49 protein-coding genes and 1 pseudogene (1 of these 50 running past the window's edge) are annotated in these 56,037 nt (G+C 72.7%); 24 read left to right on the forward strand and 26 right to left on the reverse strand.

Annotation, left to right across the window (positions count from 1 at the left end):
- Positions 1-30 precede the first annotated feature (30 nt).
- The 5 genes from ACIRG6_RS03550 to ACIRG6_RS03570 form a co-directional block, all read right to left on the reverse strand.
- Positions 31-288, reverse strand: coding sequence for a hypothetical protein (locus ACIRG6_RS03550; protein WP_318219366.1), 258 nt, complete (start codon positions 286-288; stop codon positions 31-33).
- 236 nt (positions 289-524) lie between these two features.
- Positions 525-1,391 carry a tyrosinase family protein gene (locus tag ACIRG6_RS03555; protein ID WP_364674491.1) on the reverse strand — a complete coding sequence of 289 codons (867 nt, stop codon included), beginning with the start codon at positions 1,389-1,391 and terminating at the stop codon, positions 525-527.
- Positions 1,375-1,893, reverse strand: coding sequence for a tyrosinase family oxidase copper chaperone (locus ACIRG6_RS03560; RefSeq protein WP_403320487.1), 519 nt, complete (start codon positions 1,891-1,893; stop codon positions 1,375-1,377). The genes ACIRG6_RS03555 and ACIRG6_RS03560 overlap by 17 nt, the downstream gene beginning before the upstream one ends.
- A gap of 228 nt (positions 1,894-2,121) precedes the next feature.
- Positions 2,122-2,394: a hypothetical protein gene (locus tag ACIRG6_RS03565; protein ID WP_364674496.1), complete on the reverse strand. Its 273-nt coding sequence runs from the start codon at positions 2,392-2,394 to the stop codon at positions 2,122-2,124.
- Positions 2,395-2,538: 144 nt separating this feature from the next.
- Entirely contained in the window at positions 2,539-3,270 is a 732-nt protein-coding gene (locus tag ACIRG6_RS03570) for a hypothetical protein (protein WP_403320489.1), read from the reverse strand.
- 314 nt (positions 3,271-3,584) lie between these two features.
- On the opposite strand from ACIRG6_RS03570, the gene ACIRG6_RS03575 reads away from it, so the two are divergent.
- The 8 genes from ACIRG6_RS03575 to ACIRG6_RS03610 are packed head-to-tail and all read left to right on the forward strand — an operon-like array spanning position 3,585 to position 13,028.
- Positions 3,585-4,667: a DUF3344 domain-containing protein gene (locus tag ACIRG6_RS03575; RefSeq protein ID WP_364674501.1), complete on the forward strand. Its 1,083-nt coding sequence runs from the start codon at positions 3,585-3,587 to the stop codon at positions 4,665-4,667.
- Between the two features lie 50 nt (positions 4,668-4,717).
- On the forward strand, positions 4,718-6,007 hold the full coding sequence (locus ACIRG6_RS03580) for a glycosyltransferase family 4 protein (protein ID WP_403320492.1): 1,290 nt from the start codon (positions 4,718-4,720) through the stop codon (positions 6,005-6,007).
- Positions 6,004-7,431 (forward strand): exopolysaccharide biosynthesis polyprenyl glycosylphosphotransferase, encoded by a 1,428-nt coding sequence (locus tag ACIRG6_RS03585; RefSeq protein WP_365023595.1) that lies wholly within the window; start codon positions 6,004-6,006, stop codon positions 7,429-7,431. Before ACIRG6_RS03580 ends, ACIRG6_RS03585 begins: the two co-directional genes overlap by 4 nt.
- Positions 7,432-7,436: 5 nt before the next feature.
- On the forward strand, positions 7,437-8,780 hold the full coding sequence (locus ACIRG6_RS03590) for an O-antigen ligase family protein (protein ID WP_364674510.1): 1,344 nt from the start codon (positions 7,437-7,439) through the stop codon (positions 8,778-8,780).
- Positions 8,777-10,471, forward strand: coding sequence for a murein biosynthesis integral membrane protein MurJ (murJ, locus tag ACIRG6_RS03595; RefSeq protein WP_403320495.1), 1,695 nt, complete (start codon positions 8,777-8,779; stop codon positions 10,469-10,471). The genes ACIRG6_RS03590 and murJ overlap by 4 nt, the downstream gene beginning before the upstream one ends.
- Positions 10,455-11,219, forward strand: coding sequence for a polysaccharide deacetylase family protein (locus tag ACIRG6_RS03600; protein WP_364674516.1), 765 nt, complete (start codon positions 10,455-10,457; stop codon positions 11,217-11,219). Before murJ ends, ACIRG6_RS03600 begins: the two co-directional genes overlap by 17 nt.
- A 1-nt stretch (position 11,220) precedes the next feature.
- On the forward strand, positions 11,221-12,375 hold the full coding sequence (locus ACIRG6_RS03605; protein ID WP_364674518.1) for a glycosyltransferase: 1,155 nt from the start codon (positions 11,221-11,223) through the stop codon (positions 12,373-12,375).
- Positions 12,372-13,028 (forward strand): YveK family protein, encoded by a 657-nt coding sequence (locus ACIRG6_RS03610; protein WP_364674521.1) that lies wholly within the window; start codon positions 12,372-12,374, stop codon positions 13,026-13,028. The genes ACIRG6_RS03605 and ACIRG6_RS03610 overlap by 4 nt, the downstream gene beginning before the upstream one ends.
- 74 nt (positions 13,029-13,102) lie before the next feature.
- Here ACIRG6_RS03610 and ACIRG6_RS03615 read toward each other — a convergent pair whose 3' ends face one another.
- Positions 13,103-14,392, reverse strand: coding sequence for a glycoside hydrolase family 26 protein (locus ACIRG6_RS03615; protein WP_364674524.1), 1,290 nt, complete (start codon positions 14,390-14,392; stop codon positions 13,103-13,105).
- Between the two features lie 178 nt (positions 14,393-14,570).
- Between ACIRG6_RS03615 and ACIRG6_RS03620 the strand changes: the two genes are divergently transcribed.
- Positions 14,571-15,833 carry a carboxylate--amine ligase gene (locus tag ACIRG6_RS03620; protein WP_364674527.1) on the forward strand — a complete coding sequence of 421 codons (1,263 nt, stop codon included), beginning with the start codon at positions 14,571-14,573 and terminating at the stop codon, positions 15,831-15,833.
- Positions 15,834-15,835: 2 nt separating this feature from the next.
- Positions 15,836-17,101 (forward strand): NAD(P)-binding domain-containing protein, encoded by a 1,266-nt coding sequence (locus ACIRG6_RS03625; RefSeq protein WP_364675045.1) that lies wholly within the window; start codon positions 15,836-15,838, stop codon positions 17,099-17,101.
- Between the two features lie 206 nt (positions 17,102-17,307).
- Here the strand turns inward: ACIRG6_RS03625 and ACIRG6_RS03630 are convergent, their stop codons facing one another.
- The 4 genes from ACIRG6_RS03630 to ACIRG6_RS03645 all read right to left on the reverse strand — a co-directional run bounded on the left by ACIRG6_RS03630 (position 17,308) and on the right by ACIRG6_RS03645 (position 23,543).
- A complete protein-coding gene (locus ACIRG6_RS03630) occupies positions 17,308-18,201 on the reverse strand; it encodes a chaplin (RefSeq protein ID WP_364819379.1) in 894 nt (297 codons plus the stop codon).
- Between the two features lie 244 nt (positions 18,202-18,445).
- Positions 18,446-19,330: an ABC transporter permease gene (locus tag ACIRG6_RS03635; protein ID WP_364674533.1), complete on the reverse strand. Its 885-nt coding sequence runs from the start codon at positions 19,328-19,330 to the stop codon at positions 18,446-18,448.
- Complete coding sequence (locus tag ACIRG6_RS03640; RefSeq protein ID WP_403320500.1) at positions 19,327-21,978, reverse strand: CocE/NonD family hydrolase; 2,652 nt, start codon at positions 21,976-21,978, stop codon at positions 19,327-19,329. Before ACIRG6_RS03640 ends, ACIRG6_RS03635 begins: the two co-directional genes overlap by 4 nt.
- Positions 21,979-22,106: 128 nt before the next feature.
- Positions 22,107-23,543: an APC family permease gene (locus tag ACIRG6_RS03645; protein WP_364674538.1), complete on the reverse strand. Its 1,437-nt coding sequence runs from the start codon at positions 23,541-23,543 to the stop codon at positions 22,107-22,109.
- A gap of 343 nt (positions 23,544-23,886) precedes the next feature.
- Here ACIRG6_RS03645 and ACIRG6_RS03650 point away from each other — a divergent pair, with 343 nt between their 5' ends.
- Positions 23,887-24,744 carry a hypothetical protein gene (locus ACIRG6_RS03650; protein WP_403320502.1) on the forward strand — a complete coding sequence of 286 codons (858 nt, stop codon included), beginning with the start codon at positions 23,887-23,889 and terminating at the stop codon, positions 24,742-24,744.
- Between the two features lie 64 nt (positions 24,745-24,808).
- Here ACIRG6_RS03650 and mmsA read toward each other — a convergent pair whose 3' ends face one another.
- Positions 24,809-26,311 (reverse strand): CoA-acylating methylmalonate-semialdehyde dehydrogenase, encoded by a 1,503-nt coding sequence (mmsA, locus tag ACIRG6_RS03655; RefSeq protein WP_364674543.1) that lies wholly within the window; start codon positions 26,309-26,311, stop codon positions 24,809-24,811.
- A 190-nt stretch (positions 26,312-26,501) separates the two neighbouring features.
- Positions 26,502-26,592: pseudogene (locus ACIRG6_RS03660) on the reverse strand (5-deoxy-glucuronate isomerase); the annotation flags it as partial.
- 450 nt (positions 26,593-27,042) lie between these two features.
- On the opposite strand from ACIRG6_RS03660, the gene ACIRG6_RS03665 reads away from it, so the two are divergent.
- Together ACIRG6_RS03665 and ACIRG6_RS03670 are read left to right on the forward strand one after the other, a co-directional pair.
- A complete protein-coding gene (locus tag ACIRG6_RS03665) occupies positions 27,043-27,234 on the forward strand; it encodes a helix-turn-helix transcriptional regulator (RefSeq protein WP_077801771.1) in 192 nt (63 codons plus the stop codon).
- Positions 27,235-27,284: 50 nt separating this feature from the next.
- The gene (locus ACIRG6_RS03670) at positions 27,285-27,869 is read left to right on the forward strand and encodes a GNAT family N-acetyltransferase (protein ID WP_364674546.1); all 585 of its coding nucleotides are present in this window, start codon (positions 27,285-27,287) and stop codon (positions 27,867-27,869) included.
- Here ACIRG6_RS03670 and ACIRG6_RS03675 read toward each other — a convergent pair.
- Positions 27,856-28,893: a zinc-dependent alcohol dehydrogenase family protein gene (locus ACIRG6_RS03675; RefSeq protein WP_364674549.1), complete on the reverse strand. Its 1,038-nt coding sequence runs from the start codon at positions 28,891-28,893 to the stop codon at positions 27,856-27,858. The genes ACIRG6_RS03670 and ACIRG6_RS03675 overlap by 14 nt on opposite strands.
- A gap of 175 nt (positions 28,894-29,068) precedes the next feature.
- Between ACIRG6_RS03675 and ACIRG6_RS03680 the strand changes: the two genes are divergently transcribed.
- The gene (locus tag ACIRG6_RS03680) at positions 29,069-29,308 is read left to right on the forward strand and encodes a heavy-metal-associated domain-containing protein (RefSeq protein ID WP_239767861.1); all 240 of its coding nucleotides are present in this window, start codon (positions 29,069-29,071) and stop codon (positions 29,306-29,308) included.
- Between the two features lie 113 nt (positions 29,309-29,421).
- Positions 29,422-31,680, forward strand: coding sequence for a heavy metal translocating P-type ATPase (locus tag ACIRG6_RS03685; RefSeq protein WP_403320505.1), 2,259 nt, complete (start codon positions 29,422-29,424; stop codon positions 31,678-31,680).
- Between the two features lie 664 nt (positions 31,681-32,344).
- Here ACIRG6_RS03685 and ACIRG6_RS03690 read toward each other — a convergent pair.
- From ACIRG6_RS03690 to ACIRG6_RS03710, 5 genes are all read right to left on the reverse strand, one after another.
- On the reverse strand, positions 32,345-33,634 hold the full coding sequence (locus ACIRG6_RS03690) for a citrate synthase (RefSeq protein ID WP_239767857.1): 1,290 nt from the start codon (positions 33,632-33,634) through the stop codon (positions 32,345-32,347).
- A gap of 241 nt (positions 33,635-33,875) precedes the next feature.
- Complete coding sequence (gene recD2 / locus ACIRG6_RS03695; RefSeq protein ID WP_364819389.1) at positions 33,876-36,134, reverse strand: SF1B family DNA helicase RecD2; 2,259 nt, start codon at positions 36,132-36,134, stop codon at positions 33,876-33,878.
- Positions 36,135-36,245: 111 nt separating this feature from the next.
- Positions 36,246-36,767, reverse strand: a complete 522-nt coding sequence (locus ACIRG6_RS03700; protein WP_364674561.1) for a hypothetical protein — start codon at positions 36,765-36,767, stop codon at positions 36,246-36,248.
- 95 nt (positions 36,768-36,862) lie between these two features.
- Positions 36,863-37,060: a DUF397 domain-containing protein gene (locus tag ACIRG6_RS03705; protein ID WP_403320508.1), complete on the reverse strand. Its 198-nt coding sequence runs from the start codon at positions 37,058-37,060 to the stop codon at positions 36,863-36,865.
- 8 nt (positions 37,061-37,068) lie between these two features.
- Complete coding sequence (locus ACIRG6_RS03710) at positions 37,069-37,905, reverse strand: helix-turn-helix domain-containing protein (RefSeq protein ID WP_403320510.1); 837 nt, start codon at positions 37,903-37,905, stop codon at positions 37,069-37,071.
- Positions 37,906-38,125: 220 nt separating this feature from the next.
- Here ACIRG6_RS03710 and ACIRG6_RS03715 point away from each other — a divergent pair, with 220 nt between their 5' ends.
- Positions 38,126-38,536, forward strand: coding sequence for an ATP-binding protein (locus tag ACIRG6_RS03715; protein WP_364674570.1), 411 nt, complete (start codon positions 38,126-38,128; stop codon positions 38,534-38,536).
- Between the two features lie 11 nt (positions 38,537-38,547).
- On the opposite strand, the gene ACIRG6_RS03720 is transcribed toward ACIRG6_RS03715, so the two are convergent.
- Genes ACIRG6_RS03720 through ACIRG6_RS03730 form a run of 3 tightly spaced genes read right to left on the reverse strand, consistent with a single transcriptional unit; the run spans position 38,548 to position 42,452 of the window.
- Entirely contained in the window at positions 38,548-39,165 is a 618-nt protein-coding gene (locus tag ACIRG6_RS03720; RefSeq protein WP_403320512.1) for a TOPRIM nucleotidyl transferase/hydrolase domain-containing protein, read from the reverse strand.
- Positions 39,166-39,222: 57 nt separating this feature from the next.
- A complete protein-coding gene (locus ACIRG6_RS03725) occupies positions 39,223-40,896 on the reverse strand; it encodes an amidohydrolase (RefSeq protein ID WP_403320513.1) in 1,674 nt (557 codons plus the stop codon).
- Positions 40,897-40,937: 41 nt separating this feature from the next.
- Positions 40,938-42,452, reverse strand: a complete 1,515-nt coding sequence (locus ACIRG6_RS03730; protein ID WP_364674577.1) for an APC family permease — start codon at positions 42,450-42,452, stop codon at positions 40,938-40,940.
- A gap of 160 nt (positions 42,453-42,612) precedes the next feature.
- Here ACIRG6_RS03730 and ACIRG6_RS03735 point away from each other — a divergent pair, with 160 nt between their 5' ends.
- The gene (locus tag ACIRG6_RS03735; RefSeq protein ID WP_364674580.1) at positions 42,613-43,350 is read left to right on the forward strand and encodes a TetR/AcrR family transcriptional regulator; all 738 of its coding nucleotides are present in this window, start codon (positions 42,613-42,615) and stop codon (positions 43,348-43,350) included.
- Between the two features lie 37 nt (positions 43,351-43,387).
- On the opposite strand, the gene ACIRG6_RS03740 is transcribed toward ACIRG6_RS03735, so the two are convergent.
- Positions 43,388-44,374 (reverse strand): RNA polymerase sigma-70 factor, encoded by a 987-nt coding sequence (locus tag ACIRG6_RS03740; RefSeq protein ID WP_403320517.1) that lies wholly within the window; start codon positions 44,372-44,374, stop codon positions 43,388-43,390.
- A 135-nt stretch (positions 44,375-44,509) separates the two neighbouring features.
- Between ACIRG6_RS03740 and ACIRG6_RS03745 the strand changes: the two genes are divergently transcribed.
- From ACIRG6_RS03745 to rbsD, 6 genes are all read left to right on the forward strand, one after another.
- Positions 44,510-44,995, forward strand: a complete 486-nt coding sequence (locus tag ACIRG6_RS03745; protein ID WP_364674583.1) for a carboxymuconolactone decarboxylase family protein — start codon at positions 44,510-44,512, stop codon at positions 44,993-44,995.
- A gap of 191 nt (positions 44,996-45,186) precedes the next feature.
- Positions 45,187-46,227 (forward strand): LacI family DNA-binding transcriptional regulator, encoded by a 1,041-nt coding sequence (locus ACIRG6_RS03750; RefSeq protein ID WP_403320520.1) that lies wholly within the window; start codon positions 45,187-45,189, stop codon positions 46,225-46,227.
- A complete protein-coding gene (locus tag ACIRG6_RS03755) occupies positions 46,224-47,750 on the forward strand; it encodes a sugar ABC transporter ATP-binding protein (RefSeq protein WP_364674589.1) in 1,527 nt (508 codons plus the stop codon). The genes ACIRG6_RS03750 and ACIRG6_RS03755 overlap by 4 nt, the downstream gene beginning before the upstream one ends.
- Positions 47,740-49,695 (forward strand): ABC transporter permease/substrate-binding protein, encoded by a 1,956-nt coding sequence (locus ACIRG6_RS03760; protein ID WP_403320523.1) that lies wholly within the window; start codon positions 47,740-47,742, stop codon positions 49,693-49,695. The genes ACIRG6_RS03755 and ACIRG6_RS03760 overlap by 11 nt, the downstream gene beginning before the upstream one ends.
- Positions 49,696-49,761: 66 nt before the next feature.
- On the forward strand, positions 49,762-50,667 hold the full coding sequence (locus ACIRG6_RS03765) for a ribokinase (protein ID WP_392124196.1): 906 nt from the start codon (positions 49,762-49,764) through the stop codon (positions 50,665-50,667).
- Positions 50,668-50,695: 28 nt separating this feature from the next.
- The gene (rbsD, locus tag ACIRG6_RS03770; protein WP_364674594.1) at positions 50,696-51,085 is read left to right on the forward strand and encodes a D-ribose pyranase; all 390 of its coding nucleotides are present in this window, start codon (positions 50,696-50,698) and stop codon (positions 51,083-51,085) included.
- Positions 51,086-51,383: 298 nt separating this feature from the next.
- Here the strand turns inward: rbsD and ACIRG6_RS03775 are convergent, their stop codons facing one another.
- The 4 genes from ACIRG6_RS03775 to ACIRG6_RS03790 all read right to left on the reverse strand — a co-directional run bounded on the left by ACIRG6_RS03775 (position 51,384) and on the right by ACIRG6_RS03790 (position 55,245).
- Complete coding sequence (locus ACIRG6_RS03775) at positions 51,384-52,040, reverse strand: M15 family metallopeptidase (RefSeq protein WP_403320525.1); 657 nt, start codon at positions 52,038-52,040, stop codon at positions 51,384-51,386.
- Positions 52,041-52,106: 66 nt separating this feature from the next.
- The gene (locus ACIRG6_RS03780) at positions 52,107-52,949 is read right to left on the reverse strand and encodes a sugar phosphate isomerase/epimerase family protein (RefSeq protein WP_318219407.1); all 843 of its coding nucleotides are present in this window, start codon (positions 52,947-52,949) and stop codon (positions 52,107-52,109) included.
- Positions 52,946-54,097, reverse strand: coding sequence for a dihydrodipicolinate synthase family protein (locus ACIRG6_RS03785; RefSeq protein WP_350717961.1), 1,152 nt, complete (start codon positions 54,095-54,097; stop codon positions 52,946-52,948). Before ACIRG6_RS03785 ends, ACIRG6_RS03780 begins: the two co-directional genes overlap by 4 nt.
- Complete coding sequence (locus ACIRG6_RS03790; RefSeq protein ID WP_403320527.1) at positions 54,094-55,245, reverse strand: Gfo/Idh/MocA family protein; 1,152 nt, start codon at positions 55,243-55,245, stop codon at positions 54,094-54,096. The genes ACIRG6_RS03785 and ACIRG6_RS03790 overlap by 4 nt, the downstream gene beginning before the upstream one ends.
- A gap of 247 nt (positions 55,246-55,492) precedes the next feature.
- Between ACIRG6_RS03790 and ACIRG6_RS03795 the strand changes: the two genes are divergently transcribed.
- A protein-coding gene (locus ACIRG6_RS03795) for a LacI family DNA-binding transcriptional regulator (protein WP_225635090.1) crosses the window boundary here: on the forward strand, positions 55,493-56,037 show its 5' portion. The gene runs 502 nt beyond the window's last position; only the first 545 of its 1,047 coding nucleotides appear in the window; the start codon lies at positions 55,493-55,495; its stop codon lies off the right edge, out of view.

Consider the following 56,037-nt stretch of genomic DNA (forward strand, 5'->3'; position numbering starts at 1 on the left):
GACCTACTCAGATCACCTGGTCAGTGATCCTCAGCCAAAGGCCTGGGTGCAGGTCACGGCGGTGTTGCCAGCCGCCGGGTTGCCGACACCGAGGAGCAGGTTGGCGGCAACGTTGGTGTCCTGCAGGCCGATCAGGGCCTGCTGGTTGTTGACCTCGCCCGTGCAGTTCTGGCTCTGCTTGCTCTCGAGCGACGGGTGGTCACCACCGGCGTAGCTGACACCCGTGCCGAGGAAACCGGCGCTGCCGAGCATGGCCAGGACGACCGCGGCCTTCTGGTACTTGCGCATTACCTCTCCGTTTCTCCTGTCGACACAGTCCGTGCTGGACTGGTCACTGACAGTGTTCAACATAGGCGACATTCGCGGCTTTTCACAGTCGAACCGCCCCAATGCGTGACTTTTTTGTAAAGGCGCACGTCACAGCCCCCGCGGGACTGCCGGTCGGGTGAACGCTCAAACGTGTCGGTCTCGCCACGCAAGGAGCCGGCCGGGCCGCTCCACCCGGCGCCGCACCCCCCGTCGGCTCACGCGTACCGGTAGATCCGGCCCACGTCCTCCAGCTCGCCCGGCGTCACGTCCCACGGCGGCAGCTTCTCGTGGCGTGCCACGACGCGGCCGTGCTGCGTGTCGCCGGAGTCCGGGGGTGTCGCGGGGAGGTAGCGGGCCCCGCGGTGCCGGCGCTGCCAGCGGTACCACTGCAGGTCGACGAAGGCGTGGTGCAGCCAGAAGACGGGGTCGTTGACGGAGGCGCCGCCGAGCATGTCGCCGCCGATCCAGCGGTGCACCCTGTTGTGGTTGCGCCAGGAGGCGCTGCCACGGCCCGTGCCCCAGCCCTCCAGCTTGTTGCGGAAGCCTTTCGTGACCGTCGAGTCCCAGGGCGCCACGTCGTAGGCGGGGTCCTTCAGCGCCCACTCGAGGTCGCTCTTCACGGGCAGGCCGATCGGGGCGCCGCGGCGGCCGAGGTCCCGGGTGAGGAAACCCCCGTCGGTCACGCCCACGTTGATGGTCCAGTTGCCTTCCCGGTGGGCGAACGGGCCGGTCATCACCCGGTGGTCGGAGCTTCGCCCGTTGCCGCCCATGAGGTCGGCCGTCCAGGGTGCGGACGTGGTCGTGCGATCGCGGGTCCAGTCCCAGTACGGAAGGGTCACCGAGGAGTCCACGCGACGCAGGGCGCCCTCCAGGTCGAGCAGGAGCCGGCGGTGCCAGGGCAGGAAGGAGGGAGCCATGTGGGCGGTGCGCAGTCCGCGCTCACCGTCGGAGGCGAAGTACGTGATGTGCATCCGTACGAACTCGTCGTATTCGCCGCGTCGTTTGACCTCCAGCAGGGCGTTGACGAACCGTCGTTTCTCGGCGCTGGTGAGCGTGGCGGCGTCCTTACGCACGTACGCCATGCCGGCCCCCCGCATGGTCGTGCGCCTGTCCCGGGCCCGTCGGTGCCGGGGCCGGGGTGTCGCGCAGCTGCCGGCCGGGGCCGAGCGTGTCGACGGCGGCGCGGGCGGCCTCCAGCGGTGTGGGGTACGAGCAGTAGTGGTCGAGCATGCTCAGCCAGGTGCCGTCGGCGCGGCGCATCAGGTGCAGTGGGCGGCCGTCGACGGTGACGTGCCACTGGTCGTTCCCGGCGGGGCCCCGGGCGGGGGTCCGGACCCCCTTGATGCGTCGTCCGCGATGGGTCACGTCGAATCCGGTGTCGCGCGGGCCGCTGCCGGGCAGGGGCCGATGGCGCGTGGAGCGGAAGGCGGTGAGTGCCGGGGCCAGTGCGGCGGCGAGTGCGGCGGCCCGCAGACCGCGCGCCAGGTCCCGCCGTGTTCTGCCCGTCTGTCGGAATCGCGCGGGGCCCGGCGCTTCGTCCTGGTCCTCGGCACGCGCCGGTGCCCCGCCCATGTCGGTCGTCATGGTCCACTCCCTCGTCCGTGCGGTTGTCGGTAGCGGTAACCGACCGACGGGGCAGGCGGTCACCCGCCGTACGGCTCAGGGCGTGAATGACGGAGAGAGACCCCCTGGGGAACGCTCGGAGTTCCGCCGCCGGCCGGTCCGCCGCCCACGCCCGGGGGGCACCTCCGACGACGGCATGCGAAAGCCGGCCCCCACGCATCCGGGGGCCGGCTTTCGGGCTGCTCGGTGTCAGGCGTGCAGCCCCAGGTCGCCGCGCACCGGCTTGGCCTCGTTCACTGCCGCCGCCGCGTCCTTCGTCGTGTGCAGCAGCGGGCCTTCCTTGCCGGTGTCGAGCACGGGCGCCGAGTCCTGCGACATCACCTCGAAGGGGAGCGCGGTGCGCAGGCCGGTGTCGACACCGGTGGATGCCAGCTCGGTCTGCCCGGCGAACGCGGGGGAGGCCACGCCCGCGGCGATCAGGGATCCGGCAATGACGGCGGCAGCCTTCAGGGACTTCATCATGTTCCTTTCTTCGGCAACGCGGGTCGCCGGAGGGGAAGTGTGTCGCCGTGCCTAACGACCCCGGGCCGGAGCGGAAACCGTGGAGGAGAGGATTGACAAGTCCTCATATGAAAGTGTTTCGCGGACCTGGGGCTTTTTCGGGGGCTACGCCGGCAGCAGCACCGACGTCAGCGGCGCGACACCGGGGAGCGTGACCCCCGGGAAGATCGGCGTCCGGACGGTGCCGGCCGGCGCGGGCAGGACCGGCGCCTGGGTCTCGGTGCCGAGCAGTCCGGCGATCAGGTTGCTCACGCGGCCCAGCAGTGCGTCGATCAGCGAGGGCGTCCCCGTGGCGTTCGTGTCCGCGTCGGTCTGCTCGGCCGCGTCCGTCTCCGTCGTCGTCCCGGTCCCGGTGTCCGCGTCGGTGTCCGTGCCCGTGCTCGTCGCGGTGCCGGACTGGAGGAGGTCGAGGAGGCTGTCGACGGCCTCCCGCAGGGCGGCCAGTTCCTCGTCCGAGAGCTCGTCGCCGGTGACGGTCACCACCGTGCCGCCCGACGTCGTGACCGACGACGACTCGGAGGTGGTGGTCGTGGGCGCCGGGTCCTCGTCGGCCGGCTTGGCCAGCGCGTCCTTCGCCGCGTCGCCCAGCTTCCTGGCCTCCGCCGCGGGCAGCCGGCCACCGTCCGCCTCGAGTACGGCCTTCAGCAGGTCGACGACCGGGGCGAGTCCGCGCTCGCCGGCATCGATGGCCCTGACCTGACCGAGCAGTGCGGCGGAGGTCGTCGCGCGGTGGTGCTCGGGTGCCGTGTCGGCCGCCCGGGCCGGGCCGGTGACGCCGGCGAGCAGGGCGGCACACAGCACGCCGGGGGCGATGAACCGGGCAGGCAGAGCGCGCATGGGGGTTCCTTTCGCAGGCTATGGATCTTGCAGCCCACCGTGGGAGCGCCCGGGCACCCCCGCAACCGGAGATGCGCCGTTCGGTAACACGCGCCCCGCCCCCTGGTGAGTCCCCGGCGGAGCGGATGCGGGGCCGGCCGCTCCCGAACCAGGCTTCACGATTCCAACACACTTACCGCTATCGCTGAATTTCAGGGAGTTTGTCCGTTTGGTGACTAGAGTTGCGAACCTCCTGAGCATCCTCACGGGCGGCCGCTTCGCACTCGTCCCCGCTGCCTGCCACCGCCACCCTGTTCCGAAAGGCTCCGACGGTCATGCCTCAATCCCTGGGTCAGATGCTTCGCCATGCGGCTGTGGGCGTCTTCTCCCTCGCTGCGATGTGGGCACCCTGCGGCCTCGCGTCCGCCACGCCGCTCGCGCCCGCCCCCGAGGCCGACAGCCTCGCCTTCTCCGAGCGCTACCGCGCACTCCAGCACGGTGGCATCGTGCGGGCGGCCAACACGTCCGCCACCTGCCGGGCCCAGGCGTCCTCGTGCCACGACGTACAGGCGGGAGCGCAGGGGGTGAACGGCGCGTTCGACATGTCCTACGTCGACGTCGACCGCGACCCGAACACCTACAACTCCTCCCGCGCGGAGGTCCGCCTGCCCGCCGGTTCCCAGGTGTCGTACGCGCGCCTGTACTGGGGCGGGAACCTGCGCGTGGGCGAGCAGAAGCCGTCCGAGGACAACGGCCGGGTGCTGATCGCCGAACCCGGCGGGGAGTACAAGGAGATTCTCGCGGACACGCTCGTCGGGCACCGCGTGACCGACACCGTGGACGCCTTCCAGGCCTCGGCGGACGTGACGCGGCTGGTGCGGGACAGCGGGGCGGGTCAGTACACCGTGGCCCAGGTCAACGTGGCCGCCGGCCGATCGACGGCCGGGGCCTGGGGCGGCTGGACCCTGGTGGTGGCGTACGAGAACGAGAGGGAACCGCTGCGGCACCTCGCGCTCTGGGACGGCTTCGTACCGCTGTGGGCCCAGGCCGCGGAACTCCGGCTGCGGGACTCGCGCTTCCCCTCGGACGCCGCGGGCAGCGTGGGCCTGGTCGCCTACGACGGCGACCGCGGCAGCGAAGGCGACTCGCTCACCGTGACCACCGGGTCCGGCTCCGTCGCGCTCAGCGGCCCCGGCAACCCCCGCGACGACGTACTGAACTCCACCATCACCGGCCCCGGGCACAACGCCCCGGCCCGGGTACCGGCGTACGCCAACAACCTCGGCTACGACTCCGACGTGTTCGATCTCGCGGGCGGTCTGCCGAACGCCGGTGACGAGGCGACCTTCCGCCTCGCCTCCGCACGGGACGGGGCGTGGGCCGGCGTGCTCTTCGCCGCGGTCGACGCCCGGCGGTGAACACACCGCAACCCGTCCCGAGTACCTGCGTGAGCGAGGAAACCGTGTCTGTGGCCCCGTCACTCCGCGGCCGTCCGCCGCGGGTCCTGCACCTCACCCAACCGGTGGACGGCGGGGTCGCGCGCGTCGTGACGGACCTCGTCCGGGCCCAGCTGGCGGACGGTCTGGAGGTCACCGCGGTCTGCCCCGACAGCCCGCTCGCCGCCCGACTGCGGGCGGCGGGCGCGCACGTCCGGCACTGGCAGGCGACCCGGTCACCGGGGCCCTCGCTCCTGCGGGAGGTACGGCGCCTCGCGCGCCTGATCGACGACGTACGCCCCGACCTGGTGCACGCGCACAGCGCGAAGGCGGGACTCGCCGGCCGGCTCGCGGTGCGCGGGCGGATCCCGACGGTCTTCCAGCCGCACGCCTGGTCGTTCGAGGCGGTCGGCGGGAGCACCGCGGCCCTCGCCCTCCGGTGGGAGCGGTGGGGGGCACGCTGGGCCACGCGGATGCTGTGCGTGAGCGAGGCCGAACGCGCGACCGGCGTCCGGGCCGGCATCACCGGCAGGTGGACGGTCGTCCCCAACGGCGTCGATCCCGAGCGCTACCGCCCGGCCGTGGCCGGCACCGTGCGAGCCGCGCTGGCACCGCTCGCCGGCGTCCACCCGGCGGCCCCCCTCGCGGTCTGTGTGGGACGGCTGTGCCCGCAGAAGGGGCAGGACGTCCTGCTGCGCGCGTGGGACACCGTGGTGCGCAAGGTGCCCGACGCCCGGCTCGTGCTGGTCGGCGACGGACCGGACCGCGACCGGCTGCGCCGGGACGCCCCCGACTCCGTGCTGTTCACCGGCGCCGTCGCCGACACCTCCGTCTGGTACCAGGCCGCCGACCTCGCCGTCCTGCCGTCCCGCTGGGAGGGCATGGCGCTGGCCCCGCTGGAGGCGATGGCCTGCGGCGTGCCGGTACTGGTCACCGACGTCGACGGCGCCCGCGAGAGCCTGCCGCCCGCCCTCACCGCCCGGTGCGTGATCCCGCCGGACAACCCGGGGGAACTGGCCGCGGCCATCACCGGACTGCTGCTCGACGCGCCGCTGCGCGCGTCCCTCGGCGTCCAGGGCCGCCGGCACGTGCTGTCCCTCCACGACGTACGACACACCACCGAGGCCGTCGCGGACGTCTACCGCGACCTCCTCGGCCCATGGCCCGCCTCACCCGGTGCGCGCCCGTTCACGGCGATCGAACGCACCACCACCCGCGGCGTCGAGCGGGGCCGCCCGCTCGGCACGGGCCGGGGCTCCGGGGCGGACCCGACAACACAGGACGTCGAGTCCACCGAGCACAGGGAGTCCATCCACTCGTGACTGCCGAACGTACCGTGCCCTCCCCCGGTGTGACGCCGCGGGACCACGGCTTCCCATCCGTCTCCGTCATGCCGCCGCTCGACCCCGCGGCGCATGTGCGATTCTCCCCCCCGCGGCCCCCGGCGCCTCCGGCCTCACCGGTACCGCTGTTCCTCGTGGACGGCGGCGCCGCCGTGCTGGGCACGCTGGCGCTCACCGGCGCCCAGCGCCAGCCGCTGCTGATCACCCTGCTGATCGTCACGTCCCTTCTGCTGCGCGTCCGCGACAGCCGGCCACCGGTGCCGGGCCTGCTGGAGGAACTGCCCGCGGTGTGCGGCCGCACCGCCGTCGCCTGGCTGGTGCCCGCGGCGCTCTGGGCGGCGTACCGGCCGGAGGACGCCTTGTCCGCCGGCACCGTGCTGACGGGCGTCGTCCTCCAGGCGGGGGCGTGCTGTGCGCTGCGCGCGGCCGTGCACGGGCGGCGGCGCGCCGCACTGCTGCGCCATCCGCACGCCGCGCTCGTGGTGGGCCCCCCGGCGACCGCACAACGCGTGGCCGCCGCCGTGCTCCGCCACCCGCGGTGCGGCGTGCGGCCGGTGGGCGTGGTCGCCGAGCAGCCGGAGGGCACCGAGGGGATCCCGGTGCTGCGGACCGGCGAGGAGGTCGAACGGGCGGTCATCCAGAACGGGGTGCGCGCGGTGCTGACCGTCCATCCCTCGGTCCGCGCCGAACAGGCGCCGCTGCTGCGCACGCTGGCCGAATCGGGCTGCGTGATCTGGGAACTCGACGCCGACTCCCCCTCGTACACCACGGGGGAACGGCTGGCCGGGTTCGCCTGCCGGCGCCTCGACCTGTCCCCGACGCGCCGCGGCGGCCCGGGCAAGCGGCTGCTCGACATCCTCGTGTCGGGCACGCTGCTGCTGCTGGTCAGCCCGCTGCTGCTGGTGTGTGCGACGGTCCTGCGCCTCGGTGACGGTCCCGGTGTGGTGTTCCGGCAGGAGCGGATCGGCAGGGACGGCAAGCCGTTCACGCTGCTGAAGTTCCGCACCCACCGCCCGGTGAACGAGCACGAGTCGGCGACGCGGTGGAGCGTGGCCAACGAGAACGAGATGAGCCGCTTCTGCCGTATGTTGCGGCGCACGTCGCTCGACGAGCTGCTCCAGCTGTGGAACGTGCTGCGCGGTGACATGAGCCTGGTCGGCCCGCGTCCCGAACGCGCCTACTTCGTCGCGCAGTTCAGCGGGGCCCACCCCGGTTACGCGGCCCGCCACCGCATGCGGACCGGCATCACCGGCCTCGCCCAGATCCACGGGCTGCGCGGCGACACCTCGATCGAGGACCGCTGCCGGTTCGACAACGCCTACATCGACGACTGGTCGCTGTGGCAGGACATCTGCATCCTGCTGCGCACCGCGGCCACGCTGGTCCGCCCGACGGGGAGCTGACCGACGTGAGCCACACTCTCGCACCGCTCCCGCGCCGGGCCGCCGCGCTCGGACCGGTCCTGCCCCTGGCGGCGGTGCTCGCCCTGCTGGCGCTGCCGCCGGCCGGGCACGGACCGGGGCCCGCCGACGTGGGCTCCGGGCTGGTGGTGGGGTACTGCGTGATCCGGCTGCTGCGGGAGGGACGGCGCCCGCTGTCGCCCGCCGCGGCCCTGGTGCTGGGCCTGCCGGTCGTGGGGATCGCGTTCGCCGCGCTGGGGGCGTCCTCGCCCGCGGCCGGGCTGGCCGGCATGGCCCGCTATCTGCAGATCTTCGTGCTGGTCCCGGCGGCGGTGCTGTTGCTGCTCCGGGACCGCCGCGACGTCCGGGTGCTGGCCTGGACGTTCGTGGGCCTCGCCCTGTGCGAGGGCGCCGTCGGCGTCCACCAGTACGTCACCCGCACCGGCGCCTCCTACCAGGGCGACGACATCCGGGCGGTCGGCACCTTCGGCGCCCAGGACGTGATGGGCATGGCGTCCGTGGTGTCCCTCGGTCTGGTGTGCGCCACCGGGCTCGCGCTGGGCCGGGCACCGGTGTGGCAGCGGGCGACCGCCACGGGCTGCGCGCTCGTGCTGCTCGCCCCGCTCACGGTGTCCTTCAGCCGGGGCGCCTGGATCGCGACCGTCCTGACGTGCAGCCTGCAACTGGCGCTGGCCGGGCTGCGCCGCACCCTGAAGGTGGCCGCCGCGCTGGCCGCCGCGGGGGTGGTCCTGGTGGGCGGGTTCGGCGTCGGCACCGCACAGCTGCAGGAGCGGATCGGCAGCATCGCGCAGGTCACCGACGCGCCCGACCAGTCCGTCGTCGACCGGTACACCCTGTGGTCGTCGGCGACCGGTATGTGGCGCGACCACCCGCTGACCGGCGTGGGCCTGAAGAACTTCCCCGAGTACCGCGACGGGCACGCCACGCTGGCCCTGTCGTCGGGCAGCGACATCGAGGGCGCCGGAGCCGAGTTCCACAAGCAGGCGCTGCTGTCGCCGCACAACATGTACCTGCTGGTGCTGAGCGAGCAGGGGCTGATCGGTCTGCTCACCCTGGCCGGGGGCTGGCTGGCCCTGCTGGTGTGCGGGGTGCGCAGACTGCTGCGCGTCCGCCGCCGCGGACCGGGATTCGACTGCGGGCTGGTCGCCTGCGGGCTGCTGGTCTGGGTGCTGACCGACTTCCTGTACGGCGACATCGGCGGACCCTCGACCCTGGTGACCGCCATGGCCCTGGGACTCGCGTCCTGGTGGGCGCTGGCCGGCGGCGAGCGGCGGGACGCCCTGTCACCCGGTGGGGTACGGGACCGCGTCGAGGAGGCGGTGGCCCGATGACGACGGTGCCTTCGAAGATCCCCGAACCTGGGACCGACGAAGCGGCGCCCGTGCCCGCGGCGCGTGCGGCCACCTCGGCAGGGACCGGCCCCGACCAGGCCTCGGCCTCCCGGAAGTTCCTCGCCCGGGCGACGCTCGTCACGGCGGCGCTGTCCATCGCCGGCTCTCTGCTCGGCCTGGTGCGCGACCAGTCGCTGGCCCGGCTGTTCGGTGCCGGGAGCGACACGGACGCCTTCCTCGTCGCGTGGACCGTGCCGGAGCTGGCCGCCACGCTGCTGATCGAGGACGGGCTGGCGCTGGTGCTGATCCCGGCGTTCAGCCTGGCGCTGGCCCGCCGCGCCCGGGGCGCCGCGGGAGACCCGGTCCGGGCCCTGGTCGCCGCCACCCTGCCCCGTCTGTGCCTGGCCCTCGCCGCGGTGGCCGCGCTGGTCGCCGGTGCGGCTCCCCTGCTGGTCCGGGCCCTGGCGCCCGGCCTGCCCGACCCCCGCCTCGCCGTCGACTGCACCCGGCTCACGGCGATCAGCCTGCTGGCCTTCGGGCTCGCCGGGTACTGCAGCGCCGCGCTGCGGGCGCACCGCCGCTTCTTCGCGCCCGCGGCGATCTACGTCGCCTACAACGCCGGCATCATCGCCGCGATGTTCCTGCTCGGCGGCCGGTGGGGCGTGCGTGCCGCGGCGGCCGGCGTCGCGGCGGGCGGCTGTCTGATGGTGGCGGTCCAGCTGCCGTCCCTGTGGCGGCAGCTGACGTCTCGCACCCCGGCGCCGCAGGAGCCCGGGGCCGGGGCGGACGCCGGGGAGCGGCCGATGCGGTTCGCTCTCATCGCCGCCGTCCTCCTCTTCGCCCTGTGCCGCCAGTCGCAGGTCCTCGTCGAGCGTTTCCTCGCCTCCTCCCTGCCCGCCGGGGCCATCTCGCACCTGAACTACGCGCAGAAGGTGGCCCAGATCCCGATGACGCTGTCGCTGATGGTGTGCACGGTCACCTTTCCCGTGGTGGCGCGGGCACTCGCGGACGGCGACACCGAACGCGCCCGCAGCCGGGTGGAGCGGGACCTCGTGCTGGCCTCCTGCGTGGTGCTGATGGGGATGTGCGCGGTGATCGCCTGCGCCCCGCAGATGATCGAACTGCTCTTCCAGCGGGGCGCCTTCACGGGAGCCGACTCCGTCGCGACGGCGGACGTCATGCGGGTGTACGCCGTCGGGCTGCTGGGCCAGACCCTGGTGGGTGCCCTGGTCCGCTCCTACTTCTCGGCGGGCCGGCCCCGCTGGTACCCCGTCGGCGTGATGGCCGCGGGCATCGGCGTGACCTCACTGATCGGCGCCGTGACGGTGCGCCCCTGGGGGGTGGCGGGGATCGCCGCCGCCAACGCCTTCGGCATCACCGTCACGGCCGCCCTGCTCCTCGCCGGACTGCGCACGGGCCGGCGCAGCAGCCCGCACGGCGTCACGGTCCGCGTCCGGCAGGTCCTGGCCCAGCTGAGCGGGCCCGTGCTCGCGACGGTCGCCGCCACCCTCGCCGGGGCGTTCGCCGCGAGCCGGTTCGGCTCCCCGGTGGGGGGCCTCACGGCCGGCTGCCTGACCGTGACCGCCGTCTTCGTCCCGCTCGCCTGGGCCACGGGGGTCCGGGGTTCCTCATCCGCCGTGCGTTTCCTGCGCACCGTCACACGAAGGCTCACCCATGGCCGCTTCCGTTGATTCCGTCCAGACCGCCCAAGCCGTCGCCCCGCCCCCGGGCCCGCCGCCGTGGGTGGCGATGTACCACTCGGTGGGCGACTGCTCGGACGATCCGTACCGCATCACGGTCACTCCCGAGCGACTCGGCAAGCAGCTGGCGTGGCTGCGCCGCCGGGGGCTGCGCGGCGTGTCCGTGGCCGACCTGCTCGCCGCCCGCGCCCGGGGCGAGGGGCGGGGCCTGGTCGGGCTCACCTTCGACGACGGGTACACCGACTTCGTCACCGCCGCCCTGCCGGTGCTGCGCCGGTGGAACTGCGGCGCCACCCTCTTCGTCCTGCCCGGACGGCTCGGCGGCGACAACGCCTGGGACCCGCTCGGCCCGCGCAAGCCGCTGCTGACCGCCGACGGCATCCGGCAGGCGGCCGCGGAGGGCGTGGAGATCGGCTCGCACGGACTGACCCACGTCGACCTCACCCGGGCGGACGACCTGGAACTGAAGACCGAGGTCGTCGAGAGCCGCGCGCTGCTGGCGGAGCTGACCGGTGTCCGCCCCGACGGCTTCTGCTACCCGTACGGCACGGTCGACGCCCGCGCCGTCGAGGCGGTGCGCGACGCCGGATACACCTACGCCTGTGCCATCGACCCCGGCCCGCTGACCGGCCCGCACGCCCTGCCCCGCGTCCACGTCGGGCAGAACGACACGGCCTGGCGGCTGTACCTCAAGCACCGGCTGCACCGGCTGCGCCGGCGCCCCGTGGAAGGCCCCTGAGATGAAGGCCCTGCACATCATCACCGGCCTCGGCGTCGGCGGGGCCGAGCAGCAACTGCGCCTGCTGCTGCGTCATCTGCCCGTCGCCTGCGACGTCGTCACGCTCACCAACCCCGGCCCGGTCGCCGAGGGCCTCACCGCCGACGGTGTCCGCGTCGTGCATCTGGGCATGACCGGCAACCGCGACCTGACCGCGCTCCCCCGGCTGGTCCGGCTGATCCGCGCCGGCGGTTACGACCTGGTCCACACCCACCTGTACCGGGCCTGCGTCTACGGCCGGCTGGCCGCGCGCGTCGCCGGGGTCCGCGCCGTCGTCGCCACCGAGCACTCGCTGGGCGACTCGCAGATGGAGGGCCGCAGACTCACCGCCGGGGTACGCGCGCTGTACCTCGCCAGCGAGCGGCTCGGCTCGACGACGGTCGCCGTCTCCTCGGCGGTGGCCCACCGGCTGAAGCACTGGGGCGTGCCGGCGCCCCGCATCGAGGTCGTCCCGAACGGCATCGAGCTGGACCGCTTCCGGTTCGACCAGGACCGGCGGGCACGCACCCGCCGGCGCCTCGGCCTGCCTCAGGACGCGTTCGTCGTCGGCGGTGTCGGCCGGCTCACCCGGGGGAAGCGGTTCGACGTCCTCGTCCACGCGCTCACCCGGCTGCCGGAGGACCACTGGCTGCTGCTGGTGGGCGGCGGCCCCGACGAGCACCTCCTGCGCCGCACGGCCCACGAGGCCGGTGTGTCCGGGCGGGTCCTGTTCACCGGCGAACGCCCCTACGTCCCCGACGGCTCCCCGGGCCCCGACCTGCCCGCGCTCACCTCCGCGATGGACCTGTTCGCGTCCCCGTCGCCGGACGAGGCCTTCGGTCTGGCGGCGGTGGAGGCGCTGGCGGCGGGCCTGCCCGTGCTCTACGCCTCCTGCCCGGCCATCGAGGACCTGCCGCCGTCGGCCACCGCCGGCGCCCGGCGCGTGCGGGGCGGCCCCGACGCGTACGCCCGCGCGATCGCCGAGGTGAGCGCGGCGGGCGCCGGGCCCCGCACCGTCCCGGACGTCGCGCGCCGCTACTGCATCACCCGCAGCACAGCCCGCCTCGTCGACGTCTACGCGGCAGCGGTCTCCCGCTCGCCGTCGCCCCTCTCACCCCTCGGAGCAAGCACGTCATGACCGACACTCCGACCCGCCGGCGCCTCGTGTCCGCGGCTCGTGTCAAGAAGCTGCCGTCCTGGTCGGTGCTCGCGGCGGGCGCCCTCGCCGGCACCCTGGTCGGCGGCGCCTACGGCCTCTTCACACCGGCCACCTACACGGCCACCAGCTATGTCGTCGCCGTGCCGACGGCGAAGTCCACCCCGGAGGCCGCCCGCGGGTTCGCTCAGGCGTACGGCCGTGTCGCCACCCAGCTCGCGGTGCTGGGGGACGCGCAGGTGTGGGCGGGCGTACCGGTGCGCACCCTGCAGGAGCAGGTGCGCACCGCGACCTCGCCGGACGCCCCGATGGTCGCCGTCTCGGCCACCTCCACGCGGCCCGGCCTGGCCGTCGACATGGCCAACGCGGTCTCCCGGGCGCTGACGCAGCACGCGGACCACTCCAAGAACAACACCCAGGTCCAGCTCGTGCAGTTCTCCCGCGCGGTGAAGCCGAGCAGCCCGACGTCCGCTTCGCCGACGGTGACCGCCCTGGTGGGCGCGAGCGCGGGCGGGCTGCTGGGCGGCCTGGCCCTGCTGGCACGGCCGAGGCGTACCCGCCGGGAGGACGACCCCGCCCCCGTTCCGTCGGTGCCCGGCCCGGCCCCGGCCGCCGACGTGCACGGACAGCGGTGACGGCGGCGCGGTGCCCGGTGGTGGCGGCGGACCCTGACACGGGCCGGCCGCCACCGGCCGGGACGGCGGGAGCCCTAGTCGTCGAGCGACCACCACTCGAAGCGGAGGCAGAGCTTGCCCCCGAGCCAGTACTCCACCCAACTGCCCAGCTCCAGCGGCGAGCACCCTACCGGGGGCTGCGGCAGCGTGGGCTCGGTCGGTGTGGGATCGGGCGTGGTGGGCGTGGGAGTGGGCGGAGCGGTCGGTGCCGTCCCGTCGGCGAGGCGGGAGACGACGGACCGGTAGACGCGGGAGGCGTCCGGGTTGGCCCCGCACTGCCACACACCGTGCGGGCAGTAGTCGGTCAGCGTGTTGTACAGCGGCTTGTGCTCGACGATCCACTCCAGCATGCGCCGCATGTACTCGGGATTGTCGCCGTTACGGAAGAGCCCCCACTCGGGGTAGGAAATGGGTTTGCCGTGGGCCTTCGCGAAGTCCACGTGCGCCTGGAGCCCGTAGGGCTCCTTCACCTGCCGGTCGAAGGACATCCCGGACGGCTGGTCGTAGGAGTCCATGCCGATGACGTCGACCGTGTCGTCGCCCGGGTAGCACTCGGTCCAGGGAAGGGCGTCCCGGCCGCGGCTCGGCGCGAAGTCGAACCGGAACTTCTGGCCCGGCACCGCGCGCATGGTGGTGACGATCCGGTTCCAGTACTTCTTCCAGGCCTCCGGGTCCGGCCCGCACCGGTGGGTGTAGGTGACGCCGTTCATCTCCCAGCCGAGCACCAGGACCGTGTCCGGCACCTTCAGCCGGACCAGCCGCTCGGCCAGGGCACGGAAGTGGTGGTCGAACTCCCCGGCCGCGCCGCGCCGCAGCAGTTGCCGGACCTCGGCGTCGGAGACGCCCGCCTCGTTGCGCTCCTGCATGGGCACGTTCAGGACGAGCATCCGGTCGTCCTTGGCCTTGCGCCAGTGCGCCCACGGCTCGAGGAAGCGGATGTCCCCCTCGATGTCCTGCCAGCGGTTGCCGGGCAGGTAGGTGTGACCGACGCGGAGTTCGGCGCCGCCGAGCCAGCGGCTGAGCTGCGCCATGCGGGCCACACCACGGGCGTCGGAGGCGAGGAAGGCGCCGAAGGCCGGTGCCTTCGGGGCCGGTGCCTTCGGGCCCGGTGCCGGGGTGGCCGCCGACGGCGCCGCCGACGGCTCGGGAACGGCCGGGCGCGGACCTGCGGGCCCTGTCGGGGCCGGCGGCGGAGCGGGTGGATCAGTGCCTCGCACCACCCCCACCCCCGCCGCGGGACCGGACGCCAGGACGGCCGACGCGGCCACCGTCGCCGCGCCCACGGCCAGCCTGCCGAACCGGAACCGCTTGTGCTGTGGAGCCATGCCTGCTCCTTTCTTCACTCTCGTCCGACCTCTGTTTCTTTTCTCGCTATTGACGAACAGTCATATGAATTCAGACACAGGACATTCCGTGGCGCCACTGCCCTTGGGGCTTTCGAGTGCCGAACTCGCCCGTGCGGGTGAACAGACCCGGAACAGACCCAAAAGAAAGTGAGATTTCATGTCGTTGCTCGACACCCGTGTCCCCGCGGTACTGCTGCGGATCGACCCGAATCCCTTCCACCACGGAACGCTGGGCGCGGTGCGGTCCCTCGGCAGGGCGGGCGTGGAGGTGCACGTCGTCGCCGACTCGGCCGGAAGCCCCCTCCACAAGTCGCGTTACGTACGGCGGATGCACCCCCCGCCGCTCCCGGGAGCGTCCGCGGACGACATCCTCACCGTGCTGCGCCGGGTGGCAGGTGAGGTGGCGTCACCCGCCGTCCTGATCCCGATGGACGACGCGAGCGCGATCGCCGTGGCCCGCATGCGGGACGTCCTCGCCCCCTCCTACCTGCTGCCCGCGACGCCGGGCGCGCTGGCCGAACGCGTCGCCGACAAGGGCGAACTGGCCGCCGTGTGCGCCGCCGCGGACGTACCGCACCCGGTGACGCTGGTCCCGGACGACCCCGCGGGGGCCGCCGACGCCGTGCGGAGGCTCGGAGTGCCGGTGGTGGCGAAGTGGAGCCGTCCCTGGCTGCTGCCGGCCGGCAGCGGGCTGCGCAGCACGCTGCTGGTGCGGTCCCCGGAGCAGGCACGGGAGCTGTACCTGCGCACCGCGGAGGCGGGCAGCCCGCTGCTGCTCCAGGCCTACCTGCCGCCGGGGCCCGACCGGGACTGGTTCTTCCACGGCTACGCCGACGGCTCGGGCGCCGTGCGCGCGGGCGGACCGGGCCGCAAGCAGCTGGCCTGGCCGCGGGGAGCGGGCCTGACCGCGGTGGGCCGCTGGACACCCAACCCGCAGGTGCAGGCGCTGGCCGAGCGGCTCACCGGTGAGCTGGGCTACCGGGGCATCTTCGATCTCGACTTCCGCCGCTGCGGCACGACGGGGCGCTATCACCTGCTGGACTTCAATCCGCGCCCCGGCGCGCAGTTCCGGCTCTTCGCGGACAGCGCGGGCCTGGACGTCGTGCGCGCCCAGCATCTCGACCTGACGGGCCGTCCGCTCCCGGACGGCGCCCCGCTGGCCGGGCGGACGTTCGTGGTGGAGAACTACGCGCCGCTGACCGCGCTGCGTCCGGCCCCCGACGGCCGCGAACTGGCGTGGTACGCCCGGGACGACCCCGCCCCCGGATGGGCGATGTGGGCCCTGTGGAGCCGTCATGTGTCCGGCCGGCTGCGAGAGCGGCTGCGCCCGACGACGCCGGCCCGGACGTCACCGGCATCACCCCCGATCCCCAGGGCGGCCTCGTCCTCCCTGACCGACAACGAGAAAGCGAGCAAGTGATGATGTACGACCTTCTGGTGGTGGGCGCGGGTCCGTACGGTCTGTCGATCGCGTCCCACGCCGCGGCCGCCGGGCTGAACCTGCGTGTGCTCGGCCGGCCCATGGCGTCCTGGCGGGACCACATGCCCGGCGGCATGTACCTGAAGTCGGAGCCCTGGGCGTCCAACCTCTCCGATCCCCACGGACGCTGGCGCCTGGACGCGTACTGCGCGGAGAAGGGGCTGACGGCACGTCACGCGCAGCCGATCCCGGTGGAGGAGTTCGCGTCGTACGGCCTGTGGTTCGCACGTCACGCCGTGCCGGAGGTGGACGAGCGCATGGTCGCGCGGTTGGCGTCCGGCCCCGGCGGCTTCACGGCGGTCACCGAGGACGGAGAGGCACTGCACTCACGGACGGTGGCGATGGCGGTGGGCGTGATGCCGTTCATCGAGGTACCGCCCGCACTGCGCGGGCTGCACCCGGCGCTGGTGACGCACAGCAGCCACCACAGCGACCTCACCCCGTTCCGCGGCAAGGACGTGACGGTGATCGGCGGCGGCCAGGCGGCGCTGGAGACCGCGGCGCTGCTCGCCGAACAGGGCACCCGGGTGCGGGTGCTGGCGCGGGCGGAGCAGGTGCGCTGGAACGACGTGCCGCCGCCCTGGGAGCGCCCCTGGACGGAGACGCTCCGTTCGCCGCACAGCGGACTCGGCCCCGGCTGGCGGAACTGGTTCTACTCCGAGCGCCCCGGCGTGTTCCGGCGGCTGCCGGAGGCGACCCGGACCCGGATCGCGGCCACGGCCCTGGGGCCGGCCGGCGCGTGGTGGGTGCGGGACCGGGTGGAGCGCGCGGTGGAGCTGATGCCGGGCCACGAGGTGACCGCGGCCAGCGCGGTGGCGGGCGGCGTACGGCTGGACACGGTGCGCCGCGACGGCACCGTGCACACCCTGGAGACCGAGCACGTCATCGCCGCCACCGGGTTCAAGCCGCGCTGCGACCGGATGGGGATGCTCGCCTCCGACCTGCGCGGCACACTGGCGATCCTGCCCGACGGCTCCCCGGCGACCGGCCGGGAGTTCGAGTCGTCCCACCCGGGCCTGTTCCTCGCGGGCCTGGTGACGGCCTCCGGTTTCGGCCCGGCCATGCGTTTCGTCCACGGCGCGACGTTCACGGCGAGGACCCTCGTCCAAGGGGTGCGCCGCCGGCTCAGGACGACCCCGGCCCGCGGAACGGTCCCCGTTCCGGGAGTGGCCGGCCGGAGCGCGTCGCCGTCGCCGGTGGGCCACTGACGGAAGCGCCGCCGACCCGCGGGCCGCTGCCGCGAGACGAGCCGGCGGCCCGCAGGTGGGCCGCCGGCCGGGGCGTACGACCGCCCGGCACGGCGAACCGCCCCCGGTCCGCCCGGCCACCTGGTGGTGGCCCGGGTCGGTCCGGGGGCGGTTCGCCGAGGAGGACAGCGGGTGCCGGGCGGGTCGCGTCCGGCACCCGGGAACGGCTAGCGGCGGGCTGCGACCCGGCCGCGGCGGTACAGCATCGCTCCGCCACCGAGCAGCGCGGCACCGGCGACCGAGGCCGTCAGCATGCCCGCGCTGCCGGTCTCGGCCAGCTGCGGCGTCTCGCCGGGCTCCTCGACACCCACCGAAGGCGGCGTGTCGACCGTGCGCACGGGCGGAGTGGTGGGCGTGCCGGTGGTCGGAGGCGTCTCGGGCGCCGGCGGCAGCTCTTCCTCGGTGCCGTAGCCGGGCTCGGACCCGTACGAGGTGTTGCCGCACGAGTTGCCGTACGCGTCGTCGAGGACCGCGAGCACACCGACGGAGTTGCCGCACACGTTCACCGGCACGTGGATCGGCGCCTGGACGCTGTTCCCGGACAGCAGACCGTAGGAGTCCTCGGTGTGCCCCACGGCCCGCGCGCCGTCGGCGGAGCCGCTGTCCGAGGACGTGGACGACGAGTCCGCGTGCGAGACGTTGCCGCACGAGTTGCCGTACGCGTCGTTGAGCGCCGCGAGCGCGTCGACGGTGTTGCCGCACACGTTCACCGGCACGTGGACCGGCGCCTGGACGCTGTTCCCGGACGCGATTCCCGAGGCTTCCTCGGTGTTGCCCACGGCCCGGGCGCCGCCGGCGGAGCCGGACTGGTCCGCGTGCGAGACGTTGCCGCACGCGTTGCCGTACGCGTCGTTGAACGCCGCGAGCACACCGACGGTGTTGCCGCACACGTTCACCGGCACGTCGATGGGCGCCTGGACGTTGTTCCCGGACAGCAGACCGGAAGCATCGTCGGTGGCTCCCACCGCGATGCTGTCAGCGAGTGCCGGGGTGCCGGACAGGGACAGAATGCCCGTGGCGGCGGCCGCCGCGAACACTCCCCTGCTCAGGGTCTGTCGCAATGTCGTGATCTTCCTGCTTGAAGTGCTGCGCGAATTCCTGCGGGAAAGGCCCGTGTACCGCGGATGGAGCAGGCGACGGCGTCGGTGCCCATTGCCTTCTCGGGCACTGCGCGTTCCTTTCTCGTGGCGTCGCATGCCTACTGCTTCATAAACCCGACACGTGAGAATCGGTTGCGCAGGTTCACCCGGTTGGACCGCGCAGTATTCAAAAATTTCCGGAAAGAACGGGGCGGCGCCTGGCCACTCAGGACACCACGTCCTTGCGGGCGAACCCCCTGAACGCCAGGGCGAACAGGACGAGCGCGTACGTCACGGAGATCGCGGCGCCCTGGATCATGCCGGACCATTCGGGATGCGGCTGGACGGCGTCCGCCCAGGCGAACTGCCAGTGCGCGGGCAGGAAGTCGCGCCAGTGGCCGAGGGCGGTGACGGCGTCCAGGACGTTGCCGACGATGGTGAGGCCCACCGCGCCGCCGACCGCGCCGAGCGGGGCGTCGGTCCTGGTGGACAGCCAGAACGCCAGTCCGGCCGTGACCAGTTGGGACACGAAGATGTACGCCACGACCACCACGAGCCGCAGCGCCGCCGTCCCCGGGGCGAGCGAGCCGCCCGTCGGGATCGCCAGCGGCCCCCAGCCGTAGGCGACCGTGCCCACGGCGAGCGCGACCAGCGGCAGCAGCACCATCGCGGCGAGGCTGAGCCCCAGCCCGACGGCGAGCTTGGACGCGAGCAGCCGGGCGCGCGGCACCGGTGCGGCGAGCAGGTAGCGCAGGGAGGACCAGCTCGCCTCGGAGGCGACGGTGTCCCCGCAGAACAGGGCGACGGGGACGACCAGCAGGAAGCCCGCCGAGACGAAGAGGCTGACCGCGGCGAAGTTGGCGCCGGAGGCGGTGGCCGTGTCCATCAGGGTGATGCGGTCGCCGGGGCCGTCCGGTTCACCGCCGATCGCGAAGGCGACGACCAGGACGAACGGCAGGGCGGCGAGGATCGCGCCCATGACCAGGGTGCGGCGCCGCTTCAGCTGACGCACCAGCTCCACCCGCAGGGGCAGGGTGCGGCCCGGCCGGTAGTCGTACGCGGACGCGGCCGGCTCGGCGGGCCGCCCGGTCCGCTCGGTGAGCGCGCTCATGCGGAACCTCCGATCAGGGTGAGGAAGGCGTCCTCCAGGCGGCGGTGCGGGCCGACCGAGGCCACCGGCACCTCCAGCCGGACCAGTTCGGCCACCAGGCGGGGCGCCGTGCCGTCGGTGTCGAGGCGGACCAGGAGCCCGTCGTCGGTGTGCACGACCGAGGCCACGCCCGGCAGCGCGGCGACCTTCTCCACGACCGGTTCCTCCACGGGGAGGTCGGTGCCGACGAGGAGGGTGTCGCCGGAGCCGATGATCTCGGCGACCGGGCCCGCCTGGACCAGGCGTCCGCGGTCCATGACCACCAGGTGGGTGCAGGACTGCTCGACCTCGGCGAGCAGGTGGCTGGAGACGATGACGGTGCGCCCGGCGGCCGCGTACCGGATCATCACCTCGCGCATCTCGCGGATCTGGGGCGGGTCGAGGCCGTTGGTCGGCTCGTCCAGGATGAGCAGGTCGGGCAGGCCCAGCATGGCCTGGGCGAGGGCGAGGCGCTGGCGCATGCCCTGCGAGTAGGTGCGCACCGCCCGGGCCAGGGCGTCGCCGAGGCCGGCGATCTCCAGGGCCTCGTCCAGGTGGGCGTTCTCGGGCGGGCGGCCGGTGGCCCGCCAGTACAGCTCCAGGTTCTCCCGGCCGGACAGGTGCGGCAGGAAGCCGGCTCCCTCGACGAAGGCGCCGACCCGGGACAGCACGGGGGCGCCGGGCCGGACGGCGTGGCCGAAGACGCGGATCTCGCCCTCGTCCGGCGTGATCAGGCCCATCAGCATGCGCAGGGTGGTCGTCTTGCCGGCGCCGTTGGGGCCGAGCAGGCCGAGGACCTGGCCCTTCTCGACGCGGAAGGACAGCTCCCGCACCGCGTACCGGTCGGCCGCACCGGCGTAGCGCTTGGTGAGGCCGGTGATCCGGAGCGGGACCTCGGCGAGGGCGGGGTCCGGGGCGGGCGTGGCGGTGCGGCGGCGGCCGGTCAGCAGCAGGGCCAGGGCGACGGCGAGACCGGCGAGCGGCAGCCACCACACCCAGGCGGGCAGCGGGGCGGCGGCCGTGGTGACGCCGGGTGCCGTCGGCACCTTCAGATCGCCCGCGAGGGAGACCGTGTACGTCGCCGGGGCGGCCGGGGAGGCGTAGCCGAGGTCGGTGGAGGCGAGGACCAGGCGCAGCCGGTGGCCCTTCTCGACCTCGTGGTCGATCGCCGGGAGGGTGAGGGTGACGTCCTTGCCGACCTTGGCGCCCTCGACGCGGACGGGCGTGACGAGCTGCGCGGGGAGCACCGGGGCGGCGCCGCCGGGGCCGACGTCGTACACCTTGCCGAACAGGACGGCGTCGTCGGAGGTGGAGCGGACGTGGACGGTGGCCGTCGGGGAGCCGGTGACGCGCAGGTCCTCGGTCAGCGGGGCCGACTGGAAGGCGGCGAACTGGCCGGGGAAGTCCAGGGAGACGCCCACACCGAGGGAGGACAGCTGTGAGAGCCCGCCCGCGCCGCCGAGGCCGGGGAGGGCGGAGACGGCGGGCGGGTTCGCGCCGGCCGGGTTGGCGAAGCGCTGCTCGCGTCCGCTCAGGGGCACGGAGGCGGGCCCGCCGCCCAGGCCGGGGTACCGGTCCGCGCTCGCGCCCCGCAACTGGGCCTGTCCGTCGGTGGAGTCCACTCCGCCGGTGCGGGTGACCCGGAAGGCGGGGCCGGTGGCGGCGCCCTCGTCGTCCTTCAGATAGCGGTCGAACCAGGAGTGCACGCGCGCCTGGACGCGGTCCGTCTCCTGGTCGCCGCCGTCGTGCCCGCCCGCGATCCAGTCGACGTCGACGGGCGCGCCGTTCGCACGGATCGCCCGGGCCGCGGCGTCGGCCTGGCCGAGCGGGAAGAGGGAGTCGGTCTGGCCCTGCGCCAGCAGGGTGGGGACCTCGATGCGCTCGCCCACGGCCTGCGGGCTGCGTTCCCGGAGCAGCTTCACGGCCGCCGGGTCCGGCACCCCGGACTCGGCGACCCGCTGGTGCATCCGGCACAGGGCGTCCTCGAAACGGTCGCAGCCGCCGCCGGTGTTGACGAAGATGCCCGCCCAGAGCTTCTTGAAGACGCCGTTCGGGAACAGCGCGTCCGCGAGGTTCCAGTAGGTGATGGAGGGGGCGATGGCGTCCACGCGGTCGTCGTGGCCCGCGGCGAGCAGCGCGACCGCGCCGCCGTAGGAGGCGCCGGCCATGCCGACGCGCGGGTCGCCGGCCTTGTCGAGCCGCACCTGCGGCTGCCGCGCCAGCCAGTCGATCAGCCGGGAGACGTCGGCGACCTCGCCGTCCGGGTCGTTGAGCCCGATCTTCCCCGTGGACCTGCCGAAGCCGCGCGCCGACCAGGTCAGCACCGCGTACCCGTCCCGGGCGAGGCTCTCCGCCTGCTGCCGCAGGTCGGCCTTGCTGCCGCCGAAGCCGTGCGCGAGCAGGACGGCGGGACGGCGGCCGCCGGAACCGGCCGTGAAGTAGGAGGTGTCCAGGCGCACCCCGTCGCCGACGGACATCATCCGGTCGGTGCGTCGTACCGGGGGCGGGTCGTCGGAGGCGACTGCCGTCCACGTCCCCGCGCCGGCGAGCACGACGACGGCGGCCGCGGCGGAGACCATCCGCCGCGGCCGCCGCAGCAGCCCCCGCATGCGGGGCAGTCGAAGATCCATGCGTCAACGGTACGGGCCGCCACCGGGATCCGGGGGCCCTCCAGGGGCTGAACCGCCGCCCCTCCCACGGACGTACGGCGCCCCGCCGCCGTACCGCGGACGCGGTACGGCGACGGGGCGGTCCGGGCTCACGCCCCGGCGGGTTCCCGGGCGTCGTCCCGGGTGTCCTCCGGGAGGGTCACCAGCCAGCGGGTGTCACGGCGCGGACGCAGGTACAGGGCCCAGTACAGGGTGGCGACGGCGGTGATGCCGCCGGTCCACAGCAGGTAGCTCGTCTCCTGCTGGGTCAGGATGTAGGCGAGGACCACGATCAGCAGGACGGGCACGGCGGGCCACAGGGGCATGCGCCACGCCTGCGTGTGCCGGTGGTCGCCGCGCCGGCACAGCAGGGCGGCGATCGCGACCAGCAGGTACATGCCGGTCACCGAGACGCCGGTGACGCCGTACAGGGTGTCGAGGTTGACGAAGCAGAGCAGCGCGCCGGGCACGCCGACCGCGAGGGTGGAGACCCAGGGGGAGCCGAACCGGCCGAGCTTGGCGAAGAGGTTGTTCACCGGCTCGGGCCACGCCTTGTCGCGGGCGGAGGCGAACAGCACGCGCGAGTTCTGGATGACCATCACGATGCCGGCGTTGATGATGGCGAGGGCCACGCAGAGGCTGACGAAGGTCCCGACGGCCGAGTTGGACCAGGCGGTGACCATGGAGCCGATGTCGCCGCCGGTCAGTTCGGCGAGGTCCGAGGCGCCCAGGGTGATGGCGACGACCGGCACCAGGATGATCACGGTGGAGATGGCGAGGGTGGCGAGCACCGTGCGGGCGACGTTGCGGCGCGGGTGCTCCAGTTCCTCGGAGAGGTAGACGGCGGTGGAGAAGCCCTGGGTGATGAACAGGGCGATGGCGAGCCCTGAGACGACCAGCATGGCCGTCACGGCGTCCGTGTGGCCGTCGGCGCCGGCCACCTCCATCGAGGCGAGGCTGCCGAGGCCGCGCTCGCCGTGGGCGAAGCCCAGCACCGCGACGACGGCGGCGGCGATGACCTCCAGGACCAGGAAGACGCCGGTGATCCAGGCGTTGGCGCGCAGGTCGAGCAGGCCGGCGAGGGTGGCGAGCACCATGACGCCGGCGCCGGCCATCGACGGGTCGAGGTGCACGATCGGTTCGAGGTAGTCGGCCGTGCCCATCGCGATCACCGGCGGGACGATCATGACGACCAGCAGGGACAGCACGAAGACCAGCCAGCCCGCCAGCCGCCCGGCCATGGTCGACACCATGGCGTACTCGCCGCCCGCGCTGGGGATCAAGGTGCCCAGCTCCGAGTAGCAGAACGCCACGGCGATACAGAGGAGGGAGCCGATGGCGATCGTCAGGGCGGTGGCGGTGCCGAGCGAGCCGAACAGGTCGGGCACGACCACGAACAGCGTGGAGGCGGGGGTCACGCACGAGAGCGTCAGGAGAGTGCCGCCGACCACCCCGATGGAACGCTTGAGCGTCCGGGACTCCGGGTGGTCCGGCTGATCCGGGGGCGCTGCGGTGGCGGTCTGGGCGGGGCGGAGCGTGTCGGTCATGGAGCGGTTCCGATCGACTCGTGCTGTGTGGTTCGGGCGGGAGCGCTATCGCCTCCGGCGGCTTGGTCGTACGTGGTTCTCGTCCGCTCCCGGCGCAAGATAGAACCTCGACGAAAACCAGCACGTCAATGGGTGTTTACCTACGGAATCCGTTGATCGGTGTCGACGGGACAACGGGAAAGCGCATCACAGGCCGTCGGCTGGGGCCCGTTGAGGCGTACGGGAACCGTAGCCGGGCCGGTAAAAAAACGTGCGGCCTTCCGGTGTCCGGGCGCTGTCGGCGGTGCCCGGTAGAGTCCGCGGCACAGGTGAATCACAGGATCACGGCAACGGGTGGGGACTCATGAAGCTGAGGTACACGGCGGCCTGGGTGGGGCTGACGGCGGCGACGATCGTGGCGACGTCCGCGTGCGGTTCGCAGGGCGCGAAGGACGCCGCCGAGACCGCGGACAAGGCGGCGACGAAGGCCGTGGACAAGGCGGACAGCATCATGGCGGCCCTCACCCGGGCCACCGACCGCACCGAGGAACTGGGCTCCGCGGAGGTCCGGACGACGACCGACCTGGGCACGGGCGAACCCATCGCGATGGACGGCACGTACTCCTGGGGCGACGGCTACGCGCTCGACGTCGAGATGGACACCGAGGCCGCGCAGATGCAGGCGCTCACGGACTCCCCGACGGTGCGCACGCTGTTCGTGGACGGCGCCTACTACTACGACATCGACCCGCAGCCCGCCGGCCCGCTCGCGGGCAAGGAGTGGATGAAGATCGACGGGTCGGCCGTGTTCGGCGAGTCCGGCGCCGCCGCGTTCAGCGGGGGCGGCGGGGGCGGCAGCCCGGCGGACTCCATGAAGGGCCTCAAGTACGCGAGCGACGTCGACGACCTCGGCAAGGAGAACGTCAACGGCAAGCCCACGACGCACTACCGGGCCGTGCTCGACCAGAACGACCTGGGCAAGTTCAAGGAGGCCCTCGGCGGCGAGGACAGCCTGCTCAACTCCGGTGCCGGCAGCGGCTCGATCACCATGGACATCTGGGTGGGCGACAAGGACCTGCCGGTGCGCCTGAAGCAGGAGTTCGGCGCCATGACGGTCACCATGGACTTCGACAAGTTCGGCGCCACCCAGGACATCGTGGCCCCGCCCGCCGACCAGACCGGTGACCTCACCGACGAGGTGAAGGCGCAGCAGCAGGGCTGAGGGCACGGAGGTGCCCCGTCCCGCACGGGTGGGACGGGGCACCGCGCGTTGTCCGGGCTTCGCCTCAGTGGTTGCGGGGGAAGCCCAGGTCCACGCCCGCCGGGGCGTCGGCCGGGTCCGGCCAGCGGGTGGTGACGACCTTGCCGCGGGTGTAGAAGTGCGTGCCGTCGTTGCCGTAGATGTGGTGGTCGCCGAAGAGCGAGTCCTTCCAGCCGCCGAAGGAGTGGTAGCCCACGGGGACCGGGATCGGGACGTTCACGCCGACCATGCCGGCCTCGACCTCCAGCTGGAAGCGGCGGGCCGCGCCGCCGTCCCGGGTGAAGATCGCGGTGCCGTTGCCGAACGGCGAGGCGTTGATGAGGGCCACGCCCTCCTCGTACGTGTCGGCGCGCAGCACGCACAGCACCGGGCCGAAGATCTCGTCCCGGTAGGCCTTGGCCGTGGTCGGCACCCGGTCCAGCAGGGAGATGCCGATCCAGTGGCCGTCCTCGTGGCCGTCGACGGTGTAGCCGGTGCCGTCGAGGACGACCTCGCAGCCCTCGGCCGCCGCGCCCTCGACGTAGCCGGCCACCTTGTCGCGGTGCGCCTTGGTGATCAGCGGGCCCATCTCGGACGTCGGATCGTTGCCCGGGCCGATCTTGATCTTCTCGGCGCGCTCACGGATCTTCTCCACCAGCTCGTCGCCGATGGCCCCGACCGCGACGACCGCGGAGATCGCCATGCAGCGCTCGCCCGCCGAGCCGTAGGCCGCGCTCACCGCGGCGTCGGCCGCCGCGTCCAGGTCGGCGTCCGGCAGCACCAGCATGTGGTTCTTGGCGCCGCCCAGCGCCTGGACCCGCTTGCCGTTGGCCGAGGCGGTGGTGTGGATGTAGCGGGCGATCGGCGTGGAGCCGACGAAGGAGACCGCCTTGACGTCCGGGTGCTCCAGCAGGCGGTCCACGGCCACCTTGTCACCGTGCACGACGTTGAAGACGCCGTCCGGCAGACCGGCCTCGGAGAGCAGCTCGGCGATCCTCACGGCGGCCGACGGGTCCTTCTCGCTCGGCTTGAGCACGAAGGTGTTGCCGCACGCGATGGCGATGGGGAACATCCACATCGGCACCATCGCCGGGAAGTTGAACGGCGTGATGCCCGCGACGACGCCGAGCGGCTGCCGGATGGAGGACACGTCGACGCGGGTGGCGACCTGCGTCGACAGCTCGCCCTTGAGCTGCACGCTGATGCCGCACGCCAGGTCGACGATCTCCAGGCCGCGCGCGACCTCGCCGAGCGCGTCGGAGTGCACCTTGCCGTGCTCGGCGGTGATCAGGGCGGCGATCTCGTCGCGGTGGGCGTCCAGCAGAGCCCGGAATGCGAAGAGGATCGAGGTGCGCTGCGCCAGCGAGGACTGCCCCCAGGTCCGGTACGCGTCCTTGGCGGCGGCGACCGCGGCGTCCACCTCGTCCACCGAGGCGAAGGCCACCTTGGTGGTGACCTCACCGGTCGCCGGGTCGGTCACCGGCCCGTACGTGCCCGAGGCGCCTTCGGCGGTCTTGCCGCCGATCCAGTGGTTGACGATGTTCGTCATGACCGAGAACTCCTTCACAGTTGGCGGCGACGGGTCGTAGCGTGCCGTTCGTCCAGCTCACGGGCCGTTGCCGGCGACGGTCGGGTCGCGGTCAAGGCCATGGGTCCATCTCAGCAGCCGGGCCCCCGGACGCGCGCCCGACACTGTGTCTGCGGTTTGGGTGTCCGAGTGGACACGTGGGGCAGTACGGCGGAACCTCCGGCGCGGGGCCGAGGCGGGCGGGGAGTCGTCGCGCGCCCTTCGCTCCTGCCAGGGCGAAGCGGCCTTCCCGCGCCGGAGGCGTTTCGTGGGGGAGGCGGCGACGGCGGGAGCGGGCTCCCGCCCCCGGTGATCGGGTCGTGCGCCATCGCCTTCCCTCCGTACCCGGCCTTGGGTCTCCCCCGGTTTCTAGCCCCGCGCACGGAGCCTGTCAATGTTTTGTCCGGACATTCGGACGACATACTCCGGGTGGCGGGTCGCCCACGCGGGGACGACGCCGCGCCGCGCCCGAGTCAACCCCCCGCGCCCGCACTCCGGGGGACGTCTTTGCGGCACTCGTGTCACAAACACCGCCTCCGTGTCACGGGTGTCACGAGCACGCGGGCCTTCGGTCACATCCGGGCACGGGGCCTGTCCACCCGCCGTCCGGCGTCGTTCACCCGGAACAGGCTTGGTGATCGCCAGCGCAGCACCCGGCTCCCCCCGGCGGCCGTCCCCGGTCGCCGCCGCGGTGCGCGCGGGGAGGTGCGTTCGTGACCGACCGAAGGCTCTGGTCCTACAAGGACATCGCGGCCCACATCCGGGTCCAGCCGGACACCGTGCGGTCGTACCGCAAGCACGGTCTGCTGCCCCCGCCCGACCATGTGGAGGGCGGAAAGCCCTACTGGTACGCGGACACGGTCCGGGCCTGGGTGGCGTCCCGGCCCCGCAACCGGGGGCGGTAGGGCGGAAAACCGTTCTGTGCCCCACGGGACCGTGGGGCACAGTGCCGTCCATGGACTTCACCGTGAAACCCGTACTCACCGGCGAGAAGACCGTCCTGCGGCCGTTCGCCGAGGCCGACGCCGAGCGCATGTGGGAGATCGTCAACGACCCCGAGGTCGTGCGCTTCACGTTTCCGCCGGACAGCGAGCTCACCCCGGAGCGGCTCCGCGGCTGGTACGGCTCGCGCGGTGCGCAGCCCGACCGCCTCGACCTCGCGGTCACCGACCCCGCCGACGGCGAACTCCTCGGCGAGGTCGTGCTGTACGAGTGGGACCCGGCGAACCGCTCCTGCACCTTCCGCACGCTGATCGGACCGCGGGGGCGCGGCCGGGGCGTCGGCACCGAGGCGACCCGGCTGATCGTCGGGCACGCCTTCGAGCAGCTCGGGCTGCACCGGGTCCAGCTCGAGGTCTACGGCAACAACCACCGGGCCCTGCGCGTCTACGAGAAGGCCGGCTTCGTGGTGGAGGGCGTGCGCCGGCAGGCGGCGTGGCGCGACGGGGAGTGGGTGGACGAGGTGCTCATGGCGGTCCTCGACCACGAGTGGGCCGCCCGCGGCGGCCGCCCCAGGGCGGCGGGCGTCACGGCTCGATGACCGTCACTCCCGCGCCGGGTGCCGTCCCCATCGCCTCCAGGGCGGCCGGTACGGCGTCCAGCCCGATGGTGGAGGTCACCAGCAGGTCGGGGCGGAGCACGCCCGTGCGGACCAGTTCCAGCATCGGCGGGTAGGTGTGCGCGGCCATGCCGTGGCTGCCGAGCAGTTCGAGTTCGAGGGCGACGGCGCGGGCCATCGGGACCGGTGTGGTGCCGGTCGGCGAGGGCAGCAGGCCGACCTGGACGTGGCGGCCGCGGCGGCGCAGGCCGTTCACGGACGCCGCGCAGGTGACGGGCGAGCCGAGCGCGTCGAGGGAGAGGTGGGCGCCGCCGCCGGTGAGGTCGCGGACGGCCGCCGCCGTGTCGCCGGTCCGGCCGGCGTCCACGCACTCGGCCGCGCCGAACGTCCGCGCCAGTTCACGCGCCCGGGGCGACACGTCGACGGCGACCACGCGGGCGCCGGAGGCGGCGGCGATCATCACCGCCGACAGACCCACGCCGCCGCAGCCGTGCACGGCGACCCACTCCCCCGCCGCGACCCGGCCCTGCTGGACCACGGCCCGGAACGCGGTGGCGAACCGGCAGCCGAGGGAAGCCGCCGTCGCGTACGACATCTCCTCGGGCACGGCGACGAGGTTGACGTCGGCGTGGTCGAGCGCCACGTACCGGGCGAAGGAACCCCAGTGGGTGAAGCCCGGCTGGGTCTGCCGCTCGCACACCTGCTGGTCGCCCGCCGCGCAGGCGGCACAGCTTCCGCAGGCGCAGACGAAGGGCACGGTGACCCGGTCGCCGGGCCGCCATCCGGTCACCCGGTCGCCGGCCGCCTCGACCACCCCGGCGAGTTCGTGACCGGGTACGTGCGGCAGCGTGATGTCCGGGTCGTGGCCCTGCCAGCCGTGCCAGTCGCTGCGGCACAGTCCGGTGGCCTCGACGCGGACCACCACTCCGTGCGGCGCGGGCTTGGGGTCGTCCACCTCGCGCACCTCGGCGGGCTCCCCGAACCTCTCGAACACCACCGCGCGCATCCGCTGTCCTCACTTCCGTGTACGGCAATCCCTCCACCGCGCGGCAGACTGAGCGGTTTTCATACCCCCTAGGGGTACAGTGGGATTTGCGTGGTCCGACGCCGGACCACGGTACTCGCGGATACCCGCCCACTCACGGGTACCCGACCCGCACGGCCCCGACGAGGAGTACGACATGACCGCCCAGACCGACACCCAGGGTTCCGTCACCACCGTCTACAAGGTGAGCGGCATGAGCTGCGGACACTGCGAGGGCGCCGTCTCCGGGGAGATCTCCGAGATCCCCGGCGTCGGCTCGGTGAAGGCCGTCGCCGCGACCGGTGAGGTCACCGTCGTCTCCGAGGCCCCGCTCGACGACAAGGCGGTGCGCGCCGCCGTGGACGAGGCGGGCTTCGAACTCGTCGGCAGGGCCTGACCGCCGCCACCACCCCTCGCCCGCAGCAGCACCCACAGCCCCGCCGACCGGGCCGCCCGCACCGGCTCACGGGCCGGCCGCGCCCGGCCCGGTCGGCCCCCTGGAGCCCGGACATGACCACCACCGCGGACACCCCCACGGCCACCGAGCCGGACCTCGCCGAGGTCGAGCTGCTCATCGGCGGGATGACCTGCGCCTCCTGCGCGGCCCGCGTCGAGAAGAAGCTCAACCGCATGGACGGCGTGAGCGCCACGGTGAACTACGCGACGGAGAAGGCCCGGATCACCTACCCGGCGACCACCCCCGTGGCGGACCTCGTCGCCACCGTCGTCAGGACCGGCTACACCGCCGAGGAACCCGCGCCACCGCCGGAACCCACCGCCGAGGACGCGACACGGCAGGAGGCGGAGGACGACGACCCCGAGCTGTCGGCCCTGCGCCGGCGCCTCGTCGTCTCGGCCGTCCTCGCCACCCCGGTCGTCCTGCTCGCCATGGTCCCGGCGCTGCAGTTCGACAACTGGCAGTGGCTCTCGCTCACCCTGGCCGCCCCCGTCGTCGTCTGGGGCGGGCTGCCCTTCCACCGCGCCACCTGGACCAACGTCCGGCACGGCGCGGCCACCATGGACACGCTGGTCTCGCTCGGCACGCTGGCCGCGTTCGGCTGGTCGCTGTGGGCGCTGTTCTTCGGGGACGCGGGCATGCCGGGGATGCGGCACGGCTTCGACCTCACCGTCTCCCGCGCCGACGGCGCCTCCGCGATCTACCTGGAGGCCGCCGCCGGAGTCACCGCCTTCCTGCTCCTCGGCCGCTGGCTGGAGGCCCGCTCCAAGCGCCGCGCCGGCGCCGCGCTGCGGGCCCTGATGGAGCTGGGCGCGAAGGACGTGGCCGTGCTGCGCGACGGCCGGGAGGTGCGCGTACCCGTGTCCCGACTGGCGGTCGGCGACCGGTTCGTCGTGCGGCCTGGCGAGAAGATCGCCACCGACGGCACCGTGTCCGAGGGCACCAGTGCCGTGGACGCCTCCCTGCTGACCGGCGAGTCGGTGCCGGTGGACGTGACCGTCGGCGACACCGTCACCGGCGCCACGGTCAACGCCGGGGGCCGGCTGGTGGTCGAGGCCACGCGGGTCGGGGCGGACACGCAGCTCGCGCGGATGGCGAAGCTGGTGGAGGACGCGCAGAGCGGCAAGGCGGAGGTGCAGCGGCTCGCCGACCGGGTCTCCGGCGTCTTCGTGCCCGTCGTGATGCTGATCGCGGTCGCCACGTTCGGGGGATGGCTGGGCGCCACCGGTGACACGGTCGCCGCGTTCACCGCGGCCGTCGCCGTCCTGATCATCGCCTGCCCGTGCGCGCTCGGCCTCGCCACGCCGACCGCGCTGCTGGTCGGCACCGGCCGCGGCGCCCAGCTCGGCATCCTGATCAAGGGCCCGGAGGTGCTGGAGTCCACGCGGCGCGTCGACACGGTCGTCCTGGACAAGACCGGCACCGTCACCACCGGCCGCATGACCCTGCACGAGGTGTACGCCGCCGAGGGCACCGACGAGAAGCAGCTGCTGCGGCTGGCCGGCGCGGTCGAGCACGCCTCCGAGCACCCCGTGGCCCGCGCGGTCGCGGCCGGTGCCGAGATGGGGAGGGCCGGCGCGCTGCCGGACGTGGCGGACTTCGAGAACGTCCCCGGGCGTGGCGCCCGCGGCCGCGTGGAGGGCCGTGAGGTGGCCGTGGGGCGCCTCTACGACGACCTGCCGGACGGGGTGGCCCGCGCCAAGGAGGAGACCGAGAGGGGCGGTCGTACGGCCGTCGTGGTCGGCTGGGACGGGGTGGCACGGGGTGTCGTCGCCGTCGCGGACGCCGTGAAGGAGACCAGCGCCGAGGCGGTCGCCGAGCTGCGCCGGCTGGGCCTCACGCCCGTGCTGCTGACCGGCGACAACCGGCGGGTCGCCGAGTCGGTCGCCCGGTCCGTCGGCATCGACGAGGTGATCGCGGAGGTCCTGCCCGAGGAGAAGGTCGACGCGGTCCGGCGGCTGCAGGCCGAGGGCCGTACGGTCGCCATGGTCGGGGACGGCGTCAACGACGCCGCCGCGCTCGCCGTCGCCGATCTGGGCCTGGCGATGGGCACGGGGACGGACGCGGCGATCGAGGCGAGCGACCTGACGCTGGTGCGCGGGGACCTGCGGGTGGCGGCGGACGCGATCCGGCTGTCCCGGCGGACCCTGGCGACGATCAAGGGCAATCTCGTGTGGGCCTTCGGCTACAACGTGGCCGCGCTGCCGCTGGCCGCCGCGGGGCTGCTGAACCCGATGATCGCGGGCGCGGCGATGGCGTTCTCCTCGGTGTTCGTCGTCACCAACAGCCTCCGGCTGCGCACGTTTCGCTGAGGTCGTGGGTGAAGTGTGGCGAAGTGCCTCTGGAGTCCGGCACGTACCTCACATAAGCTCTTCACAAGGCTCGCGCATCTTCCTTACGCTGGGGTCTCGTTCGACGTATCGAGGCTCTTGCGTAGTTAACGGACATATGCAAGAGACGCAGATCACAGTGACGCGAACGTAACCATCGAAGGGGTTCGAGGGTCTAAGTTGGCGATGTCAGGCAGCGTCTTGGGGGGCGCCACCTGGCATCTGGGGATGTCTTGGGGGACTTTCCCAGAGATGCGTTGCCGGGACACGTACACCGGGAAGCTTTGAGCGGCCCTCCCGGGCGTGCGCTGTCCCGGCAGACCGCAGCATGTCTGCAGCACGTTCACAGCGATTCAGGCGCTGTCCTCACAGACGCCCGGCCGGATCCCGTGGGGGGAATCCGCACCGGGACATGGGAAGGCGCCCTGGTCGTCGGCCCGTGGGGGGACCGGCGCCAGGGCGCCTTCTTTTTTCTACGGTTGCTGCAAGTTTTTTCTACGGTTGCTGCAAGCGCCCGAAGGGGCGCGGGGCTGGGCCGACATGCGGCTCCGCCGCGCGGGCGCGACCAGCCACGGCCGGCCCGCAGTCGCCCACACCCCTCAGCGACGGCCTCTCAGTAGGCGCAGGGCGCCCCCACCGGCAGGTGTCAGCGCTCCTCGACCGGGACGAAGTCGCGCTCGACGACGCCCGTGTAGATCTGGCGCGGGCGGCCGATGCGGGAACCCGGCTCCTTGATCATCTCGTGCCACTGGGCGATCCAGCCCGGCAGCCGGCCGAGGGCGAACAGGACCGTGAACATCTCGGTCGGGAAGCCCATGGCCCGGTAGATCAGGCCGGTGTAGAAGTCGACGTTCGGGTAGAGGCTGCGCGAGACGAAGTAGTCGTCGGAGAGCGCGTGCTCCTCCAGCTTCAGGGCGATGTCCAGCAGCTCGTCGGACTTGCCGAGGGCGGAGAGCACGTCGTGCGCGGCGGCCTTGATGATCTTGGCGCGCGGGTCGAAGTTCTTGTAGACCCGGTGGCCGAAGCCCATCAGGCGGACGCCGTCCTCCTTGTTCTTCACCTTGCGGATGAAGGAGTCGACGTCGCCGCCCGCGTCGCGGATGCCCTCGAGCATCTCCAGCACCGACTGGTTGGCGCCGCCGTGCAGCGGGCCCCACAGGGCGTTGATGCCGGCGGAGATCGAGGCGAACATGTTGGCCTGCGAGGAGCCGACGAGGCGGACCGTGGAGGTCGAACAGTTCTGCTCGTGGTCCGCGTGCAGGATCAGCAGCTTGTCCAGGGCGGCGACGACCGTCGGGTCGAGCTCGTACTCCTGCGCCGGGACGGAGAAGGTCATGCGCAGGAAGTTCTCGACGTAGCCGAGGTCGTTGCGCGGGTAGACGAACGGGTGACCGATCGACTTCTTGTACGCGTACGCCGCGATCGTCGGAAGCTTGGCGAGCAGCCGGATCGTGGAGAGGTTGCGCTGACGCTCGTCGAACGGGTTGTGGCTGTCCTGGTAGAACGTGGACAGCGCGGAGACGACCGACGACAGCATGGCCATCGGGTGGGCGTCGCGCGGGAAGCCCTTGTAGAAGTTCTTGACGTCCTCGTGCAGCAGGGTGTGCTGCGTGATCTCGCCCTTGAACGCGGACAGCTGGTCGACGGTGGGCAGCTCGCCGTTGATCAGCAGGTAGGCGACCTCCACGAAGGACGAGCGCTCCGCGAGCTGCTCGATCGGGTAGCCGCGGTACCGGAGGATGCCCGCCTCGCCGTCCAGGTACGTAATGGCGGATTTGTAGGCGGCGGTGTTGCCGTACCCGCTGTCCAGTGTCACCAGTCCGGTCTGGGCGCGGAGCTTCCCGATGTCGAAGCCCTTGTCACCGACGGTGCTGTCGATCACCGGGTAGGTGTACTCGCCGTCGCCGTACCGCAGTACTACAGAGTTGTCGCTCACGTCTTCCCTCACCGACGTAGTGCCTCATCTTCGAGGTGCCCTGACTGTCTCTACCATCCCCCACTTGGCTCAGGAGAGTGCACTCGGGGTCGACCATCGGGCCTATTGGCGGCACTGAGTGCCGCCAACTTGCCCATCCTGCCCCCTCTCCCGTGGTTCCGGAAGTGCTCTGTGACCTTTGCGACTCATATGATCGATCATTTTTTCTGGCGGCGGACCGCGGGGGCGTGGAGCTTGCGGGTCATGAGCGCGCGAGCCGGAAGTCGAGCGCCGTGCAGCGCCGCCCGGCGGAGACCGTGCGCACCGCCTGCCCGATCGCCTTGCGCGAGCCGACGAGGACGACCAGCCTCTTGGCCCGGGTGACCGCCGTGTACAGCAGGTTCCGCTGGAGCATCATCCAGGCGCCGGTGGTCACGGGGATCACCACCGCCGGGTACTCGCTGCCCTGGGAGCGGTGGATGGTCACCGCGTAGGCGTGGGCCAGTTCGTCCAGTTCGTCGAATTCGTACGGAACCTCCTCGTCCTCGTCCGTCAGGACGGTGAGGCGCTGGTCCACCGGGTCGAGCGAGGTGACCACGCCGACGGTGCCGTTGAAGACGCCGTTCTCACCCTTCTCGTAATTGTTGCGAATCTGGGTGACCTTGTCGCCGACGCGGAACACCCGGCCGCCGAACCGCTTCTCGGGCACGTCGGGGCGGCCCGGGGTGACGGCCTGCTGGAGCAGCGCGTTCAGCGTGCCGGCGCCGGCGGGGCCGCGGTGCATGGGGGCGAGGACCTGGACGTCCCGGCGCGGGTCGAGCCCGAACCTGGCGGGGATGCGGCGGGCGGCCACGTCGACCGTGAGCCGGCCGGCCTCCTCCGTGTCGTCCTCGACGAAGAGGAAGAAGTCCTTCATGCCGTCGGTGACGGGGTGCTGCCCGGCGTTGATCCGGTGCGCGTTGGTCACCACGCCGGACTGCTGGGCCTGGCGGAAGACGCGGGTGAGGCGGACGGCGGGGACGGGGCTGCCGGGCGCCAGCAGGTCCCTCAAAACCTCCCCCGCTCCCACGCTGGGCAGCTGGTCGACGTCCCCGACGAAGAGGAGGTGCGCCCCGGGCGGCACGGCCTTCACCAGCTTGTTGGCGAGGAGGAGGTCCAGCATGGACGCCTCGTCCACCACGACGAGGTCGGCGTCGAGGGGGCGGTCCCGGTCGTAGGCGGCGTCACCGCCCGGCTTGAGCTCCAGCAGGCGGTGCACGGTCGACGCCTCGGCGCCGGTCAGCTCGGCGAGGCGCTTGGCGGCGCGGCCGGTCGGAGCGGCGAGGACGACCTTGGCCTTCTTGGCGCGGGCCAGTTCGACGATGGACCTGACCGTGAAGGACTTGCCGCAGCCGGGTCCGCCGGTGAGGACGGCGACCTTCTCGGTCAGCGCCAGCTTGACGGCGGCCTCCTGCTCGGGGGCGAGGTCGGTGCCGGTACGGCCCTTGAGCCAGCCGAGCGCCTTGTCCCAGGCGACGTCCCGGAAGCCGGGCATCCGGTCCTCGCCGGTACGCAGGAGACGGAGCAACTGGGCGGAGAGGGCCAGTTCGGCGCGGTGGAAGGGGACCAGGTACACGGCGGTGACGGGATCGCCGCCCTCCGGGTCGGGCACCTTCTCCCGTACGACGCCGGGGTCCTCGCCGTCCTCCTCCGGCTCGGCGGCCAGCTCGGCGAGGCACTCGATGACCAGGCCGGTGTCCACCTGGAGCAGCTTGACCGCGTCGGCGATCAGCTTCTCCTCGGGGAGATAGCAGTGCCCCTGGTCGGTGGCCTGCGACAGTGCGTACTGCAGTCCCGCCTTCACCCGGTCCGGGCTGTCGTGCGGGATGCCGACGGACTGGGCGATCTTGTCGGCGGTGAGGAAGCCGATGCCCCAGACGTCGGCGGCGAGGCGGTAGGGCTGGTTCTTCACGACGGAGATCGACGCGTCGCCGTACTTCTTGTAGATGCGGACGGCGATGGAGGTGGACACCTCGACGGTCTGGAGGAAGAGCATGACCTCCTTGATCGCCTTCTGCTCCTCCCAGGCGTCGGCGATCTTCTTCGTCCGCTTGGGGCCGAGGCCGGGGACCTCGATGAGCCGCTTGGGCTCCTCCTCGATGACGGTGAGGGTGTCGATGCCGAAGTGCTGGGTGATGCGGTCGGCGAAGACCGGTCCGATGCCCTTGACGAGGCCGGAGCCGAGGTAACGCCGGATGCCCTGGACGGTGGCCGGGAGGACGGTCGTGTAGTTCTCGACGTGGAACTGCTTCCCGTACTGGGGGTGGGACCCCCAGCGGCCCTCCATCCGCAGCGACTCCCCCACCTGCGCACCGAGCAGCGCGCCGACGACGGTCAGCAGATCACCGGCGCCCCGGCCGGTGTCGACACGGGCGACCGTGTAGCCGTTCTCCTCGTTGGCGTACGTGATGCGTTCCAGGACGCCTTCGAGAATGGCGAGCCGACGCTCGCCGGGGGCGTCGCCCGCGGACTGGGTGGCCATGATCCGACGGTATCGGTGGGGTGTGACAGGGACGGACGGGGTGCGGGCTTTTCCGTCAGCGGAACGGCGCGAAGGGGGCGAGGACGACTGAAGGCCGGTCGGACGCCCGGGTCAGGTGCGTAGCCGTACGAGTTCGTCCGCTCGGCGGTGGTCCTTCGGCCGGCCGAGGGCTCGCCGCATGCGGATCAGATCCTCCAGTGCGGCGTGACGGATGGCGAAGCCCGCCGGGTCCCGGGTGGTCTCGGCCCGGGTCAGGCAGCTCGTGACGTCCATGTCGCCCCAGGGGAGAGCGGGGGTGCACAGGTCTCCGACGGCACCGGTGACGCGGTACCCCACCTGCTCGCGGGTGAGATCGGGCAGTTCGGTGCAGCCGCACCGGGCGAGGGCGTCACGCAAGGCGTCCGCCTCGTCGGACGTGCCGTCCCACAGCAGGTCGAGGTCGCCGGTCAGTTCGGTGGAGCCGTGCATGATGCCGGCGACCTGGCCGATGACCACCGCACGCGAGCCCGCGGCGTGGAGCGCTCGGAGGAAGGGGAAGGGGTCGAAGCCGAGGGCGCCGTCCGTGGCGAAGGTGCCCAGCACATCGTCGGCCTCCTCCGGATGACGCCCGACGGGGGTCCGCTCTCGCGTCACCTCTTCCGTCCGAGCGATCGCCCGCCGCAGGCGCAGGGCAGCGGCCTGCCTCCGGCTGTGATCACCGTCGCCGAAGGCGGACGGCACCAACCTCTTCAGAGGACGCCGTCCATGCTCGGGGCCTTCTTCAACGCCCCGACGAAGAGGGCGAAGGCGGCGGCCGGGAAGACGAGGGTGGCGCGAGTCGGGGCCTTGCTGTCGCGGACGGCGACGTGGGTGGCGCGAGTCGCGACCTCGACGCAGTTGTTTCCGTCGTCAGGACCTGAGTAGGACGACTTCCGCCAGTTGTCCATGGAGTACCTCACAGCTCCTTTGCAAGCCCGCTGATGAAGTCACGCGACCGTTCGGGGTCGAGCGCAACGGCCTCCACTTTACGGAAGCGCGTTCGAAAGGCGCTGAGCTGCGCTTCGGAATCAATGAAGGCAGAGCCATGGGGTACGTCGCGCACCACCGTGTCCAGTCTGGGAACAGGGCCGCCCACGTAGGTCATGGAGCTGGCAGCCCTGGCGAAGCCGTCCAGATCGAAGGGGATGACACGCACGCTGACATGGTCCGCTTCCGACAGCTGCAGAAGCTTTGCGAGTTGAGCCCGAGAGGCAACGCGGTCGCTGACCCTGATACGCAGAGCCGCTTCATGAATCACGAGCTCGTACGGGAGGGTGATCTGCTGACGCCTCAGTCGATGACTGACACGCAATTCGAGCTCTTCGTGGGTGAGTTCGGGAACGCGGGCGGAGAAGACTGCGCGGGCGTACTCCTCCGTCTGCAGCAGACCCGGTACGTAAAGGATCGCCACCTCTCGCAGAAACGTCGCATGGTGATCCAGTTCTGCGAGGTCCAGGAACGATGTGGGCAGGCGCCCCCGATACTCCTCCCACCAACCGCGCGTCCGATCGGTGGCCATGGTGACCAGCGCGCCAACGAAGCTCTCGTCGGTACAGGCATAGTGAGAGGCCAGGCGCCGGAGCCGCTCCTCGCTCACTCCCGAGAGCCCCGCCTCGATCTGGCTGATCTGGACGTTGCTCACGCCGAGCATCGCCGCGGCCTGCCGAGCGGTGAGGCCCGCCGCCTCACGGAGTCTGCGCAGTTCCACCGCCAGGCGCAGCTGCCGCGCTGTCGGTTCACGTCTCGTGGGCATGGACCGCTCCTCGCTCCAACGCGCCTGTCGACGCGACTCGTTCGGGGGTCAGATTACGGGATCGGCTTGCCGCGCCGAAACTTTAAGGTCTACCGTCAGTGACGCGACGCACACCGTGCGGCACCGGGCCACCGGAAGCGCACCGCCCCGTCCTGCCATGACGGCTGCGGCAATGACACCGGGGCCGTTCTCACCCCCCACCCACACACCGGAGTTCCGCATGCCCGAGAACGAACCCTGGGAGTACTCCCTCTACATCCCCAACGACCTCCGTGCCGTCACCGTCAGCCGCCGCACCCTCCGCCTGATCCTCACCATGCACGGACTCATCCGCCTCGTCGACGTCGCCGAACTCCTCGCGACGGAGCTGGTCTCCAACGCCGTACGGCACACCAAGGGCCCCGCCGCCCTGCGCGTGCGCTGGTCGCCCCCGGGGACGTTGCGGATCGGGGCCTGGGACGCCGATCCCGAACCGCCCGAGCCGCCCCGGCCGTTCGACGCCGAGGCCGGGCACGAGGACGGGCGGGGCCTGGCCCTCGTCCGGGCCTGTGCCGACGTATGGGGCTGGCATCCGCTGGCCAGACACGGCAACCGGGGAAAATACGTGTGGTGCGAGCTGGCGGCGGCCTGAATGTCCCGCCGTCAGAGCCGGGCGAGCAGGCCCGCCAGCGGCGCGGGGACGCGGGCGGGGTCGAGGGCCTCGACGAGGACGCGGCCGTAGTGGATCTTGCGGCCCTTCTTCGTGCCGAAGAAGCGGCGCAGTTGCTGCTGTGCGGTGCGCCCACGCTGCGCGGGCTGGCGGAGGAAGGTCCGCAGGGCGCGCAGGTCGCCCTCCGCCTCGACGAGCTCCGTCACCCGTGACTCGCCCAGCGCGCGGATGAGTTCGTCCTCCAGGTCGGCCGCGCAGACGAAGAGGTCGTGCGGTGCCGCGTTCGCCCGGTCCAGGGCGCGCACGTAGTAACCCCGCTCCCGCTCGTCGCACAGCCCCAGGAGGCGCAGGTCCAGGCCGGACGGGCCGAGGACGCCGGCGAAGCGGCCGACGCTCATGGCGCCGCCCATCGGGAGGACGCAGATGCCCTCCGCCGCCGGGTCCCGGCCCGCGCGGGCGGTCAGCGCGTCGACCGCCGCCGCGTCGCTCGGCCCTTCGAGCAGGACGGCCGTCCGCACGGACAGCCGCCCGGCCAGCTCGTGCGCGGGCCCGCCGGGGCCACCGGCCGCCCACGCGGTGACCGCGTCCCGGAACGATCCCATGTCCGCCATGGGCCGAGTCTGCGTCCTTCGCGGCCACCAGCGGTAGGGATTTTCGGCGGGGAGCGCCTACGCGTCCGGCGCCGCGTGCACGCGCCGGCCCGCCACGAAGGTCTCCAGGACGCGGGTGGCGGCGATCTCCTCGGGCGGCCCGGCGAACGGGTCCCGGTCGAGGACGACCAGGTCGGCGGCCTTGCCGACCGTGATGCTGCCGGTGATGTCGTCCAGGTGGTTGGCGTAGGCGCTGCCCGCCGTGTACGTGGCGACGGCGGTGCCCAGGTCGAGGCGCTGCCCCGGGAGGAAGACCGGGGTGCCCTCGGGCGCCTCCGGGGCGATGCGGTTGACGGCAACGTGGATGGCCTGGAACGGGTCGGGGCTGCTGACCGGCCAGTCACTGCCCGCGGCCAGCGTCGCGCCGGCCCGCAGCAGGTCGCCGAACGGGTACTGGCGCGTGCCGCGTTCGGCGCCCAGGAAGGGCAGGGTCAGTTCGTCCATCTGCGGTTCGTGGGCGGCCCACAGCATCTGGAGGTTGGCGGTGGCGCCCAGGGTGCGGAAGCGGGGGACGTCGGCGGGGTGCACGACCTGGAGGTGGGCCAGGTGGTGCCGGGTGTCCCGCCACCCGTTGGCCTCGCGGGCCGCCTGTACGGCGTCGAGCGCCTCGCGCACCGCCCGGTCGCCGAGGGCGTGGAAATGGACCTGGAAGCCGGCCGCGTCGAGTTCCGTGACGTACTTCCTGAGCTCCGCCGGTGCGACGAAACTGATGCCGCTGTTGTCCGAGGCGCAGCCGCAGCCCGTGAGGTACGGGTCGAGCATGGCCGCCGTGTGGTTCTCCGCTATGCCGTCCTGCATGACCTTCACGCTGGTGGCGCGGAAGCGGTCGCGGGTCAGCTCCTCGCGGCGGGCCACGAGTTCCGGGATCTGCTCCGCGCCCCGCTCCCGGTCCCACCACAGGGCGCCGACGACGCGTGCGGTGAGCAGGCCCCGGTCGAGGGCCGCCCGGTAGGCGGGGGCCGGGTCGGTCATGTTGGTGTAGGCGCCGACGATCGCGTCCTGCCAGGCGGTGACGCCGTGGGAGTGCAGGACGGACTGGGCGCGCAGCAGGGCGGCGAGCTGTTCGTCCGGTGTGGGGTCCGGGACCAGGGCGCCCACCAGGTGGGCCGCGCCCTCCTGGAGCATCCCGGTGGGGTTTCCCGCGGCGTCGCGTTCGATCCGGCCGTCGGCGGGATCGGGAGTGCGGGCGTCGATGCCCGCTCGCTCCAGCGCCCTGCTGTTGACCCAGGCACCGTGGTGGTCGCGGTTGGGCAGGAACACGGGCCGGTCCGGGACGATCGCGTCGAGGGCCGCGGCGGTGGGTGTACCACCGGGGAACGCCTCCATCGACCAGCCGCCGCCGGTGATCCACTCGGCGTCCGGACGCTCGTCCGCGTACGTCCTGATCCTTCGCAGGTACTCGTCCGGGTCGGTGGTGTCGCCGAGGTGGCAGAGGCCGAGTTCGAGGCCGGCACCCTGGGGGTGGACGTGGGCGTCCTGGAAGCCGGGCAGCAGCAGCTTGCCCGCCAGGTCGACGACCTCGGTGCGCGGCCCGATCAGCTCGCGCACCTCGTCGTGGCCGACGGCCGCGATCCGCCCGCCGCGCACGGCCACGGCGGTGGCGCGGCTGCGGGCGGGATCGACGGTGTGCACCGGTCCCCCGGTGAGGACGAGGTCGGCGGGTCCGGCGACGGTGGGCTGGGCGTGAGACATGTGGCGTGAACTCCGTGGGAGGGGTGGGGCGGACGGGGGCGTCAGACCGTCTCGCGGTCCGTCGGCAGGGTGGTCAGGGTTTCCGCGTCGGTGCCGCGCCCCGTGGCGAAGTACGGGGAGCGCCTGCCGTACTTGGCCACGGCGGCCATGACGAGCCCGGCCAGGACGATGCCGGCGGGCAGCGAGAACATGAACCAGCCGTTGTCGGGGCTGAGTTCGAAGTGGTCGCTCATGGTCAGGTACGAGTACCCGAGGTAGCCGCCGAGACCCAGCAGGACGAGGCTGGACGCGGCAGGCACACCGACGGCGAGCAGTGCCTCACGCGGCCCCTCGCGCAGCGCGGAACGGAAGCGGACGGCGCAGGCCAGCGCGGTGAGGCCGTAGTACAGGGCGACGACCAGGCCGATGGCGCTGACGGCGGCCAGCAGCATGTCGCTCAGCTTGGGGATGGCGACGGCGAGCACGGCGGTCACGGCGGCGATGGCGACGAGGACGACCGTTCCGGCGGCGGGAGTGCCGTACCGGGGGTGGACCCGCGTCCACACCGGCCCCATGGTGCGGTCGCGGCCCATGGCGAGCAGTCCGCGCGCCATGGGGATCAGCGACGCCTGGACGGAGGCGACGGCGGAGAACAGCAGCGCGATCACGGGCAGCGTGGACCACGGCTCGGCGGCCAGCTTCTCCCCCAGGTACGGCAGGGCCTGGGGGCCGTTGTGGATCAGCTCGGCCAGGCTCATCTCGCGCTGGAAGGCCACCGAGGCGAAGAGGAACAGCCCCAGCATGGCGAACAGGGCGATGAGCCCTCCCCGGGCGGAGTCGCCGGGGCTCCTGGTCTCCTCGGTGACGCTGAAGGCCGCGTCCCAGCCCCAGAAGAAGAACACCGCCAGGACCATGCCCTGGGCGAAGGCGGTGCCGTCGGATATCGCGAACGGGTCGAACCAGGAGAGGGAGAAGGCGTGGTCGCCGGTGCCGACGGCCCAGCCGCAGAGGGCCAGCAGCACCACGTACTCGAAGACCAGCAGGCCGAACTGGAACCGGGTGGCGACGCGGGTACCGGTCAAGGTCAGGACGGCGAGGACGAGGAGGACCACCAGCCCGACCGCCGTACTGATCCCCGTGGACGTCGGGTCCAGGGCGACGCCGGCGAGGGTGTGCACACCGGTCCGGTTGGCGAGGATCAGCAGGACCGAGCCCATGACCGCGCTGGTGTAGGCACAGAAGACGATCGAGCCGACCACGGTGACCCAGCCGGTCAGAAAGCCCAGCCAGGGGCTGAGGGACGTGCCGACCCACACGTAGCCGTTGCCGCAGTTGGGCTCGGAGCGGTTGAGGCGGGCGTAGGCGAACGCGATGCCGAGCACCGGCAGGAACGCCAGCAGCAGAAGGGCGGGGGCCTGGAGGCCGACGACGGAGGCGACCGTGCCCATGCCGATGGCGATGCTGGTGGTGGCGGCCGTGCTGGAGGCGGCGAGGGCGACACCGTCGACGACGCCGAGGGAGCGCTTCAGGGCGGGACCGGGCGGGGGTGCGGAGATCGGGGGCGGCACGGATGGCATGAGGGCTCCTCGGGAGGCGGGACGGGGAAGAGCCGCGCGGCAAGGTGATGGAACAACCGGCGTCGCATTGCGTCAATCCTGTTGACATAAGGCCGGGGCGGTCGTTCACTGCGGAAGAGCCGGCCGGAGGGTGGCGGGCCGGCGAGGAAGGGAGCCCGCGATGACGTCCCGTGTCCCGCAGGAGCGCCGCCGCCGGCGGCCCACTCGCTCCGGGGTGCTGCTGTCGGAGGACCTGATCGTCGAGACCGCCCTGCGGCTGATCGGCGGGCACGGTCCCGACGCGCTCAGCGTGCGCCGGCTCGGCACCGCCCTGGGCTGCGATCCGAGCGCCCTGTACCGCTACTTCCACGACACCGACGACCTGGTGCTCGCCATCGCCGACCGGATCATCGGCGACGCCATGGCCGGGTTCGTGCCCGGGGACGACTGGGTGGCCTCGCTGCGGGAGATGGCCCTGCGGGTCCGCGCCGGGTATCTCGCCCACCCGCGCGCGGCGGCCATGGCGTCGTACCGGGTGACCCGCCGCCGCAACGAGATCCGGGCCGTCGACACGGGGATCGGCCTGCTGCTGTCCGCGGGCTTCGCGCCTGCCCCGGCGGCGCGGCTCTATCTGGCGTTCATCGACACCGTGCTCAGTCACGCGGCCACGGAGGCGGCCTTCCAGGCGCTCCCCGGGCAGCAGCGCGAGGCCGACCGAACGGCCTGGCGGGACGTCTACGCCGGCCTCGACCCCCGGTCGTACCCGGCGCTGACCGCGGCGCGCGACGGGCTGTCCGCGATGGCGGAGAGCTCCTTCGAGGAGGCGGTGGATCTGATGCTGGAGGCGCTGGCGGCGCGGGCGCCGGAGGGGCGGACGCCGCAGGGGCGGCGGGGCGGCACCGGGGGCAGCGGCGGCTGAGCGCGCCGGCGTCCCCGGTTTTCCCCGCACCGGCTCCTCAGCGGTGCAGGACGGTCTCCCGCTGCATGCCGCTCAGCTTCTCGGGGTTGCGCACGGCGTAGAGCCCGGTGATGCGGCCCTCGTCGAAGCGCACCGCCAGCACGGTGTCCAGCTCGCCGTCGAGCCGGAGGATCAGGGCCGGATAGCCGTTGACCTGGGCCGGACCCATGGACACCGCGTCGCCCTGCTTCATCAGCCCGCCGATCATGAGCCGGGCCACCTTGTCGGCCCCCGTGATCGGCCGCAGGACGGCCTGCTTGATGCCGCCGCCGTCGCCCAGCAGGACGACGTCCGGCGCGAGGATGTCGAGCAGCCCCTGGAGGTCGCCCGTGCGGACCGCCCGCTGGAACGCGTCGAGCGCGTCCCGGGTCTCCGTCGGCGAGACGACCCCGCGCGGCCGGCGTGCCGCGACGTGCGCGCGTGCCCGGTGCGCGGTCTGGCGGACGGCGGCCGGGCTCTTGTCGACGGCCTCGGCGATCTCGTCGTAGTCCAGGTCGAAGACCTCGCGGAGCACGAACACCGCCCGCTCGGTCGGCGTGAGCGTCTCCAGGACCAGCATCATCGCCATCGAGACGCTGTCGGCGAGTTCGACGTCCTCGGCCACGTCGGGCGTGGTGAGCAGCGGCTCGGGCAGCCAGGAGCCGACGTAGGACTCCTTGCGGCGGCCGAGCGTACGCAGCCGGGTCAGCGCCTGCCGCGTGGTGATCCGTACCAGGTACGCGCGCGGGTCGCGCACCTCGGCGAGATCGACCCCCGCCCACCGCAGCCAGGTCTCCTGGAGCACGTCCTCGGCGTCGGCGGCCGAGCCGAGCATCTCGTAGGCGACGGTGAAGAGCAGGTTGCGGTGGGTGACGAAGGCGTCCGTGGCGACGTCCGCGCGCCGGCCGTCGAGCCGCTCGGTCCCCGCGTCGCCGCCCTGTTCCTCCCGGCCGCTGTCCTCGCTCATGACCAGCAACTCCCGCTCGTTCGCCTTCGACCGTCCCATGCGCACAGGACGCCGGTCACCGCCGTCCTGTGACACTCGCTCGCAGTGGCATACGTCACAGTGCGGTCCTGTCACACGGTCCGGGGCGTCGGCATCTTGTGTTCGTTCCGTACGAACCACAGTGAGGACGAGGCCATGGACATCCGATTCAACCTCTTCGAGAACGAGCTCGGCGCCCGGTTCGCCAAGCGGTTCGCCGGTGCCGCCATGCTGATCCACCAGTCGTCGCTGCCGAACTCCACGCAGGAGCTGGTGTCGCTGCGCGCCAGCCAGATCAACGGCTGCGGCCACTGCATCGACATGCACACCAAGGAGGCCGCGGCCGCCGGTGAGACGGCGGTCAGGCTCGCCCTGGTCGCCGCCTGGCGCGAGTCGACCGTGTTCACCGAGGCCGAGCAGGCCGCGCTGGCACTCGCCGAGGAGGGCACCCGGCTCGCCGACGCCCACCAGGGCGTGTCCGACGAGACCTGGGCCCTGGTGCGCAAGCACTACGACGACGAGCAGATCGCCGCCCTGGTGTCCCTGGTCGCCCTGATCAACGCGGCCAACCGGCTCGCCGTGATCACGCACCAGCCGGGCGGCTCCTACGAAGCCGGCATGTTCGCGGCCGCGGTGGGCTGACCACCCCACGGCGACGGTGTCCGGCCCGGCCCGGGATCCTCCGATCCCGGGCCGGGCCGCCGCATGTCCGGGCCAAAACCTCGACTCTCGGTCACGATTGGATTTCAGCCACCCCCCAGCCCCTTGCCATCCGCCCGTGTAATCGATTCCAATCCTCCGTGTAATCGATTCCACGAGGAGGTGGAACGGCGATGGCGAGCATCAAGGACGTCGCCGCCGAGGCGGGCGTGTCCGTCGCGACGGTCTCGCGCGTCCTCAACGGCCACCCGTCCGTCAGCCCGGACGCCCGCACCCGCGTGCTGGCCGCCGTCGAGGCGCTGGGCTACCGCCCGAACGCCGTCGCCCGGTCCCTGCGCACCGCCCAGACCCGCACCCTCGGCCTGGTCATCAGCGACGTGCTGAACCCGTACTTCACCGAACTGGCCCGCTCCGTCGAGGAGGAGGCCCGCGCGCTCGGCTACAGCGTCATCATCGGCAACGCCGACGAGCGGCCCGACCTCCAGGACCACCACGTCACGACGCTGCTGGACCGCCGGATCGACGGGCTCCTCGTCTCCCCCACCGACGGCGGCTCCCCCCGCATGCTGGAGGCCGCCCGCGCCGGGACGCCCATGGTGTTCGTCGACCGCTGGATCCCCGGCGTGGACGTGCCCGTCGTCCGGTCGGACGGTCGGGCGGCGGTACGGGACCTGGTCGCGCACCTGCACGGGCTCGGGCACCGGCGGCTCGCCATCATCGCCGGGCCCGCCGCGACCACGACCGGCCGCGAGCGCGTGGACGCATTCCGCGAGGCGCTCGGCGCGTACGGGCTTCCCCTGCCCGACGACTGCATCGGCCAGGGCGACTTCCAGGCCGACAGCGGACGCCGGGTCACCGAGGGCTTCCTCGACCTGCCCGAACCGCCCGAGGTCGTCTTCGCCGCCGACAACCTGATGGCGCTCGGCGCCCTGGACGCCGTACGCGCGCGGGGGATGCGCGTCCCCGACGACATCGCGCTCGCCGCGTTCGACGACATCCGCTGGTTCGTGCACACCGACCCGCCGATCACCGCGATCGCCCAGCCCACGGGCGACCTCGGGCGGGCCGCCGTGCGCGCGCTGGTCGACCGCATCGAAGGAGGGACCGGCGAGTCCGTCACCCTGCCGGCGCGGCTCGTCGTCCGCCGCTCGTGCGGCGAGCCCGCCTCCCCGCACCACCCGTCCCCGTCCCCCGTACAAAGGAGTACGCCGTGAGCAGCCGCGATCCCGACGAGTTGCTGCGCATCGAGGGCATCCGCAAGACCTTCCCCGGTGTCGTCGCGCTCGACAGCGTCGACTTCGACCTGCGCCGGGGCGAGGTGCATGTGCTCCTCGGCGAGAACGGCGCGGGCAAGAGCACGCTGATCAAGATGCTCTCCGGCGCCTACACGCCCGACGCAGGGCGGATCCTGGCCGACGGCGAGGAGGTGCGCATCAACGGTGCGCAGGACTCCGAGCGGCTCGGGATCGCCACCATCTACCAGGAGTTCAACCTCGTCCCCGATCTGACGGTCGCCGAGAACATCTTCCTGGGGCGCCAGCCGCGCCGGCTCGGGATGATCGACCGGAAGAAGATGGACGCCGACGCCGAGGTGCTGCTCCAGCGGGTGGGGGTCACCGTCTCCCCCCGCGCGCGAGTGCGTGAACTCGGCATCGCACGGCTCCAGATGGTCGAGATCGCCAAGGCGCTCAGCCTGAACGCGCGCGTGCTCATCATGGACGAGCCGACCGCCGTGCTCACCTCCGAGGAGGTGGAGAAGCTGTTCGCCATCGTGCGGCGGCTGCGCGAGGACGGTGTCGGCATCGTCTTCATCACCCACCACCTGGAGGAGATCGCCGCCCTCGGCGACCGGGTCACCGTCATCCGGGACGGGCGCAGCGTCGGGCAGGTGCCCGCCTCCACGCCCGAGGACGAACTCGTGCGGCTCATGGTCGGGCGGTCGATCGAACAGCAGTACCCGCGCGAACGCGGCGACGCCGGTGAGGCGTTGCTCAAGGTCGAGGGACTGACCCGGGACGGCGTCTTCCACGACGTCGGCTTCGAGGTGCGGGCCGGCGAGGTCGTCGGCATCGCGGGCCTCGTCGGGGCCGGGCGGACCGAGGTCGTGCGCGCCGTGTTCGGCGCCGACCCCTACGACGCGGGGACCGTGCACGTCGCGGGCGCGCCCCTGCGGCGGCACGACGTGAACGCCGCGATGGCGGCCGGGATCGGGCTCGTTCCCGAGGACCGCAAGGGGCAGGGGCTCGTCCTCGACGCCTCCGTCGAGGAGAACCTCGGGCTGGTGACGCTGAAGTCAACCTCCCGCGGGGGGCTCGTCGACCTCAAGGGCCGGCATGCGGCGGCGGAGCGGATCGCCGGGCAGCTCGGGGTGCGGATGGCCGGGCTCGGGCAGCACGTGCGGACCCTGTCCGGCGGCAACCAGCAGAAGGTCGTCATCGGCAAGTGGCTGCTGGCGAACACCAAGGTGCTGATCCTCGACGAGCCGACCCGCGGCATCGACGTCGGCGCCAAGGTCGAGATCTACCAGCTCATCAACGAACTGACGGCCGCCGGTGCCGCCGTGCTCATGATCTCCAGCGATCTGCCGGAGGTGCTCGGCATGAGCGACCGGGTCGTGGTCATGGCACAGGGCCGGGTCGCGGGCGAACTGCCCGCCGAACAGGCCACCCAGGACGCCGTGATGGCCCTCGCCGTCAGCACGCACACCAACGGAACGGAGGCCTCCCGTGGCCACTGACACGCTCAAGAGCAAGCCGGGCGCGCAGGGCGCCACGGGCGGCCTGCGCCGCCTGCTGCTCGACAACGGCGCGCTGACCGCGCTGATCGTCCTCGTCGTCGCCATGTCGGCGCTGTCCGGCGACTTCCTGACCGCCGACAACCTCCTCAACGTCGGCGTCCAGGCCGCCGTGACCGCGATCCTCGCCTTCGGCGTCACCTTCGTCATCGTCTCGGCGGGCATCGACCTGTCGGTCGGCTCGGTCGCCGCGCTGTCGGCCACCGTGCTGGCGTGGAGCGCCACCGAGGCCGGGATGCCGGTCGTGCTCGCGGTGGTGCTGTCCATCGCGACGGGCATCGCCTGCGGTCTGGTGAACGGTTTCCTCATCTCGTACGGGAAGCTGCCGCCGTTCATCGCGACGCTGGCCATGCTGTCGGTGGGCCGCGGCCTGTCGCTGGTCATCTCGCAGGGCTCGCCGATCGCCTTCCCCGACTCGGTCTCCCACCTGGGTGACACGCTCGGCGGCTGGCTGCCCGTGCCGGTGCTCGTGATGATCGTGATGGGTCTGATCACGGCGTTCGTCCTCGGCCGGACCTACATCGGCCGGTCCATGTACGCCATCGGCGGCAACGAGGAGGCCGCGCGGCTGTCCGGCCTGCGCGTGAAGCGGCAGAAGCTCGCCATCTACGCCTTCTCCGGCCTGTTCGCCGCCGCGGCGGGCATCGTGCTCGCCTCCCGGCTGGCCTCCGCGCAGCCGCAGGCCGCGCAGGGCTACGAGCTGGACGCCATCGCCGCCGTCGTCATCGGCGGCGCGTCGCTCGCGGGCGGCACCGGCAAGGCGTCGGGCACGCTGATCGGCGCGCTGATCCTCGCGGTGCTGCGCAACGGCCTCAACCTGCTGTCCGTCTCCGCGTTCTGGCAGCAGGTCGTCATCGGTGTCGTCATCGCGCTGGCGGTGCTGCTGGACACGCTGCGCCGCAAGGCGGGGGCGACCACGGGGGCGGCCGGGGCGTCCGGTGACGGGGGCCGGGGCAAGCAGGCCCTCACGTACGTGATCGCGGCGGTCGTCGCCGTGGCGGTCGTCGGTGCGACCTCGCTGCTGCACAACGACTCCTCGGCGGGCAGGTCGCAGAAGATCGGCCTGTCGCTGTCGACGCTCAACAACCCGTTCTTCGTGCAGATCCGGGCGGGCGCGCAGGAGGAGGCGAAGAAGCTGGGCGTGGACCTGACGGTCACCGACGCGCAGAACGACGCCTCGCAGCAGGCCAACCAGCTCCAGAACTTCACCAGCGGCTCGCTCTCCTCGGTCATCGTCAACCCGGTGGACTCCGACGCCGCCGGTCCCGCGGTGCGCGGCGCGAACAAGGCCGGCATCCCCGTCGTCGCCGTGGACCGCGGCGTCAACAAGGCGGACACGGCGGCGCTGGTCGCCTCCGACAACGTCGAGGGCGGTCAGCTCGGCGCCAGGGCGCTCGCCGAGAAGGTCGGCGGCAAGGGCACGATCGTCATCCTCCAGGGCCAGGCCGGCACCTCCGCCAGCCGGGAGCGCGGGGCGGGCTTCGCGGCCGGTCTCAAGGCCTACCCGGGCATCAAGGTCGTCGCCAAGCAGCCCGCGGACTTCGACCGCACCAAGGGCCTGGACGTGATGACGAACCTGCTCCAGGCGCACCCCGGCATCAACGGTGTCTTCGCGGAGAACGACGAGATGGCGCTCGGCGCGGTCAAGGCGCTCGGCTCCAAGGCCGGCACCTCGGTCCAGGTCGTCGGCTTCGACGGCACGCCGGACGGGCTGAAGGCGGTCGAGGCGGGCACGCTGTACGCCTCCGTCGCGCAGCAGCCGAAGGAACTGGGCAGGATCGCGGTACGCAACGCGCTGCGGGCGGCCGAGGGCAAGAAGGTGGAGAAGACGGTGAAGGTGCCGGTGAAGGTGGTCACCAAGGAGAACGTGGCCGGCTTCGAGGGCTGACACGGGCGCACGGGCGGGCGGTCACCTGGACCGCCCGCCCCTCTCACTCGGATCGGGGAGCGATTCATGTACGACTACGACCTGCTGGTCGTGGGGTCGGCCAACGCCGACCTGGTGATCGGCGTCGAGCGGCGGCCGGGTGCCGGCGAGACGGTGCTCGGCTCCGACCTGGCCGTCCACCCGGGCGGCAAGGGCGCGAACCAGGCGGTGGCCGCCGCCCGGCTCGGCGCCCGTACGGCCCTGCTGGCCAGGGTCGGTGACGACTCCTACGGCCGGCTGCTGCTCGACTCGCAGCGGGCGGCCGGCGTCGACACGGTCGGCGTGCTGGTGGGCGGCGCCCCGACGGGCGTCGCGCTGATCACCGTCGACCCGTCCGGGGACAACAGCATCGTGGTCTCGCCGGGCGCGAACGGCCGCCTGACCCCGGGGGACGTCCGCGCCGCCGCCAGCCTCTTCCACGCCTCCCGGGCCGTGTCGGTGCAGCTGGAGATCCCGCTGGAGACGGTGGTGGAGGTGGTCCGGAGTCTGGCGCCGGGCAGCCGCTTCGTGCTGAACCCGTCGCCGCCGCGTCCGCTCCCGCAGGAGGTGCTGGCCGCCTGCGACCCGCTGATCGTCAACGAGCACGAGGCGAAGGTGATCCTCGGCGACGCGTGTGTGAGCGAACGCCCCGAGGACTGGGCCGGCCTCCTGCTGGCCAAGGGACCGCGTTCGGTGGTCGTGACCCTGGGGGCCGAGGGCGCGCTGGTGGCCTCGGCGGCCGGGGGTGTCTCCCGGGTCCCGTCCGTCACGGTGGAGGCCGTGGACACCACGGGCGCCGGTGACGCGTTCACGGCGGCGCTGGCCTGGCGGCTCGGCACGGGCGCGTCGCTCGCCGAGGCGGCGGCGTACGCGGCTCGGGTGGGCGCGGCGGCGGTCACGAAGGCGGGGGCGCAGGTGTCGTACCCGACGGCGGCGGAGGTCGAGGCGCTGTGAGCGGGGAAGCCGTGAAGAGGGGAACGCCGTGAAGAAGTCCGGGATACTCAACCGCCACCTCGCAGGTGCCCTCGCCGGACTCGGCCACGGCGACGGCGTCCTGGTCTGCGACGCGGGCATGCCCATCCCCGACGGCCCGCGCGTCGTCGACCTGGCCTTCCGTGCCGGGGTGCCGTCCTTCGCCGAGGTCCTGGACGGCCTGCTGGCCGAGCTGGTGATCGAGGGCGCGACGGCGGCGGAGGAGGTGCGGGACGCGAACCCGGAGGCCGCGGCCCTGCTGGACGCCCGCTGCCCCGCCCTTCACCTGGTCCCGCACGCACACCTGAAGGACCTCTCGGCGGGCGCCCGCCTGGTGGTCCGCACCGGCGAGGCCCGCCCGTACGCGAACGTGCTGCTGCGCTGCGGGGTCTTCTTCTGATCCCGGCCGTACATGCTTCGAGAGGGCCCGGTCACTGACCGGGCCCTCTCGGGTTCCCTCCCCCTCAGTCCCCCCGCGATCCCCCCGGATCTCCCCCCGCAGGCGTCCTGATGCCTAGTACGACCGGCGGAGGGCGCGAAGGGTTGCACGGGCACGGCAAAATTTTCCGACCGCCCTCAGCAGCGCCCTTGCGACCGCCTCCGGCAGCGCGTCTGCTGCCCAGGACAACCCCAGCGCCGATCTCTGCATCCGATGCGATGTGGGAGTGCCTCGACGCGCCGTCGGCGAGACAGCCCGGTCAGGCGAGTTCCGTCGTGCCGTAGAGGGCTGCCGGGGCTCCGGACAGCAACGCCCAGTAGCGGTCACCGTAGGACCAGTGCCACCACTCCGTGGGGTAGTTGACCAGGCCGACGGTGCTCAGCGCCGTGGCCAGGACGGTGCGGAGGGCCCGAGCCTCCTCGCTGATGTTGTCGGCGTTCGTGTAGCACGCACCCGCGCTCTCCTCCGGTGTCGCGTTCATGCGGGTACCCATGTCGAGTTCACCGCCGTCGGCGTCCGCGAGCGTCAGGTCGACGGCCGCCCCCGCACTGTGTGGGGCGATCTCCGGCGGGGACACGTAACGGCTGGCCGCCGAACGGATCGTCTGCGCGGACCAGTCCGGGTGATCGGCACGCAGCTGATCTCCGTACGAGTCGAAGTAGTGCCGTTGGAGGGCGGGCGGGCGGTAGCCCTCGACGAACAGCAGCCGCATTCCGTCGGGCAATCGGTCCTGAGCCTCGACGAGTCGGCGGAACACGCTTTCCCGCAGGTGGGTGAAGGCATCGGCGGAGTCCTGCCGCTTCCGTTCGTCGACCAACAGGCGGCCGTCGCTGCGGACGTTCACGAGCCGTTCGCCGCACTCCTGCACAGGAACGGCCGCGACTTTCGGATCAGACATCAGTACGACTTCGGTCATGGCCTGATCATCTCGTGGGGCCTTCGGATCGTCCGGCCGGCGCCCGGACGATCCGAACGGCATTCTCTACGCCGCGTGTTCGGCGAACCGGGCCGCCGTCTCCGCCAGGACCTCGCGGCCGTCCCTGGCCCACAGGGCGTCGTTGAAGAGTTCGACCTCGATGGCGCCCGTGTAGCCGGCCGCCTCCACGCAGGTCTTCCACTCGCGCATGTCGATCGCGCCGTCGCCGATCTGGCCGCGGCCGTTGAGGACGCCCTGAGGGAGGGGGGTCGTCCAGTCGGCGAGCTGGAAGGTGTGGATGCGGCCACCCGCGCCGGCCCGCGCGATCTGGGCGGGCGCCTGGTCGTCCCACCAGATGTGGTACGTGTCGACCGTGACGCCGACCTGGTGGGCGGGGAAGCGTTCGGCGAGATCCAGGGCCTGGGTGAGGGTGGAGACCACGCAGCGGTCCGAGGCGAACATCGGGTGCAGCGGCTCGATGGCCAGGCGGACGCCGTGCCGCTCCGCGTACGGCCCCAGTTCGGACAGAGCGTCCGCGATGCGTTCGCGGGCGCCGCGCAGGTCCTTCGAGCCGGCCGGGAGGCCGCCCGAGACCAGGACCAGCGTGTCGGTGCCGAGGGTGGCCGCCTCGTCGACCGCGCGGCGGTTGTCGGCCAGGGCCCGGGCGCGCTCGTCCGGGTCGGTCGCCGTGAGGAAGCCGCCCCGGCACAGGGTGGTGACGGCCAGGCCCGCGTCGCGGACCAGTTTTGCCGCCGCCTCGACACCGTACGCCTGGACCGGCTCGCGCCACAGGCCGACGTTGCCGATGCCCAGGTCGCGGCAGGCCGCGGTCAGCTCGGGCAGGGACAGCTGCTTGACCGTCATCTGGTTGATGCTGAAGCGGGACAGGCCGGGCGCGGGATCGGTCATCGGTTCACTCCGTACAGGCTCAGCAGGGACCTCATGCGCTCCTCCGCCAGCTTCGGGTCCGGGAACAGGCCGAGTCCGTCGGCGAGTTCATAGGCACGGGCGAAGTGCGGCAGGGAGCGGGCCGACTGGAGGCCGCCGACCATCGTGAAGTGGCTCTGGTGCCCCGCGAGCCAGGCCAGGAACACCACGCCCGTCTTGTAGAAGCGGGTGGGCGCCTGGAAGAGGTGGCGGGAGAGGGGGACCGTGGGGTCGAGCAGGGCGCGGAAGCCCTCCGTGTTCCCGGTGTCCAGGACGCGGACCGCCTCGGCGGCCAGCGGGCCCAGCGGGTCGAAGATGCCGAGCAGGGCGTGGCTGAAGCCCTGGTCGTCGCCGGCGATCAGCTCGGGGTAGTTGAAGTCGTCCCCCGTGTAGCAGCGCACGCCCTGCGGCAGCCGGCGGCGCAGGTCGACCTCGCGCTGGGCGTCCAGGAGGGAGACCTTGATGCCGTCGACCTTGTCGGGGTGGGCGGCGATGACCTCCAGGAACACGTCCGTGGCGGTGTCGAGGTCGGACGAGCCCCAGTAGCCCTCCAGCGCCGGGTCGAACATCGGGCCCAGCCAGTGCAGGATCACCGGTTCGGCGGACTGGCGCAGCAGGTGGCCGTAGACCTCCAGGTAGTCCTCGGGACCGCGGGCCGCGGCGGCGAGGGCGCGGGAGGCCATCAGGATGGCCTGCGCGCCCGACTCCTCCACCACCGCGAGCTGTTCCTCGTAGGCGGCACGGACCTCGGCGAGGGTGCCGGCGGTGAGCTGGTCGGTGCCCACGCCGCAGGCGACGCGGCCGCCGCACGCCTTCGCCTCGGCGGCGGACCGGCGGATCAGCTCCGCCGCTCCGGCCCAGTCCAGGCCCATGCCGCGCTGGGCGGTGTCCATCGCCTCGGCGACGCCGAGCCCGTGGGACCACAGGTGGCGGCGGAAGGCGAGGGTGGCGTCCCAGTCGACGGCGGCGGGACCGTCCGGCGTGGTGTCCGCGTACGGGTCGGCGACGACGTGCGCCGCGGAGAAGACCGTACGGGAGGTGAAAGCGCTTCCTCCGGAGACGGCCAGGGGTTCGGTGCGCGGCTCGTAGGCACGCAGGGTGCCGTTCGCGTCGGGCAGGTGCAGGGTCACAGCGCGATCTCCGGTACGTCGAGACGGCGGCCCTCCGCCGAGGACTTCAGGCCCAGTTCGGCGAGCTGGACGCCGCGGGCGCCGGCCAGCAGATCCCAGTGGTAGGGGGCATCGGCGTAGACGTGGCGCAGGAACAGCTCCCACTGGGCCTTGAAGCCGTTGTCGAACTCGCCGTTGTCCGGGACCTCCTGCCACTGGTCGCGGAAGACCTCGGTGGCGGGGATGTCCGGGTTCCAGACCGGCTTCGGGGTGGCGGAGCGGTGCTGGACGCGGCAGTTGCGCAGGCCCGCGACCGCGGAGCCCTCGGTGCCGTCGACCTGGAACTCCACCAGCTCGTCGCGGTTGACGCGGACCGCCCAGGACGAGTTGATCTGCGCGATCGCGCCGCCGTCGAGCTCGAAGACGCCGTACGCGGCGTCGTCGGCGGTGGCGTCGTAGGGCTTGTCGTTCTCGTCCCAGCGCTGCGGGACGTGGGTGGCGGTCAGGGCCTGGACGGACCTGACGCGGCCGAACAGCTCGTGGAGCACGTACTCCCAGTGCGGGAACATGTCGACGACGATGCCGCCGCCGTCCTCGGCGCGGTAGTTCCACGAGGGGCGCTGGGCGGACTGCCAGTCGCCCTCGAAGACCCAGTAGCCGAACTCGCCGCGCACGGACAGGATCCGGCCGAAGAAGCCGCCGTCGATGAGGCGCTTGAGCTTGAGCAGGCCGGGGAGGAACAGCTTGTCCTGGACGACGCCGTGCTTGATGCCGGCGTCGTTCGCCAGGCGGGCGAGCTCCAGGGCGCCGTCCAGGCCGGTGGCGGTCGGCTTCTCGGTGTAGATGTGCTTGCCCGCGGCGATCGCCTTCTTGAGCGCCTCCTCGCGGGCCGAGGTCACCTGGGCGTCGAAGTAGATCTCGACGCTCTCGTCGGCGAGGACCGCGTCCACGTCCGTCGAGACGTGCTCCAGCCCGTGCCGCTCTGCCAGTTCCCTGAGCGCGTGCTCGCGGCGGCCGACCAGGATCGGCTCCGGCCACAGCACGGTGCCGCCGCCGAGGTCGAGGCCGCCCTGCTCGCGGATGGCCAGGATGGAGCGGACGAGGTGCTGCCGGTAGCCCATGCGCCCGGTCACACCGTTCATGGCGATACGCACCGTCTTGCGTGTCACGTCATTCCCTTCGTACGCGGTCCGCGCGCCGCATACGCCGAAGTTCGGGACAGGCGACACAGCAAGCGCTTTCTATTCATTAGGAAGCTAACCTGTGGACGGTGGTCTGGACAAGACCGTGGCCCGAGCGAGTTGTTCGAGCGGGCGAACAACGGCGGGCGGTGGCCGTAAGGTCTGCACGGAACCGGGCCGGACCCGGGCCCGTGTACGAGGGCGTACGACGAGAGCGCGACCGGAGGACGAGGACATGACGGTGACACTGGCGGACGTGGCGGCCCGCGCCCAGGTCTCCCCCGCGACGGTGTCGCGCGTGCTGAACGGGAACTATCCCGTGGCAGCCTCCACCCGGGAGCGGGTGCTCAAGGCGGTCGACGAGCTGGACTACGTGCTCAACGGCCCCGCGAGCGCGCTGGCCGCCGCGACGTCCGACCTGGTGGGCATCCTGGTCAACGACATCGCCGACCCCTTCTTCGGCGTGATGGCCGGTGCGATCCAGTCCGAGATCGGGGGGCCGGGAGGCAGAGCCGGCGGCGAGAGACTCGCCGTGGTCTGCAACACCGGCGGCGCCCCGGAGCGCGAGCTGACCTACCTCACGCTGCTGCAGCGGCAGCGCGCGGCGGCCGTCGTGCTGACCGGCGGGGCGATGGAGGACGCGGCGCACCAGACGGCGGTGGCGACGAAGCTGCGCAAGCTGTCGGAGGCCGGGACGCGGGTGGTGCTGTGCGGGCGTCCGCCGGCGCCGGGGACCGGGGCGATCGCGCTGACCTTCGACAACCGCGGGGGCGGCCGGGA

The sequence above is a fragment of the Streptomyces flaveolus genome, from assembly GCF_044765825.1.
Taxonomy (GTDB): domain Bacteria; phylum Actinomycetota; class Actinomycetes; order Streptomycetales; family Streptomycetaceae; genus Streptomyces; species Streptomyces flaveolus.

Excerpts from the sequence above, each read along its gene's own strand:
- ACIRG6_RS03710 (WP_403320510.1), bottom strand. The coding sequence starts at position 37,905 with ATGCCCACGAGACGTGAACCGACAGCGCGGCAGCTGCGCCTGGCGGTG.
- ACIRG6_RS03725 (WP_403320513.1), bottom strand. The coding sequence starts at position 40,896 with ATGTCTCACGCCCAGCCCACCGTCGCCGGACCCGCCGACCTCGTCCTC.
- ACIRG6_RS03570 (WP_403320489.1), bottom strand. The coding sequence starts at position 3,270 with ATGCGCGCTCTGCCTGCCCGGTTCATCGCCCCCGGCGTGCTGTGTGCC.
- ACIRG6_RS03775 (WP_403320525.1), bottom strand. The coding sequence starts at position 52,040 with ATGACCGAAGTCGTACTGATGTCTGATCCGAAAGTCGCGGCCGTTCCT.
- ACIRG6_RS03575 (WP_364674501.1), top strand. The coding sequence starts at position 3,585 with ATGCCTCAATCCCTGGGTCAGATGCTTCGCCATGCGGCTGTGGGCGTC.
- ACIRG6_RS03750 (WP_403320520.1), top strand. The coding sequence starts at position 45,187 with ATGGCGAGCATCAAGGACGTCGCCGCCGAGGCGGGCGTGTCCGTCGCG.
- ACIRG6_RS03780 (WP_318219407.1), bottom strand. The coding sequence starts at position 52,949 with ATGACCGATCCCGCGCCCGGCCTGTCCCGCTTCAGCATCAACCAGATG.
- ACIRG6_RS03745 (WP_364674583.1), top strand. The coding sequence starts at position 44,510 with ATGGACATCCGATTCAACCTCTTCGAGAACGAGCTCGGCGCCCGGTTC.
- ACIRG6_RS03705 (WP_403320508.1), bottom strand. The coding sequence starts at position 37,060 with ATGGACAACTGGCGGAAGTCGTCCTACTCAGGTCCTGACGACGGAAAC.
- ACIRG6_RS03565 (WP_364674496.1), bottom strand. The coding sequence starts at position 2,394 with ATGATGAAGTCCCTGAAGGCTGCCGCCGTCATTGCCGGATCCCTGATC.
- ACIRG6_RS03715 (WP_364674570.1), top strand. The coding sequence starts at position 38,126 with ATGCCCGAGAACGAACCCTGGGAGTACTCCCTCTACATCCCCAACGAC.
- ACIRG6_RS03685 (WP_403320505.1), top strand. The coding sequence starts at position 29,422 with ATGACCACCACCGCGGACACCCCCACGGCCACCGAGCCGGACCTCGCC.
- ACIRG6_RS03765 (WP_392124196.1), top strand. The coding sequence starts at position 49,762 with ATGTACGACTACGACCTGCTGGTCGTGGGGTCGGCCAACGCCGACCTG.
- ACIRG6_RS03625 (WP_364675045.1), top strand. The coding sequence starts at position 15,836 with ATGTACGACCTTCTGGTGGTGGGCGCGGGTCCGTACGGTCTGTCGATC.
- ACIRG6_RS03610 (WP_364674521.1), top strand. The coding sequence starts at position 12,372 with ATGACCGACACTCCGACCCGCCGGCGCCTCGTGTCCGCGGCTCGTGTC.
- ACIRG6_RS03735 (WP_364674580.1), top strand. The coding sequence starts at position 42,613 with ATGACGTCCCGTGTCCCGCAGGAGCGCCGCCGCCGGCGGCCCACTCGC.
- ACIRG6_RS03650 (WP_403320502.1), top strand. The coding sequence starts at position 23,887 with ATGAAGCTGAGGTACACGGCGGCCTGGGTGGGGCTGACGGCGGCGACG.
- ACIRG6_RS03680 (WP_239767861.1), top strand. The coding sequence starts at position 29,069 with ATGACCGCCCAGACCGACACCCAGGGTTCCGTCACCACCGTCTACAAG.
- ACIRG6_RS03645 (WP_364674538.1), bottom strand. The coding sequence starts at position 23,543 with ATGACCGACACGCTCCGCCCCGCCCAGACCGCCACCGCAGCGCCCCCG.
- ACIRG6_RS03675 (WP_364674549.1), bottom strand. The coding sequence starts at position 28,893 with ATGCGCGCGGTGGTGTTCGAGAGGTTCGGGGAGCCCGCCGAGGTGCGC.
- ACIRG6_RS03550 (WP_318219366.1), bottom strand. The coding sequence starts at position 288 with ATGCGCAAGTACCAGAAGGCCGCGGTCGTCCTGGCCATGCTCGGCAGC.
- ACIRG6_RS03730 (WP_364674577.1), bottom strand. The coding sequence starts at position 42,452 with ATGCCATCCGTGCCGCCCCCGATCTCCGCACCCCCGCCCGGTCCCGCC.
- ACIRG6_RS03605 (WP_364674518.1), top strand. The coding sequence starts at position 11,221 with ATGAAGGCCCTGCACATCATCACCGGCCTCGGCGTCGGCGGGGCCGAG.
- ACIRG6_RS03615 (WP_364674524.1), bottom strand. The coding sequence starts at position 14,392 with ATGGCTCCACAGCACAAGCGGTTCCGGTTCGGCAGGCTGGCCGTGGGC.
- ACIRG6_RS03620 (WP_364674527.1), top strand. The coding sequence starts at position 14,571 with ATGTCGTTGCTCGACACCCGTGTCCCCGCGGTACTGCTGCGGATCGAC.
- ACIRG6_RS03555 (WP_364674491.1), bottom strand. The coding sequence starts at position 1,391 with ATGGCGTACGTGCGTAAGGACGCCGCCACGCTCACCAGCGCCGAGAAA.
- ACIRG6_RS03640 (WP_403320500.1), bottom strand. The coding sequence starts at position 21,978 with ATGGATCTTCGACTGCCCCGCATGCGGGGGCTGCTGCGGCGGCCGCGG.
- ACIRG6_RS03635 (WP_364674533.1), bottom strand. The coding sequence starts at position 19,330 with ATGAGCGCGCTCACCGAGCGGACCGGGCGGCCCGCCGAGCCGGCCGCG.
- ACIRG6_RS03720 (WP_403320512.1), bottom strand. The coding sequence starts at position 39,165 with ATGGCGGACATGGGATCGTTCCGGGACGCGGTCACCGCGTGGGCGGCC.
- ACIRG6_RS03740 (WP_403320517.1), bottom strand. The coding sequence starts at position 44,374 with ATGGGACGGTCGAAGGCGAACGAGCGGGAGTTGCTGGTCATGAGCGAG.
- murJ (WP_403320495.1), top strand. The coding sequence starts at position 8,777 with ATGACGACGGTGCCTTCGAAGATCCCCGAACCTGGGACCGACGAAGCG.
- recD2 (WP_364819389.1), bottom strand. The coding sequence starts at position 36,134 with ATGGCCACCCAGTCCGCGGGCGACGCCCCCGGCGAGCGTCGGCTCGCC.
- ACIRG6_RS03560 (WP_403320487.1), bottom strand. The coding sequence starts at position 1,893 with ATGACGACCGACATGGGCGGGGCACCGGCGCGTGCCGAGGACCAGGAC.
- mmsA (WP_364674543.1), bottom strand. The coding sequence starts at position 26,311 with ATGACGAACATCGTCAACCACTGGATCGGCGGCAAGACCGCCGAAGGC.
- ACIRG6_RS03600 (WP_364674516.1), top strand. The coding sequence starts at position 10,455 with ATGGCCGCTTCCGTTGATTCCGTCCAGACCGCCCAAGCCGTCGCCCCG.
- ACIRG6_RS03670 (WP_364674546.1), top strand. The coding sequence starts at position 27,285 with ATGGACTTCACCGTGAAACCCGTACTCACCGGCGAGAAGACCGTCCTG.